56 protein-coding genes and 1 pseudogene (1 of these 57 running past the window's edge) are annotated in these 56768 nt (G+C 65.6%); 32 read left to right on the top strand and 25 right to left on the bottom strand.

The genetic code is table 11. From position 1 onward, the window contains the following. The 3 genes in view from AACX88_RS14635 to glpK are tightly spaced (at most 57 nt apart) and all read left to right on the top strand, a layout consistent with a single transcriptional unit that may run on beyond the window. Positions 1–344, top strand: the 3' portion of a protein-coding gene (locus AACX88_RS14635; protein ID WP_339393613.1) for a glycerol-3-phosphate dehydrogenase/oxidase. The gene continues 1378 nt to the left of window position 1, outside the view; the window shows 344 of its 1722 coding nt (coding positions 1379–1722); the start codon falls outside the window, past its left edge; its stop codon occupies positions 342–344. Between the two features lie 53 nt (positions 345–397). Then, positions 398–1120 carry an MIP/aquaporin family protein gene (locus tag AACX88_RS14630; protein WP_063249299.1) on the top strand — a complete coding sequence of 241 codons (723 nt, stop codon included), beginning with the start codon at positions 398–400 and terminating at the stop codon, positions 1118–1120. Between the two features lie 57 nt (positions 1121–1177). After that, positions 1178–2710, top strand: a complete 1533-nt coding sequence (gene glpK, locus AACX88_RS14625) for a glycerol kinase GlpK (RefSeq protein ID WP_119296375.1) — start codon at positions 1178–1180, stop codon at positions 2708–2710. Between the two features lie 130 nt (positions 2711–2840). Here the strand turns inward: glpK and AACX88_RS14620 are convergent, their stop codons facing one another. Beyond that, a complete protein-coding gene (locus tag AACX88_RS14620; protein WP_095376691.1) occupies positions 2841–3380 on the bottom strand; it encodes a GNAT family N-acetyltransferase in 540 nt (179 codons plus the stop codon). 162 nt (positions 3381–3542) lie between these two features. Between AACX88_RS14620 and AACX88_RS14615 the strand changes: the two genes are divergently transcribed. After that, positions 3543–4652 (top strand): sugar phosphate isomerase/epimerase family protein, encoded by a 1110-nt coding sequence (locus AACX88_RS14615; protein WP_119296399.1) that lies wholly within the window; start codon positions 3543–3545, stop codon positions 4650–4652. A gap of 166 nt (positions 4653–4818) precedes the next feature. Then, the gene (gene proC / locus AACX88_RS14610) at positions 4819–5655 is read left to right on the top strand and encodes a pyrroline-5-carboxylate reductase (protein ID WP_119296374.1); all 837 of its coding nucleotides are present in this window, start codon (positions 4819–4821) and stop codon (positions 5653–5655) included. A gap of 107 nt (positions 5656–5762) precedes the next feature. Here the strand turns inward: proC and AACX88_RS14605 are convergent, their stop codons facing one another. Then, complete coding sequence (locus AACX88_RS14605) at positions 5763–6641, bottom strand: LuxR C-terminal-related transcriptional regulator (RefSeq protein ID WP_009380593.1); 879 nt, start codon at positions 6639–6641, stop codon at positions 5763–5765. 110 nt (positions 6642–6751) lie between these two features. On the opposite strand from AACX88_RS14605, the gene AACX88_RS14600 reads away from it, so the two are divergent. The 3 genes from AACX88_RS14600 (at position 6752) to AACX88_RS14590 (ending at position 10248) form a co-directional block, all read left to right on the top strand. After that, positions 6752–7093 (top strand): DUF485 domain-containing protein, encoded by a 342-nt coding sequence (locus tag AACX88_RS14600; protein WP_339393612.1) that lies wholly within the window; start codon positions 6752–6754, stop codon positions 7091–7093. Next, on the top strand, positions 7090–8706 hold the full coding sequence (locus AACX88_RS14595) for a solute symporter family protein (RefSeq protein ID WP_339393611.1): 1617 nt from the start codon (positions 7090–7092) through the stop codon (positions 8704–8706). Before AACX88_RS14600 ends, AACX88_RS14595 begins: the two co-directional genes overlap by 4 nt. A 480-nt stretch (positions 8707–9186) precedes the next feature. Further along, positions 9187–10248, top strand: coding sequence for a hypothetical protein (locus AACX88_RS14590; protein ID WP_339393610.1), 1062 nt, complete (start codon positions 9187–9189; stop codon positions 10246–10248). A 74-nt stretch (positions 10249–10322) separates the two neighbouring features. Here AACX88_RS14590 and AACX88_RS14585 read toward each other — a convergent pair whose 3' ends face one another. Further along, on the bottom strand, positions 10323–10985 hold the full coding sequence (locus AACX88_RS14585) for a potassium channel family protein (RefSeq protein ID WP_009380573.1): 663 nt from the start codon (positions 10983–10985) through the stop codon (positions 10323–10325). Continuing rightward, positions 10978–12396 carry a TrkH family potassium uptake protein gene (locus tag AACX88_RS14580; protein ID WP_051995634.1) on the bottom strand — a complete coding sequence of 473 codons (1419 nt, stop codon included), beginning with the start codon at positions 12394–12396 and terminating at the stop codon, positions 10978–10980. The genes AACX88_RS14585 and AACX88_RS14580 overlap by 8 nt, the downstream gene beginning before the upstream one ends. 58 nt (positions 12397–12454) lie before the next feature. Here AACX88_RS14580 and AACX88_RS14575 point away from each other — a divergent pair, with 58 nt between their 5' ends. The 14 genes from AACX88_RS14575 (at position 12455) to ccsB (ending at position 26653) form a co-directional block, all read left to right on the top strand. Further along, on the top strand, positions 12455–13651 hold the full coding sequence (locus AACX88_RS14575) for an acetoin utilization protein AcuC (RefSeq protein WP_009380570.1): 1197 nt from the start codon (positions 12455–12457) through the stop codon (positions 13649–13651). 138 nt (positions 13652–13789) lie between these two features. Continuing rightward, positions 13790–13888 (top strand): 30S ribosomal protein bS22, encoded by a 99-nt coding sequence (locus AACX88_RS14570; RefSeq protein WP_005504750.1) that lies wholly within the window; start codon positions 13790–13792, stop codon positions 13886–13888. 78 nt (positions 13889–13966) lie between these two features. Then, entirely contained in the window at positions 13967–14212 is a 246-nt protein-coding gene (locus AACX88_RS14565; protein WP_009380568.1) for a glutaredoxin family protein, read from the top strand. Positions 14213–14270: 58 nt separating this feature from the next. Beyond that, complete coding sequence (locus tag AACX88_RS14560; protein WP_009380567.1) at positions 14271–14963, top strand: redox-sensing transcriptional repressor Rex; 693 nt, start codon at positions 14271–14273, stop codon at positions 14961–14963. Then, positions 14960–17452, top strand: coding sequence for a glutamyl-tRNA reductase (gene hemA, locus AACX88_RS14555; RefSeq protein WP_100227532.1), 2493 nt, complete (start codon positions 14960–14962; stop codon positions 17450–17452). Before AACX88_RS14560 ends, hemA begins: the two co-directional genes overlap by 4 nt. After that, complete coding sequence (locus tag AACX88_RS14550; RefSeq protein ID WP_238614638.1) at positions 17449–19068, top strand: bifunctional uroporphyrinogen-III C-methyltransferase/uroporphyrinogen-III synthase; 1620 nt, start codon at positions 17449–17451, stop codon at positions 19066–19068. The genes hemA and AACX88_RS14550 overlap by 4 nt, the downstream gene beginning before the upstream one ends. 1 nt (position 19069) lies before the next feature. Continuing rightward, positions 19070–20053 carry a porphobilinogen synthase gene (gene hemB / locus AACX88_RS14545; RefSeq protein ID WP_009380563.1) on the top strand — a complete coding sequence of 328 codons (984 nt, stop codon included), beginning with the start codon at positions 19070–19072 and terminating at the stop codon, positions 20051–20053. Then, positions 20050–20517: a MarR family winged helix-turn-helix transcriptional regulator gene (locus tag AACX88_RS14540; RefSeq protein ID WP_009380562.1), complete on the top strand. Its 468-nt coding sequence runs from the start codon at positions 20050–20052 to the stop codon at positions 20515–20517. The genes hemB and AACX88_RS14540 overlap by 4 nt, the downstream gene beginning before the upstream one ends. Continuing rightward, complete coding sequence (gene hemL / locus AACX88_RS14535; protein ID WP_009380561.1) at positions 20514–21881, top strand: glutamate-1-semialdehyde 2,1-aminomutase; 1368 nt, start codon at positions 20514–20516, stop codon at positions 21879–21881. The genes AACX88_RS14540 and hemL overlap by 4 nt, the downstream gene beginning before the upstream one ends. Then, the gene (locus AACX88_RS14530) at positions 21881–22522 is read left to right on the top strand and encodes a histidine phosphatase family protein (protein WP_009380560.1); all 642 of its coding nucleotides are present in this window, start codon (positions 21881–21883) and stop codon (positions 22520–22522) included. The genes hemL and AACX88_RS14530 overlap by 1 nt, the downstream gene beginning before the upstream one ends. Beyond that, positions 22519–23115, top strand: coding sequence for a TlpA family protein disulfide reductase (locus AACX88_RS14525; protein WP_009380553.1), 597 nt, complete (start codon positions 22519–22521; stop codon positions 23113–23115). Before AACX88_RS14530 ends, AACX88_RS14525 begins: the two co-directional genes overlap by 4 nt. 5 nt (positions 23116–23120) lie before the next feature. Further along, entirely contained in the window at positions 23121–23876 is a 756-nt protein-coding gene (locus tag AACX88_RS14520; RefSeq protein WP_040342424.1) for a cytochrome c biogenesis CcdA family protein, read from the top strand. After that, positions 23876–25528, top strand: coding sequence for a cytochrome c biogenesis protein ResB (gene resB / locus AACX88_RS14515; protein WP_259788264.1), 1653 nt, complete (start codon positions 23876–23878; stop codon positions 25526–25528). Before AACX88_RS14520 ends, resB begins: the two co-directional genes overlap by 1 nt. A 105-nt stretch (positions 25529–25633) precedes the next feature. Next, the gene (gene ccsB, locus AACX88_RS14510) at positions 25634–26653 is read left to right on the top strand and encodes a c-type cytochrome biogenesis protein CcsB (RefSeq protein WP_009380547.1); all 1020 of its coding nucleotides are present in this window, start codon (positions 25634–25636) and stop codon (positions 26651–26653) included. A 351-nt stretch (positions 26654–27004) separates the two neighbouring features. Here the strand turns inward: ccsB and AACX88_RS14505 are convergent, their stop codons facing one another. After that, entirely contained in the window at positions 27005–27727 is a 723-nt protein-coding gene (locus AACX88_RS14505) for an SDR family NAD(P)-dependent oxidoreductase (protein WP_339393608.1), read from the bottom strand. 57 nt (positions 27728–27784) lie between these two features. Between AACX88_RS14505 and AACX88_RS14500 the strand changes: the two genes are divergently transcribed. Then, positions 27785–28336 carry a MarR family winged helix-turn-helix transcriptional regulator gene (locus AACX88_RS14500; RefSeq protein WP_040342412.1) on the top strand — a complete coding sequence of 184 codons (552 nt, stop codon included), beginning with the start codon at positions 27785–27787 and terminating at the stop codon, positions 28334–28336. 8 nt (positions 28337–28344) lie between these two features. Here AACX88_RS14500 and AACX88_RS14495 read toward each other — a convergent pair whose 3' ends face one another. Further along, positions 28345–28776, bottom strand: a complete 432-nt coding sequence (locus AACX88_RS14495; protein ID WP_009380543.1) for a PLDc N-terminal domain-containing protein — start codon at positions 28774–28776, stop codon at positions 28345–28347. 157 nt (positions 28777–28933) lie between these two features. On the opposite strand from AACX88_RS14495, the gene AACX88_RS14490 reads away from it, so the two are divergent. Then, positions 28934–29260 (top strand): DUF4229 domain-containing protein, encoded by a 327-nt coding sequence (locus AACX88_RS14490; protein ID WP_339393607.1) that lies wholly within the window; start codon positions 28934–28936, stop codon positions 29258–29260. A gap of 82 nt (positions 29261–29342) precedes the next feature. On the opposite strand, the gene AACX88_RS14485 is transcribed toward AACX88_RS14490, so the two are convergent. Both AACX88_RS14485 and AACX88_RS14480 read right to left on the bottom strand, forming a co-directional pair. Further along, positions 29343–30275, bottom strand: coding sequence for a 1,4-dihydroxy-2-naphthoate polyprenyltransferase (locus tag AACX88_RS14485; RefSeq protein ID WP_095376757.1), 933 nt, complete (start codon positions 30273–30275; stop codon positions 29343–29345). Positions 30276–30366: 91 nt separating this feature from the next. Then, positions 30367–31581 (bottom strand): AMP-binding protein, encoded by a 1215-nt coding sequence (locus AACX88_RS14480; protein ID WP_063249228.1) that lies wholly within the window; start codon positions 31579–31581, stop codon positions 30367–30369. Between the two features lie 454 nt (positions 31582–32035). Here AACX88_RS14480 and AACX88_RS14475 point away from each other — a divergent pair, with 454 nt between their 5' ends. From AACX88_RS14475 to AACX88_RS14460, 4 genes are all read left to right on the top strand, one after another. Then, positions 32036–34192: a site-specific DNA-methyltransferase gene (locus AACX88_RS14475; protein ID WP_339393606.1), complete on the top strand. Its 2157-nt coding sequence runs from the start codon at positions 32036–32038 to the stop codon at positions 34190–34192. Continuing rightward, positions 34193–36781: a DEAD/DEAH box helicase gene (locus AACX88_RS14470; protein ID WP_339393605.1), complete on the top strand. Its 2589-nt coding sequence runs from the start codon at positions 34193–34195 to the stop codon at positions 36779–36781. A gap of 69 nt (positions 36782–36850) precedes the next feature. Beyond that, positions 36851–37366, top strand: a complete 516-nt coding sequence (locus tag AACX88_RS14465; RefSeq protein WP_339393604.1) for an SLATT domain-containing protein — start codon at positions 36851–36853, stop codon at positions 37364–37366. After that, positions 37363–38208: an SMODS domain-containing nucleotidyltransferase gene (locus tag AACX88_RS14460; protein ID WP_339393603.1), complete on the top strand. Its 846-nt coding sequence runs from the start codon at positions 37363–37365 to the stop codon at positions 38206–38208. Before AACX88_RS14465 ends, AACX88_RS14460 begins: the two co-directional genes overlap by 4 nt. 76 nt (positions 38209–38284) lie before the next feature. Here the strand turns inward: AACX88_RS14460 and AACX88_RS14455 are convergent, their stop codons facing one another. The 9 genes from AACX88_RS14455 to AACX88_RS14415 all read right to left on the bottom strand — a co-directional run bounded on the left by AACX88_RS14455 (position 38285) and on the right by AACX88_RS14415 (position 44875). Beyond that, a complete protein-coding gene (locus AACX88_RS14455; protein WP_339393602.1) occupies positions 38285–39289 on the bottom strand; it encodes a hypothetical protein in 1005 nt (334 codons plus the stop codon). Positions 39290–39462: 173 nt separating this feature from the next. Continuing rightward, positions 39463–39720, bottom strand: coding sequence for a hypothetical protein (locus AACX88_RS14450; RefSeq protein ID WP_339393601.1), 258 nt, complete (start codon positions 39718–39720; stop codon positions 39463–39465). Beyond that, a complete protein-coding gene (locus AACX88_RS14445; protein ID WP_339393600.1) occupies positions 39717–40301 on the bottom strand; it encodes a recombinase family protein in 585 nt (194 codons plus the stop codon). Before AACX88_RS14445 ends, AACX88_RS14450 begins: the two co-directional genes overlap by 4 nt. A gap of 128 nt (positions 40302–40429) precedes the next feature. Further along, complete coding sequence (locus tag AACX88_RS14440; RefSeq protein WP_339393599.1) at positions 40430–41401, bottom strand: hypothetical protein; 972 nt, start codon at positions 41399–41401, stop codon at positions 40430–40432. Between the two features lie 47 nt (positions 41402–41448). Continuing rightward, positions 41449–41769, bottom strand: a complete 321-nt coding sequence (locus AACX88_RS14435) for a hypothetical protein (protein ID WP_339393598.1) — start codon at positions 41767–41769, stop codon at positions 41449–41451. Between the two features lie 29 nt (positions 41770–41798). Then, positions 41799–42158, bottom strand: coding sequence for a hypothetical protein (locus tag AACX88_RS14430; protein WP_339393596.1), 360 nt, complete (start codon positions 42156–42158; stop codon positions 41799–41801). 37 nt (positions 42159–42195) lie between these two features. Continuing rightward, on the bottom strand, positions 42196–42696 hold the full coding sequence (locus AACX88_RS14425) for a hypothetical protein (protein ID WP_339393595.1): 501 nt from the start codon (positions 42694–42696) through the stop codon (positions 42196–42198). 629 nt (positions 42697–43325) lie between these two features. After that, positions 43326–44238, bottom strand: a protein-coding gene (locus AACX88_RS14420; protein WP_339393594.1) for an IS5 family transposase whose coding sequence is annotated in 2 segments (ribosomal slippage) — positions 43326–43871 and positions 43873–44238 — 912 coding nt in all. Because the reading frame shifts where the segments join, the coding sequence is not laid out codon by codon here. A 292-nt stretch (positions 44239–44530) separates the two neighbouring features. Then, positions 44531–44875, bottom strand: a complete 345-nt coding sequence (locus AACX88_RS14415) for an ArsR/SmtB family transcription factor (RefSeq protein ID WP_339393593.1) — start codon at positions 44873–44875, stop codon at positions 44531–44533. Positions 44876–44961: 86 nt separating this feature from the next. Here AACX88_RS14415 and AACX88_RS14410 point away from each other — a divergent pair, with 86 nt between their 5' ends. From AACX88_RS14410 to AACX88_RS14400, 3 genes are read left to right on the top strand one after another with little or no spacing between them, the layout of a single operon-like run. Then, positions 44962–46278 carry an NAD(P)-binding domain-containing protein gene (locus AACX88_RS14410; RefSeq protein WP_339393592.1) on the top strand — a complete coding sequence of 439 codons (1317 nt, stop codon included), beginning with the start codon at positions 44962–44964 and terminating at the stop codon, positions 46276–46278. Then, positions 46275–47339, top strand: coding sequence for a flavin-containing monooxygenase (locus tag AACX88_RS14405; protein WP_339393591.1), 1065 nt, complete (start codon positions 46275–46277; stop codon positions 47337–47339). Before AACX88_RS14410 ends, AACX88_RS14405 begins: the two co-directional genes overlap by 4 nt. A 46-nt stretch (positions 47340–47385) precedes the next feature. Further along, the gene (locus AACX88_RS14400; protein WP_339393590.1) at positions 47386–48567 is read left to right on the top strand and encodes an MFS transporter; all 1182 of its coding nucleotides are present in this window, start codon (positions 47386–47388) and stop codon (positions 48565–48567) included. A 6-nt stretch (positions 48568–48573) separates the two neighbouring features. On the opposite strand, the gene AACX88_RS14395 is transcribed toward AACX88_RS14400, so the two are convergent. The 8 genes and pseudogenes from AACX88_RS14395 to AACX88_RS14360 all read right to left on the bottom strand — a co-directional run bounded on the left by AACX88_RS14395 (position 48574) and on the right by AACX88_RS14360 (position 55551). Further along, positions 48574–49005: an arsenate-mycothiol transferase ArsC gene (locus tag AACX88_RS14395; RefSeq protein ID WP_339393589.1), complete on the bottom strand. Its 432-nt coding sequence runs from the start codon at positions 49003–49005 to the stop codon at positions 48574–48576. Positions 49006–49559: 554 nt separating this feature from the next. Continuing rightward, complete coding sequence (locus tag AACX88_RS14390) at positions 49560–50609, bottom strand: ArsO family NAD(P)H-dependent flavin-containing monooxygenase (protein WP_339393588.1); 1050 nt, start codon at positions 50607–50609, stop codon at positions 49560–49562. Continuing rightward, positions 50606–51028 (bottom strand): arsenate reductase ArsC, encoded by a 423-nt coding sequence (locus AACX88_RS14385; RefSeq protein ID WP_339393587.1) that lies wholly within the window; start codon positions 51026–51028, stop codon positions 50606–50608. The genes AACX88_RS14390 and AACX88_RS14385 overlap by 4 nt, the downstream gene beginning before the upstream one ends. A 17-nt stretch (positions 51029–51045) precedes the next feature. Further along, positions 51046–52062, bottom strand: a complete 1017-nt coding sequence (locus AACX88_RS14380; RefSeq protein WP_339393586.1) for a metalloregulator ArsR/SmtB family transcription factor — start codon at positions 52060–52062, stop codon at positions 51046–51048. Then, the gene (gene arsB / locus AACX88_RS14375; protein WP_339393585.1) at positions 52059–53156 is read right to left on the bottom strand and encodes an ACR3 family arsenite efflux transporter; all 1098 of its coding nucleotides are present in this window, start codon (positions 53154–53156) and stop codon (positions 52059–52061) included. Before arsB ends, AACX88_RS14380 begins: the two co-directional genes overlap by 4 nt. Then, a complete protein-coding gene (gene trxA, locus AACX88_RS14370) occupies positions 53153–53476 on the bottom strand; it encodes a thioredoxin (protein WP_339393584.1) in 324 nt (107 codons plus the stop codon). The genes arsB and trxA overlap by 4 nt, the downstream gene beginning before the upstream one ends. After that, a complete protein-coding gene (gene trxB / locus AACX88_RS14365; RefSeq protein ID WP_339393583.1) occupies positions 53473–54441 on the bottom strand; it encodes a thioredoxin-disulfide reductase in 969 nt (322 codons plus the stop codon). The genes trxA and trxB overlap by 4 nt, the downstream gene beginning before the upstream one ends. A gap of 196 nt (positions 54442–54637) precedes the next feature. After that, positions 54638–55551: pseudogene (locus tag AACX88_RS14360) on the bottom strand (IS5 family transposase). 71 nt (positions 55552–55622) lie between these two features. Here AACX88_RS14360 and AACX88_RS14355 point away from each other — a divergent pair. Beyond that, positions 55623–56021, top strand: a complete 399-nt coding sequence (locus tag AACX88_RS14355; protein WP_339393582.1) for a DnaB-like helicase C-terminal domain-containing protein — start codon at positions 55623–55625, stop codon at positions 56019–56021. Positions 56022–56768 lie beyond the last annotated feature (747 nt).

The following is a 56768-nucleotide window of genomic DNA, read 5'->3' as shown; positions in this document are numbered from 1 at the left end:
TCCTCGACCTCATCGACGACAACCCCGAACTCGGTCAGCCGCTGCCGGGAGCCGAACGCTACCTCGGCGTCGAAGCCCGCTATGCGGCCACCTCGGAGGGCGTCGTCCGCCTCGCCGACGTCCTCGAGCGCCGGATGCGCCTCAACTACGAGGTCCGGGACCGGGGACGGGCCGCCGCCGAGGCGGTCGCCGAGATCATCGCCCCCGTCCTCGGCTGGGACGCGGCCCGGGTCGCGCAGGAGATCGCGGACTTCAACGCCCACGTCGACGCGCAGATCGCCGCGGAGTCGACCCATGACGACGCGGACGCGGCAGCGCTGGTCGTCGACAGCTGGACACCCTAGGTTTTCCCTACCCATCCCCATCTCAACAAAGGAGTTCACACATCATGGGTCCGATCGGCACGATCCTCCTCCATGAGACGGCGGGCACAGCGATGCTGCTGCTGCTCGGCGTCGGCGTGGTCGCGAACGCCATCCTCGCGAAGACCAAGGGCAACGGCGGCGGCTGGCTGATGATCTCGTTCGGCTGGGGCCTCGCGGTCTTCGCCGGCGTGTACGTCGCCTACAAGTCCGGCGCGCACCTCAACCCGGCGGTGACGTTCGGCATCCTCTCCAGCGGCGCCACCGAATACGCCCCCGGCATCCCAATCACGGTGGGCACGACGTTCGCCTACCTCTTCGCGCAGCTCCTCGGTGCGACGATCGGTGCGATCCTCGCGTGGCTGGTCTACAAGAAGCACTACGACGCCGAAGGCGAACCGGGCAACATCCTCGGCACGTTCTCCACCGGGCCCGAGGTCCGCAGCTACGGCTGGAACATCCTCGCCGAGGTGATCGGCACCTTCGTCCTCGTCTTCATCATCCTCCTCTTCGGCGGCACCCCCAGCGGGCTCGGGCCCTTGGCGGTGGCCCTCGTCGTCGTCGTCATCGGCGCCTCCCTCGGTGGGCCGACCGGCTACGCGATCAACCCGGCACGTGACCTCGGTCCGCGCATCGCGCACACGATCCTGCCGATCCCGAACAAGGGCAGCTCCGACTGGAGCTACGCGTGGGTGCCGATCGTCGGCCCCATCCTCGGCGGTGTGCTCGCCGGCCTCGTCTCCAACGCCTTCATCTGACCTGCACCCACTCAACGAGATCGGCGCAGCCCGTGCCGATCGGACACAGGAGTCTTCATGAGCCAGGACAAGTACATCCTCGCAATCGACCAGGGCACCACCTCGTCGCGGGCGATCGTCTTCGACCACAACGGGCAGATCGTCTCGAGCGGGCAGCTCGAGCACGAGCAGATCTTCCCCCGCGCGGGCTGGGTCGAACACGACCCGAAGGAGATCATCCGCAACACCAACGAAGCGATCGGCCAGGCGCTGTCGCGGGCGAACATCAACCGCCACCAGCTCGAGGGCGTGGGCATCACCAACCAGCGCGAGACGACGGTGGTGTGGGACAAGAACACCGGCGAACCCGTCTACAACGCGATCGTCTGGCAGGACACGCGCACGCAGAAGATCGCCGACGAACTCGGCGGCGACGAGGGCGCTGACAAGTACAAGGACCGTGTCGGCCTGCCGTTGGCGACCTACTTCGCCGGTCCCAAGGCCAAGTGGATCCTCGACAACGTCGACGGCGCCAGGGAGGCCGCGGAGAACGGCGACCTGCTCTTCGGCACGATGGACTCGTGGGTGCTGTGGAACCTCACCGGTGGTGTCAACGGCGGAGTCCACATCACCGACGTCACCAACGCCTCGCGGACGATGCTCATGAACATCGACACCCTCGACTGGAACGAGGAGATCGCCGCCGACATGGGCATCCCGATGTCGATGCTGCCGGAGATCAAGTCGTGCTCGGAGATCTACGGCTACGGCGCGAAGAACACCCTGCTCATCGACACCCCGATCTGCGGCATCCTCGGCGACCAGCAGGCGGCGACCTTCGGGCAGGCGTGCTTCGAGAAGGGGCAGGCGAAGAACACCTACGGCACCGGCAACTTCATGCTCATCAACACCGGCACCGAGCCGGTGGCGAGCAAGAACGGCCTGCTCACGACCGTGGCGTACAAGATCGGCGAGGACGACGCGGTCTACGCCCTCGAGGGGTCCGTGGCTGTGACCGGTTCGCTCGTCCAGTGGATCCGGGACAACCTCGGACTCATCAAGGACGCCCCCGAGGTCGAGGTGCTCGCGAAGCAGGTAGAGGACAACGGCGGCTGCTACATCGTGCCCGCGTTCTCCGGTCTCTTCGCCCCGCACTGGGAGTCCGACGCCCGCGGCGTCATCGTCGGCCTCACCCGGTACGTCAATAAGAACCACATCGCCCGGGCCGCCCTCGAATCGGTCGCCTTCCAGTCACGTGAGGTCCTCGATGCGATGAACCTCGACTCCGGCGTCGAGCTCACCGAGCTCAAGGTCGACGGCGGCATGGTCGCCAACGAGACGCTCATGCAGTTCCAGGCCGACCTCCTCGGCGTGCCCGTCATACGCCCCGAGGTCATCGAGACCACGGCGCTCGGTGCCGCGTACGCAGCGGGCATCGCCGTGAAGTTCTGGAGCGGCGAGGAGGACGTGAAGAACAACTGGCACGAGGACAAGCGCTGGGTGCCGGAGATGGACGACGAGACGGTCGCCCGCGTCTACCGCCTGTGGAACAAAGCCGTCGACAAGTCCAAGGGCTGGGTCGACGAGGACGTCGAGGAGCTCTACGGCTGACGCGCGCCGTCTCAGCCGCCTTCCGGGCGCTCAGCCACCCTTCGCCGAGTGGCTGGGCGCCCTTCGGGTTGTCGGAGCCGGGTGTCTGTCGCCGGGTCAGCGGACCAGACCCCCGCCGAGGCGGCCAGACTCAGAGCTCGACCGTGTACATCCGCTCGGGCACCGCGGGTTCGACGCCGTCGTAGACGTGCGTGATCTCCGTGCGCGCCCACCCCTGCTTCTCGTAGAAGCGCATCGCCCGGTCGTTGCCCTCGGCGACCATGAGGTAGGCGCGTGCATAGCCGTCGTGGCGCAGCTCGTCCTCGAGTGCGGTGAAGAGGACGGCGGCGACCCCGGTGCCGAAGGCCTCGGGGGCGAGGTTGATATGGGCGAGCTGGCCGAGGTCCGCGGTGACGGGGAGACGGTCGAGCACCTCGGCGGGGTCACGGGGTGCGCTCACCCCGCCGAAGCCGAGGATCCGGTCGCCCGCGACGACGACGAAGTTGCGGACCCGGTTGTCGGGGTCGCTGAGCGCCTGAGTCCAGTTCGCGGCGAAACGGTCCTCGTCCAATCCGTCGAGGAACTCGTCGGCCATGATGCCGCGGTAGGCGGCCCGCCATGCGGCGACGTGGATCTCGGCGAGGCGGGGGACGTCGGAGACGCGGGCGGGACGGACGTCGGCAGGAATCATGGGCACAGACTATCCGGTCACCTCGGCGAGGGGGATTCCCAGACCACGGCGAGTGGGCGACTCCGCGGAGAAGGCGAGTGGGTGATTCCGAGGAGAGGGCGAGGGACGATTCCGAGGAAAACCGGAGCGGCAGGGCCGGCGAGGAGGACTAGACTGGTGGAGATGAGCAAGGCGAAGAAGTCGAAGTCGGGGCGCAAGGTTCTGACTGCGAAGAACTCGGCGCGGTCGAACTCCCGGCGCCACCGTGAGTTCTTCGCGGCGAACCAGGTGTACGACCACGACACCCATCACGTCTCCGACCACCCGATCAGGATCGGACTCTCCTCCTCGTCGGTCTCGCCGATGACCGTCGAGGAGACGTTCGCGCAGGCCTCGTCGATCGGCTACGACGGCGTCGAGATCATGGTCACCCACAACGCCGAGACGAGGGACGTCGACCTCATCACCGGACTCGCCGCGGACACCGGCCTCGACGTCATGTCGCTGCACGCGCCGACGCTGCTCTTCCTGCCCCGCGTCCTCCACAAGGACCACTGGGAGAAGCTGCGGATCACAGCGAACCTCGCCCGCGAGGTCGGGGCGACCACCGTCGTCCTCCACCCGCCCTTCCGCTGGCAGGGGGCGTACGCGCGCGAATTCGTCGACGGGGTGCGAGAGGTCTCCGAGGAGACCGGAGTCGTCCTCGCGGTGGAGAACATGTACCCGTGGCGGGCGGGAGTGCGCGAGATCCTCGTCTACTACCCCGACTGGAACCCGCTCGACGAGGACTACGACGCTCTCACCTTCGACTTCTCCCACGCCTCGACGGCGGGGATGAACGCGCTCGACACCGTCGCCGAGATCTTCCCGCGCCTGCGCCACGTCCACCTCACCGACGGTGCGGGCTCGCTCAAGGACGAGCACCTCGTGCCCGGGGCGGGGACCATGCCCGTGGCCGAGACGCTCCAATACCTCGCGAAGCACAACTGGTCCGGCGACGTCGTCGTCGAGGTCAATACCCGCTTCGTCGCCAAGAAGTCCACCCGTGAGCAGATGCTCGCCGACTCCCTCGCCGTCGCCCGCAAGCACCTCGGACTCGACGGTGTGCCGGGGGAGGGGTCGGGGTCCGCGGGCTCCGGAACCGGGGCTGCGGGCGCTGGTGCACCGGACGGTGGGACCTCCCACTCAGAGCCGACGACTCCTGGGGAGGCGTCGCCTGTGGAGACCTCGCCGGAACCGGGGACTTCTCACCGGTCAGCGTCGTCGAAGCGCGCCTCCGCCGACGCGAGCTGACCATCTGACCTCGTCACCTGCCTGCGCCGTGCCTGCGGCGTGCCCGCACGGAGGGCACCCCTTCGGAGTTCCGCCCACTCTTGTCGCGCGGTCGCGGCACCGATTTCGCGGTCACCGGCTCCTCTGACACCATCGGGGAGGGACGACTTCAGAAAGGCTGACCTCCATGACCACGATCGCTTCCATCGGCACCGGCAATATGGGCACGGCGCTCATCAAGGGCATCCTCGACGCGGATCCGAGCATCGAGGTGCGGGCGACGACGCACTCCGCCGCCTCGGCGCAGCGCCTCGCCGCCGCCCTGCCTGCCGCCACCGTCACCTCGGTGGAGGATGATCCCGACGCCAACCGGGCGGCGGCCGAATCCGCGGACTTCGTCTTCCTCGGCGTCAAGCCGTGGATGATGGCCGAGACCGTGCGCGACCTCGCCCCCGCCCTGACCGGGCAGTCCGTGCTCGTGTCGATGGCCGCCGGCGTCTCCGCCGCCGACCTCGCCCGACTCGCCCCGAACAGCCCGATCGTGCGGATCATGCCGAACACCCCGAGCGCGATCGGCCACGGCGTCATCGCCCTGTCCCCGGCTCCCGGAGTCGACCCGACCGCCGCCGCGACTCTGCGCAGGCTGCTCTCGGGCGCAGGCCTCGTCGTCCCCCTCGACGAAGCCGAGATCCCCGCCATGACCGGGATCTCCGGGTCCGGTGTGGCGTACTTCTTCCTCCTCGCCGAGGCGATGATCACCGCCGGCGTCAAGCTCGGGCTCACCGAGGAGACTGCAGCGAAGATGGTCGTCGCCACCGCCGACGGCGCCGGACGCCTGCTGGCCGACAACCCTGACCCCGCGGCCCTGCGGAAGGCCGTGAGCAGCAAGGGCGGGACCACCCTGGCCGCGCTCAACACCTTCATCGACGGCGGCATCTTCGACCTCGCCGAGGCGGCCGTCACCGCGGCCGCTGACCGCTCGCTCGAGATGGAGAAGGAGAACTCCGCCGCGATCGACGGGTGATCCGATCGGGCGGATGCGTTCCGAGGCGTTCGGGTTGCTGCGTTCCGAGCCGGCCCAGCGGCAACACTGCTGTGTCCGGCGGCCAGGGTGCCGTGCCGAGCGTCGTGTCAGGGCAGGATGCCCGCGGCTCGCGCGATCGACACGGCCTCGTGTCGGGTGCGTGCGGTGAGCTTGACCATCGCGGTGTTGAGGTAGGACTTCACGGTCGACTCCCGCAGTCCCAGTGCCTCGGCGATGCGGGCGTTCGACCATCCCAGGGCCACGTGCGAGAGGATGTCGGTCTCCCGTGGTGAGAGGCTCACCGACGTCGTCGGCTCGGGAGCGGACTCCGGGTTGTGCCCGGAGAGGATGTCGGCGAGTCGGGTCTCGATCGAGGTCAGCCGTTCGCGGGTGGCGTCGTCGGCGACGTCGGAGCGGATCGCCCGCAGCTCGGCGAACGTGCGGCGCAGCGCTTCGCGACTCGAGGAGTCGAGGTCGGCGAGAGGCTCGACGACCGGGGTGACCGGCTGCGGTCGGCGCAGTCCGAGGCGCCCGAGGTCGACGGAGAGCTGTCGCACCCGGCGGACGAGGTCGCCGGTCTGCGGGGCCGCCTCGGCGTAGGCCTTGCGATGTCCGCAGTAGACCATCCCGGTGACCTCGCCGCCGAGGAGGGTGGGGACGGCGATGAGCACCTGGATGCCCTCGCCGAGGACCTCCTCGTCGTAATGGTGCGTGATGAACGGGTCGATCTCGTAGTCACGGGTGAGCTGCGGGGTGCCCTCGGTCAGGGCGCGCCCGCCGAGGCCGCGGCCGGTGCTGACGATGAGGGAGGCCAGACCGTCCCGGCTCGCTCCGGCGACCGCCTCGACGGCGACCGCCCCCTCTTCGACCATGCCGCCGAAGACGACGTCGCCGGTGCCGTTCGCGTGCAGGGAGTCGACCGCCTCGGCGAAGAGACGGCGGGATTCGGATTTCAGCGCCCGAGCTTCCTTGGCCATGACGTTCATGTGAATACGCTACCAACTTTCGGTGGTATTCCCCATGACCGAGCGGACGATAGGTTGACGATGTGTGATTCAGACCACTGACGCTCGAACCACATTCGAATGGAGAAACCATGTCCGATCCGTCGCCGAGAGGGGTGGACTTCCTCGCCGAGGAGGAGAACCCCGAATTCAAGGCACTCAAGCGCAAGCGCTTCTCAGTGGTGATCCCACTGTCGATCGCGTTCCTTGCGTGGTACTTCCTCTACGTCATCCTCAGCACGTACGCGCACGACTTCATGTCGACGAAGGTCGTCGGGGAGATCAACGTCGGCCTCGTGCTCGGCCTGCTGCAGTTCGTCACGACGTTCGCGATCACGATGTTCTACGTCTCGTTCGCCAACAAGAAGCTCGACCCACCGGCCACCGCGATCCGTGAGCGCCTCGAACAGGAATCGGAAGGAGCGACCCGATGATCGACGTCCTCACCCAGGCGACCACCGAGGTCGAGAACAACCCCGTCCTCAACATCACGATCTTCGCGGCCTTCGTCGCGGTCACCCTCTTCATCGTCCTGCGGGCGAGCCGGAACAACAAGACCGCGTCGGACTACTACGCGGGCGGACGGTCGTTCAGCGGGCCGCAGAACGGGTTCGCGATCTCCGGCGACTACCTCTCGGCGGCGTCGTTCCTCGGCATCTGCGGGGCGATCGCCGTCAACGGCTACGACGGGTTCCTCTACTCCATCGGCTTCCTCGTCGCCTGGCTCGTCGCGCTCCTGCTCGTCGCCGAGCTCATGCGCAACACGGGCAAGTTCACGATGGCCGATGTGCTCTCCTTCCGCCTCCGGCAGCGCCCGGTGCGCATGGCCGCGGCGATCTCGACGCTGGCCGTGTGCTTCTTCTACCTGCTCGCGCAGATGGCCGGAGCCGGCGGTCTCGTCTCGCTGCTCATGGGCATCGACGGCAAACTCGGACAGTCGCTCGTCATCGCCGTCGTCGGCGCCCTGATGATCCTCTACGTCCTCGTCGGCGGCATGAAGGGCACGACCTGGGTGCAGATCGTCAAGGCGGTCCTCCTCATCGCCGGAGCCGGGGCGATGACGATCTGGGTGCTCGCGCTCAACGGCTTCAACCTCTCGACCCTGCTCTCCAACGCAGTCGCCAATGCCGCCGAGGGAGTGGGGGAGGGCGTGCTCAATCCCGGACTCCAGTACGGGTCGAACCCGCTCGACTTCATCTCACTCGCCCTCGCGCTCGTCCTCGGCACCGCGGGTCTGCCGCACGTGCTCATGCGCTTCTACACGGTGCCCACGGCCCGGGAGGCGCGGCGGTCGGTGGTCTGGGCGATCTGGCTCATCGGCGCGTTCTATCTCTTCACCCTCGTCCTCGGCTACGGTGCGGCCGCGCTCGTCGGCGCCGATGCGATCAAGAACGCTCCCGGCGGGGTGAACTCCGCGGCTCCGCTGCTCGCCCTCCAGCTCGGGGGTCCGCTGCTCATGGGCTTCATCTCCGCGGTCGCGTTCGCCACGATCCTCGCCGTCGTCGCGGGGCTCGCGATCACCGCAGCCGCATCCTTCGCCCACGACATCTACGCGAGCGTGATCAAGAAGGGCAAGGTCGAGGACCCCGACGCTGAGGTGAAGATCGCCCGCCGCACCGTCGTCGTCATCGGCGCGGTCGCCATCCTCGGCGGGATCGGGGTGCAGGGACAGAACATCGCGTTCCTCGTCGCGCTCGCCTTCGCGGTCGCGGCGAGTGCGAACCTGCCGACGATCATCTACTCGCTGTTCTGGCGCCGCTTCACCACGCGCGGTGCGGTGTGGTCGATCTACGGCGGACTGGGCTCGGCGATCCTGCTCATCGCATTCTCCCCGGTCGTCTCCGGTTCCGAGACCGCGATGATCCCCGGCGCCGACTTCGCGATCTTCCCGCTGTCGAACCCCGGCATCATCTCCATCCCGCTCGGGTTCATCCTCGGGTGGCTCGGGTCGATCACCGACAGGACGGTCGAGAGTCCCGAGCTGGCAGCCGAGATGGACGTCCGTGCCCACACCGGCTTCGGCGCCGAGGCGGCCGTCGAGCACTAGACGAGGTGAGGCGCGCCGGTCGGCGCGGCGCTGCGGCGGGCGGCCGTTGCGGCGCTGCCTCCGACGCCCCGCTGCCGACGCCCCGCTGACCCGCTGCAGCGGCAACCGCTCGGTTCTGATCCCCAGGGAGGACTCTGATCCATACCATAGGGATCGGAACCGAGCGGTTGTCATCTCTGCGACTTGCGCTCGCCGAACTGTGGATGACACTGCGACCAGCCGCCGGCGTCTGGGGCTCGCGCTCGGCCGACCAGTCGCGCAGTCGGTTGGGTCTGGGACCGGCGCGACGGGCATCGTCCGCGCTCGGGTGCCCTGTTCTCCCGCTGCCCGCCGTCCGCAGCGACCGGCGCCACTTCTGTGCGATCGGCTGTGGGAATGTCTGCGACCGGTGCTCAGATCGCCTGAGGACGCCGACGAACACTCCACAGGCCGACTGCGTCCCCATTGACGTTGTCGAAGTCCCGCGGTGACCGTGTGCAGATGTACAACGTCATCCGCTCACAGGAGCTTCGAGCACATGGAGTGCACAGCCGAGTCGTCAAGTCCGCGGTGGACTGCTGTCTGCTCAGACTCACCCGCGGGATGTACAGCGTCATCCGCCGGTGCGAGAATCCCCAGCATGCGCGGATCGCCGAGCTGATCACCGATGAGGACTGGCTGCGGCGAGTCAGGGAGCACGCTCAGAGCACACAGAAGCACGACTACGAATACGCCGACCTGCTCGAGAAACTCAAGATCGCGTCCTACCCCCACTACCGGGTGGATGACGTCATCTGCGGCGTCTCTGCGGCTCGCATCCACGACCTGCCGTTGTATCGTGTGGGAACCCAGCGCATCCACATCGCCTCGCCATCGCACAGACTGAGGACCGGCATCGTCAGCCGGACGACGCGAGAGGTGCCTGCAGCCGACACCGTCATGGTCGGCAAGATGCGACTCACCTCACCTGCGCTGACAAGCCTGGACCTGATTCCGCAGATCGGGGAGCCGGGGGCGTTCGCCGCGATGGAATCGGTCGTGAGGCGCTCAGTCTTCGGGGCCGAGGAGGCCAGTGCAGGGCGATTCGGATATCCGCCCGACGTGGGGCAATTGGAGCGGAAGGCGGTGGAGGAGCACTTCGCCCCCGTGCTCGCGCGTCTGCCCAAGGGGCGGGCGCGTGCCGCGCGGCTCATCGGTCGGATCGGCGCTCGCTCGGAGAGTTACGCGGAGAGCCGGTGCTCCTACAACCTCAGCCTCCTCGGGCTCTGCGGGTTCGAACAGCAGGTGCAGGTCCACGAGAAAGGCCGACTCGTCGCGCGCGTCGACTTCATGGACCGGGTGGCGAAGACTGTGCTCTTCGTCGACGGGGCCGCCAAATACGTGGAGAACGGGGGAGCGCGGCTGCAGAAGGAGGCGACTCAATTCAACCGCCTGGTCGCCTTGGGCTACCGCATCGTGAGGTTCACCTTCGCCGAGGTGATGGACCTCGAAGCATTCGCGACGAAGCTCTACGGGCAAGCTCCGTGGCTGCGAGGGCGCGTGACTCGCAATCGCTCGGTGTGAATCCGTATGGCATGGATCGATCCATGCCATACGGATTCACACCGAGCGGTTGCCCCAGGAGAGCGCGGCGCCCCCTACGGGCGTCCGGCGAAGCGGCTGAGGAGTTCGACGTTGCCCGCGACGATGAGGAGGTCCTGCTTGCCGACGCGGGTGGTCGGTTCGGCGTAGGTGAAGTCGCGGCCCGGGCTCTTGATGCCGACGATCGTCACGCCGTACTTGTCGCGGACCTTCGCCTCGCCGAGGGTGAACCCCTGGATCTCCCGCGGTGGGCGCATCTTCACGACCGCGAAGTGGCCTTCGTCGAACTCGATGTACTCCATCATCCGGGAGCTGACGAGGTGGGCGACGCGGATGCCGGCATCGGACTCCGGGTAGAGGACGTGGTGGGCGCCGATGCGGTGGAGGATCTTGCCGTGGGCCGGGGAGATCGCCTTCGCCCACACCTGCGAGACCCCGAGGTCGACGAGGTTCGCCGTCGTGAGCACGCTCGCCTCGATCGAGGTGCCGATGCCGACGACCGCGGTCTGGAAGTCCGCGGCACCGACCTGGCGCAGGGCGTCGATGTTCGTCGAATCGGCCTCGACGACGTGGGTGAGTTTGCCGCTCCAGTCCTTGACGAGCTCGGCGTTGTGCTCGATGGCCATGACCTCGCGTCCCAGTCGCGTGAGCGTGACCGCAGTCGCCGAACCGAAGCGTCCGAGCCCGATGACGAGGATGGAGGAGTTCTCGTTAGCCAACGACCGGCCTTTCTTCGGGGTAGCGGTAGAGACGGGCAGAGTCCTGCATCGACAGGGCTGCCGCCAGTGTAATCGTACCGAGACGCCCGATGAGCATGAGGACGGACAGCGTGTAGAGCCCCGGTTCCGAGACCGAGGCGGACACGCCGGCGCTCAGCCCGACGGTGCCGAACGCCGAGATCACCTCGAAGAGCACTCGGTCGAGGGATTCGTCGCTGATCTGGAGCATGACGAGGGTGCCGACGAAGACGATCGTCGCGCCGGTGAGCAGGATGGAGATCGAGAGTTTGATCGTCGAGGCGGTGAGCCTGCGACCGAACACGTTGACATCGGTGAGGCCCCGCGCTTCGGCGTAGGCGGCGAGGACGAGCACGGCCACTGTGGTCACCTTGATGCCGCCCGCCGTCGATGACGACCCGCCGCCGATGAACATCATCACGTCCATGAGCAGGTGCGTCGACTGGCTCATATCAGCGACATCCATCGTCGAGAACCCGCCCGAACGCGGCATCACGGCCATGAAGAGGACCTCCATGAGCGTGTGGCCGGCGTTCTTGTCCCCGAGGGTCTTCGGGTTGCCCGATTCGAAGAGGAGGAGGAAGACGAACCCGAGCGCGAGCACGATCGTCGTCGTCGTCAGGGTCAGGCGGGTGTGCAGGTCCCAGTTCTTCGGCCGGTTCCAGTTCATCGCGATCATGAGGACGACGGGGAACCCGAGGGAGCCGACGAAGACGCCGATCATGATGAGCGAGAGGATCCACGGATCCTCGGAGAAGTACTCGGCCCCACCCGGGTGGATCGTGAAGCCGGCGTTGTTGAACGCGGAGATCGCGTAGAACACCGAGTACCAGATCGAATCGCCGACGCTGTCGCCGCGCATGAGGAAGCGCGGGAAGAGGAGGATCGCCAGGATCGCCTCGGCGGTGAGGATCGTGACGAAGACCGTCTTGAGCAGGGTGCCGACCTGACCGAGGTTGAGCGCCGAGGTGGCCTGCTGGGCGATGAGGCGCTGCCGGACTCCCAGCCGCCTCGAGACCGCCATCCCGAGCAGCGAGGCGAGGGTGAGGATGCCGAGACCGCCGACCTGGATGCCGGCGGTGATGACGGAGATGCCGAAGTCCGACCAGTAGTCCTCGGTGACCACCGGGGTCAGGCCGGTGACGCAGACCGCGGAGACGGCGACGAAGACGGCGTTGGCGATGTGCTCGGAGAGAGGGACCGATGCGGGGTCGCGCATGCTCGCCGGCAGCATGAGGATGACGGCGAAGACCGCGACGACGGCGACGAACGAGACGATCGCCAGCCGCGCGGGGGAGGCGACGGCGAGGTCGTCGACGAAGTCGCGGACCCAGCGCCCCGGGCGCAGGAAGCGGTCGAGGCTCCAGGGGGAATTGGTGGACACAGACTCCATGGTAGGACGGACGAGGGGCGAATCCCCGTAGGTGAGCCGCGCCATATAGCATTGCCCCATGGCAGATAGCGATGTCTACGTCGTCTGGGACGAGGCGGTGACCGGGTACGACTTCGGTCCCAGCCATCCGATGCACCCCCTGAGACTCGACCTCACCGCGAAGCTTGCGATCGACTTCGAGCTCTTCGACCGCGACGGCGTCGACGTCCGCTCCATCTCCGACCTCGACGAGGCGGCGCTGGCCCGCGTCCACGACGACGACTACATCACCGCCGTCAAGGAGGCGGGCAGTCCCGCCGGTCTCGACCATGGGGAGGCGGAGCGGTTCGGGCTCGGCACCGACGACGTGCCCGTGTTCGAGAACATGCACTCCGCCTCGGCGATGCTCTTCCAGGGGTCGGTCGATGCGGCCCGGGCGATCACCAGCGGCGACTACCGCCGCGCGGTGAACTTCTCCGGCGGCATGCACCATGCGATGGCGGATCGGGCGAGCGGATTCTGCGTCTACAACGATGTCGCCGGGGCGATCACCGAGTTCCTCGACGCCGGCTTCGAGCGCATCGTCTACATCGACCTCGACGCCCACCACGGTGACGGCGTCGAAGCCCTCTTCTGGGATGACCCGAGGGTGCTGACGATCTCCATCCACGAGTCCGGCAAATACCTCTTCCCCGGCACCGGGTACCCGGCAGACATCGGCGGACTCCGGGCGGCCGCCTCGGCGGCGAACATCGCCCTGCCCCCGCGCACCGGCGACGAGGACTGGCTGCGCGCCTTCGACGCCACCGTGCCCGCCCTCGTCGAGGCCTTCTCCCCGCAGGTCATCGTCTCCCAGCACGGGTGCGACGGACACCGGATGGACCCGCTCACCCACATGCGTCTGAGCATCGATGCGATGCGCGTCGCCACCGAACGCGTCCGCCGGCTCGCCGAGGACCATGCCGAGGGCAGGTGGCTCTCGACCGGGGGAGGAGGGTACGCGATCATCGATGTCGTGCCGCGCGCCTGGACGAACCTCATCGCCATCGCCGCCGACGCCGACATCGACCCGGGGACACGGATCCCCGGGCGCTGGGCGCACTACGCGCAGACGAAGACCGGCCGCGAAGCGCCGCTGACGATGACCGACGGCTTCGACGGCTCCTTCACCCCGTGGTCGCACGGATTCGACCCGGAAACCGAGCTCGACCGCGCGGTCATGGGCACCCGGAAGAACCTCTTCCCCTTCTTCGGCCTCGACCCGTACTTCGACTGACCCGAACGGCCTCCGCGCCCGCTGTGGATCTCGACACAGTTTTGGGAAAGAACGGGCCGGGGCGATAGAATTGCACGGTTAGTTCAAAGGGTGGGCACCTGAAGTTCACCTCCACCGACAAGCACAAGGGGTACCCGCGTGGGCTCAGTCATCAAGAAGCGCCGCAAGCGTATGTCGAAGAAGAAGCACCGCAAGCTGCTTCGCAAGACACGTCACCAGCGTCGCAACAAGAAGTAAGACCGGGTACGGTCCTACGCCCCCGCTCGAATCCCATTTCGGCGGGGTTTGTTGTCACCTTCACAACAGGAGTGTGTCGTGGTCGAGCTGACCTTCCTCACCCGCGCCGGTTGCCACCTGTGCGAGACCGCGAAGGCCACCGTCGCCGAGGTGGTGTCCGGCAGGGACGTCACCGTGACCGAGATCGACATCGACACCGACGAGGAGCTGACCGGCCGGTACGGCTGGGACGTCCCCGTGGTGCTCCTCGAAGGACGACAGCACAGCTTCCACCGGGTCGACCGGGACAGGCTGTCCCGGGCGCTCGAGGCGCTGGGCGCATGAGGCGCCCAGCGGCCGCAGCCCGGAACGCATGAGCAGAGTGAAGGAGTGACACGGTCCAGTGGGCGAGATTCTCTCCGCGGGCAGCATCGAGGGTGTCGTTCGCAAGGACGTCCCCGAGCGCGTCATCTCCCGACTCCCGATCTACCTCCAGACGGTCGAGACGATCGCGGCCACCGGCCAGACCACCGTGTCCTCGGAGGCGCTGGCCAGCCGCAGCGGCGTCTCCCCGTCGATCCTGCGCAAGGACCTCTCCCAGCTCGGCCGTCCCGGACGCCGCGGCGTCGGCTACGCGTGTGCGGAGCTGGCGGCGACGCTGCGGTCCTTCCTCGGCCTCGACCGCGCTCAGAGCGTGGCGATCATCGGCGCCGGACGGCTCGGCTCCGCGCTCGCCGACTATGCCGGCTTCCGCGGCCGGGGCCTGCGGCTGACAGCGATCTTCGACGTCGACGAGGCGAAGATCGGCACCACCATCGGAGCGCTCACCGTCTCCGACCTCAGCGAACTCGCCACCTGGCCCGATGACATCGACCTCGTGGTCATGGCGGTTCCCGCCTCCGCGGCACCGGCGGCGGCGCGCATCGCCGCCGACGCCGGCGTGCGCGGCATTCTCAACTTCGCACCCACAGTGCTCGAGACCCCGGACTCCGTGCGGGTCCGACAGGTGGATCTGGCCAGTGAGCTGCAAGTACTCGCGTATTACTCGGCGCTCGATGACAACGCCGGCACTCCAGTTGAGGAGCACAGCAATTGACTCTCTTGGTTCTCGGCATCTCCCACCAGTCGGCGCCGATCGACATGCTCGACGCCCTGGCCTTCGGCACCGATGACGTCGACCGTCTGCGGACCGACGCCCTCGGCGGTGCGAGCGTCGACGGTCTCGCCGTCCTCTCGACGTGCAACCGCCTCGAACTCATCGCCGACGTCTCCGCCTTCCACGGCGGGCTCGCCGACCTCGGCAACGCACTCGTGTCCTCGATCGACAAGGAATGGCAGGACATCGCCGGGCACTTCTACGCCCACTACGACTCCCAGGCCCTCCAGCACCTCCTCAAGGTCGCCTGCGGACTCGACTCGATGGCGATCGGCGAGGCCCAGATCCTCGGTCAGCTGCGCTCGACGTTCACCGATTCGATGGCGGCCGGAGCCCTGACCTCCGACCTCTCCCATGCCCTCCAGCAGAGCCTGCGGGTGGGCAAGCGAGCCCATTCCGAGACCGGCCTCGACCAGGTGGCCCGCTCCCTCTTCGGTGCCGCCCTGGAGGCCTCCCAGGCCCACATCGGTTCGCTGCGCGCGGCGAACGCGCTGGTCATCGGGGCCGGTGCGATGTCGGGCCTCGTCGTCGCAGGCCTCCACAAGGAGGGCGTCAACCACCTCACCGTGCTCAACCGCACGATCGAGAAGGCCGAACGCCTCATCGCCGAGGTGGGCGGCCGTGCCCGTGAGCTCACTCCGCGGACACTCGCCGAGGAGATCGCCGACGCCGACCTCATCATCTCCTGCACCGGCGCCCGCGGCGTCGTCGTCACCCGCGACGACATCGTCGCCGGTCTCTCGCAGAGTTCGAAGTCCGCGGCGAACAAGGCCTTCATCGACCTCGCCCTGCCGCATGACATCGACCCGAGCGTGCGCGAGTTCGAACACGTCGCCCTCTTCGGCCTCGGTGAGATCCGCAATCTGCTCACGAGCTCCGCGAACGAACGCGACGCCGCCGTCGTCGAGACCGTCGAAGCCGTGCGCGCTATCATCGCCGAGGAGGCCGACAAGCTCGAGTCCGGGGCGAAGGAACGCGCCGTGGCCCCCACCGTCACCGCCCTGCGCACGCATGCCAAGGACGTCATCGCCGCCGAGACCGAGCGCCTGGAGAAGAAGATCGGCGAATCCGTCGACGAGAAGGTCTTCGCCGAGATCCGCAAGTCGCTGCACCGTGTGGCCGAGAAGCTCATCCACACCCCGACCGTCAAGGTCAAGGAGCTCGCGGTCTCCGACTCCGACGTCGACTACGCCCAGGCCCTCATCCAGCTCTTCGACCTGCCGACGATCAAGGTCGCCCACGCGAAGGCGACCCCGGAGACGAAGGTCGCGAAGGCCTCGAGCCCCGAGCACATCGAAGCCGACGGACTCCGTCCCGTCGCCGACCACACCCTCGACGTCGTCGAACCCGAGCATCCGACGGGCCGGACGATCCGACTCGGCACCCGCCGCTCCCAGCTCGCCCGCTCGCAGTCGACGGCGATCGCCCACCAGATCGCGGCCCTGACCGGCTGGCGGGTCGAGATCGTCGAGGTCGTCACCGAAGGCGACGTCAACATGTCCCCGCTCGCCGGATTCGGCGGCACGGGCGTGTTCGTCTCCGCCGTGCGCCAGGCCCTCCACCAGGGCCAGATCGACGTCGCCGTCCATTCGCTCAAGGACCTGCCGACGACGCCGGAGCCGGGCATCCAGCTCGCAGCGATCCCGCCCCGCGTCGATCCCGCCGACGTCCTCATCGGCCGCGACGGCCTCAGCCTGAGCGAGCTGCCCGCCGGCAGCGTCGTCGGCACCGGTTCGCCGAGGCGCGCCGTCCAGCTGCGCGCCGCCCGCCCCGACATCGAGGTCCGCGGGGTCCGCGGCAACGTCGACACCCGCATCGCCCATGTCCGCGACGGCCGCCTCGATGCCGTCGTCCTCGCCGCAGCCGGTGTCCGTCGCATCGGGCGCCTCGCCGAGGCGACCGACCTCCTCGACTTCGACACGATGCTTCCCGCTCCCGGACAGGGGGCGCTGGCGATCGAGACCCGCGGCGCCGACAGCCCGTTCACCCAGGACGAGGAGCTCATGGCCGGCGACGTCGCCATCCGCACGGCCCTGCGCCGCCTCCACGACGAGGCCACCGACCTCGCCGTGACCTGCGAACGGGCCATCCTCTCCCGCGCCGAAGCCGGCTGCTCGGCCCCGATCGGGGCCCTTGCGACGATCGAGGGCGAAGAGGTCGTCGTCACCGCGATGATGGCCGATGACGACGGCACCATCGCCCGCACCCGGATGTCCGCGCCGCTGCCCGTCGTCGACGGCGACCTCTCCTCCCGCGACGACGAAGCGCTCAAGGTCGCGGGCAAGGAGATCGCCCGTGTCGCCGACGAACTCGGCACCGCCGCCGCCGAGGACCTGTTGCGCCGACTCGACATCGACCCTGCGCAGTCGTCGGACCACCTCACCCCCGTCAAGGCCGCCGCCCAATCGTCGTCCCAGGGGCGCGCATGAGCAGCGCGGAGATGCCGGAGAAAGCGCCGACGGGACAGGTCCAGCCCCGTCGGCTGCTGCCGGTGGCCCCACGCGTCGTCTTCATCGGCTCCGGGCCCGGGGAGGCGGGACTGATGACCGCCCGGGGTGCTGACATCCTCGCTGACGCCTCCCTCGTCGTCTACGACGCCCAGGTCCACGCAGAGATCGTCACCGCCTACGTCCCGCAGGCGGCCGAGGTCATCGACGCCGCCGAACTCGGCCAGGCCGCCTCGACCCGCGGGCGCCGCCTCGCCGACCTCGCCCGCCCCGACAAGACCGTCGTGCGCCTGAGCTCGGACGACGGACTCCTCTTCACGACGACGACCACCGAGGCGGCCGTGTGCCGCAAGGCCGGCATCGACGTCGAGATCGTCCCCGGAGTCGGCCTGTCCGCGGCGACCGCCGCCTACACGGGCACTCCGCTGACGACGAACCGCGTCCGCTCGGTGCGCTACATCGAGTCCGGCCCGCAGACCCACGTCGACGTGTCCAAGCACCGCAACACCACGCACGTGCTCACCGGCACTGCCGCCGAGCACGAAGAGGCCTTCCGCGCCCTGCTCGCCGACGGCTGGGACGAGACGACGAAGGTCCTCGTCGGCTGGGGGATCTCGACGACGGAGCAGACGACGGTGGAGACGACCCTCGGCCAGGCCGCAGCCCTGTGCCGGTCCGCCGGGGACCGGATGGTCGTCATCATGGGCCAGGGCGTCGAGGACCGCGGAGAGCTCAGCTGGTTCGAGACCAAGCCCCTGTTCGGCTGGCAGGTCCTCATCCCGCGGACGAAGGAGCAGGGGACCTCGACCGCCGAGGCGCTCGCCGAGCTCGGCGCCGTCGGCACCGTGGTGCCGACCATCGCGGTCCAGCCGCCGCGCACCCCCACGCAGATGGAGAAGGCGATCCGCGGCCTCGTCGACGGATCCTACGAATGGGTGGGCTTCACCTCGGTCAATGCCGTGCGCGCCGTGCGCATGTGGTTCGAGGACTTCGGCCTCGACGCCCGCTCCCTGGCAGGTGTCAAGGTCGCCGCCGTCGGCGGACGCACCGCCGCGGCGCTGCTCGACTGGGGGATCACCCCTGACCTCGTCCCCGACGGCGAGCACTCCGCCCGCGGACTCGCCGCCTCCTGGCCGGACTACGTCGACGACATCGACCCGATGAACACCGTCCTCCTGCCGCGTGCCGACATCGCCACCGAGGTGCTCGTGGCCGGCCTGCTCGAGAAGGGCTGGGACGTCGACGACGTCACCGCCTACCGCACGGTTCGCGCCTCCCCGCCGCCGGCGCCGATCCGGGAGGCGATCAAGGCCGGCGACTTCGACGCGTTCCTCTTCACGTCGTCGTCGACGGTGCGCAACCTCGTCGGCATCGCCGGCAAGCCCGCGGCCACCTCGGTGATCTGCTGCATCGGACCGGCCACGGCGAACACCGCGGAGGAGCACGGCCTGCGCGTCGACGTCCTCGCCGAGGAGGCCAACCTCACCTCCCTCATCGACGGACTCGTCGCGTTTGCGACGACGATGCGCGATGAGGACCTCGCCGCGGGGCAGACCCCGATGCGCCCCAGCCAGAAACGCCGGAGAAAGAAGGCCTGACATGGCACCGATCATCCGTCCGCGCCGCCTGCGCTCGACACCGGCAATGCGCCGCCTCGTGAGCGAGGTGCGGCTCCATCCGGCCGACCTCGTCCTGCCCATGTTCGTCAAGGAGTCCCTCAGCCAGCCCGCGCCGCTCTCGGGCATGCCGGGGGTCGTCCAGCACACCCTCGACTCGCTCCTCGACGCCGCACGCGAAGCGGTTGCGGCCGGAGTCGGCGGGCTCATGCTCTTCGGCATCCCCGAGGTCCGCGACGAGACCGGGTCACAGGCCGATGATCCCGAAGGCATCCTCAACCGGGCGCTGCGACTGCTGCGTGATGAGTTCGGCGACGAGACGGTCATCATGGCCGACCTCTGCCTCGACGAGTTCACCTCCCACGGCCACTGCGGCGTGCTCGACGAGACCGGCCGCGTCGACAACGACGCGACCCTCGTGCGCTACGCGTCGATGGCGGTCGCCCAGGCCCGCGCCGGTGCCCACGTCGTCGGTCTCTCGGGGATGATGGACGGCCAGGTCGCCGTGTGCCGGGAGGCCCTCGACGACCACGGCTTCACCGATGTCGTCGTCCTCGGCTACACCGCGAAGTACGCCTCGGCGTTCTACGGGCCCTTCCGTGAAGCCGTCGACTCCGAGCTCAAGGGCGACCGCAAGACCTACCAGCAGGATCCCGCAAACGGCCGCGAGGCCATGCACGAACTCGACCTCGACCTTGCCGAGGGCGCGGACATCGTCATGGTCAAGCCCGGCCAGCCCTATCTCGACGTCCTCGCCGAGGTGGCCGCCGAGTCCCCGGTGCCCGTGTGGACCTACCAGGTGTCCGGCGAATACGCGATGATCGAGTTCGCCGCGGCGGCCGGGGCGATCGACCGGGAGAGGGCGATCGAGGAGTCCCTCATCGGCTTCAAGCGCGCCGGAGCCGACGCGATCCTCACCTACTGGGCCACCGAGGTCGCCCGGCAGCTGACGGGAGGCCGACGATGAGCGAACCGCGCTGGCTCTCGACCGCCGAACAGAAGTCGTGGCGCAAGTACCTCACCGGCAGCCAGCTGCTCCACACCCAGGTCGAAGCCGACCTGCGCGAGCACTTCGGCATCGGCCTGCCCGAGTACGAGATCCTCGTGCGCCTGAGCGAGAGCGAGAACCGCTCGCTGCGCATGGCGCAGCTCGCCGCGGACACGACGATGTCGCGTTCGCGTCTGACCCACAGTGTTGCGAGAATGGAGAAGAAGGGGCTGCTCGCGAGGTGCCCGATCCCCGAGGACGGTCGCGGCGTGAGCTGTGCGATGACCGACGCAGGATGGGACCTCCTCGTCTCGGCCGCCCCGACGCACGTCGAGAGCGTGCGCGACAACCTCGTCGACCTGCTCGAACCCGAGGAGATGGCGACACTCGGAACCATCTTCACGAAGGTCACCCGGCACCTCAGGGCGAAGGAGAACTCATGACCGAGACCCGGACCACCGCGAACCAGCCGACCACCGAATCGGCGGCGCTCTTCACCCGAGCCGAACGCGTCATCCCCGGCGGGGTGAACTCGCCGGTGCGGGCGTTCCGGGCGGTCGGAGGCACCCCGCGCTTCATCACCTCGGCGACGGGGGCCTGGCTGCGCGACGCCGACGGCAACGACTACATCGACCTCATCGGCTCGTGGGGGCCGATGATCATGGGCCATTCGCGCCCCGAGGTCCTCGCCGCAGTCCAGGAGGCCGCCGTCAAGGGCTTCTCCTTCGGCACCCCGTCCGTCGGTGAGGTCGAACTCGCCGAGGAGATCGTCTCCCGAGTCGACCCCGTCGAGGAGGTGCGCCTGGTGTCCTCGGGCACCGAGGCGACGATGAGCGCGATCCGCCTCGCCCGCGGCTTCACGGGCCGACCCAAGGTCGTCAAGTTCGCCGGCTGCTACCACGGTCACGTCGACTCGCTGCTCGCGCAGGCCGGATCCGGGCTCGCGACCTTCTCCCTCCCCGACACGCCGGGGGTGACCGGGGCCCAGGCCGAGGACACCATCGTCGTGGACTACAACGACGCCGAGGGCCTGCGCGCCGTCTTCGCCGAACACGGGGACTCCATCGCCTGCGTCATCACCGAGGCGAGTCCCGGCAACATGGGCGTCGTCCCGCCCCGGGACGGCTTCACGAACACGATCCGCGAACTCACGAAGGCGCACGGTGCGCTGATGATCAGCGACGAGGTGATGACCGGGTTCCGCGTCTCCGCCGCCGGATGGTACGGCTACGAATCCGAGACGCTCGGCTACCCCGAGGGTCCGGCCGACCTCTTCACGTTCGGCAAGGTCATGGGCGGCGGATTCCCCGCCGCGGCCTTCGGCGGTCGCGCCGACGTCATGGCCCACCTCGCTCCGGCCGGTCCCGTCTACCAGGCGGGCACGCTCTCGGGCAATCCGGTCGCCACGGCAGCGGGACTCGCGACGCTGCGGCTGACCACCGACCTCGACGTCTACTCGCACATCGGCCGGGCTGCCGACATCCTCCGTCCCGCGGTCGCCGAAGCGCTCGCGGCCGAGGGGGTGGCCCACACGATCCAGTCGGCGAACTCGATGTTCTCCGTCTTCTTCACCGACCGCGAGGTCGTCGACTACGACGACGCCCGGGCGCAGAACGTCGAGCGCTACTCGGCGTTCTTCAACTCGATGCTCGCCTCGGGCATCCACATGCCGCCGAGTGTCTTCGAAGCGTGGTTCCTCTCCTACGCCCACACCGACGAGATCCTCGAGCGGATCATCGCGGCCCTGCCGGCCGCCGCGAAGGCCGCCGCCGCGGTGCCCGATAAGCCCGCCGGCCAGGAGGCGTGATGAGCACGATCCACCTCGTCCGCCACGGCGAAGTCGACAACCCCGAGGGCATCCTCTACGGCAGGATCCCCGGCTTCGGGCTGACCGAGCGCGGTCACGAGATGGCGCGCCGGGTCAGTGAGCACTTCGCGGAGGCCGACACGCAGCCCGTCGCGCTCGTCGCCTCCCCGCTGCTGCGCGCGCAGCAGACGATGGCCCCGCTGTCCGAGCGCCTCGGTCTGCCGGTGACCACCGACGACCGCGTCATCGAGGCGGCGAACTCGTTCGAGGGGCAGAAGCTCTCGGCACGCAAGCTCAGCGAACCGAAGAACCTCGTGCGCCTCTATAACCCGCTCATCCCCTCGTGGGGCGAGCCCTACCGGCAGATCGTGCTGCGGATGCAGGCGGCCATGGCCAGCCTCCGAGCCCGGCTCGCACCCCACGGCGAGGACGCCGAGGCCGTCGTCGTCTCCCATCAGCTTCCGATCTGGATGGCCAGGCTCGCCGGCGAAGGACGCTCCCTCGTCCACGACCCGCGCAAACGCGAATGCGCTCTGGCCTCTGTCACGAGTTTCACATTCGACTCGTCCACACTGGTATCCGTGAGCTACGAGAACATCTGCGCGGATCTCCAGCCCGGCCACGCGGTGGCAGGAGCATGATCGGCGACAACCGGCCCCTCGGCCGACGAGCGGTCCTCTCCGGCATCGTCGCAGGCACAGCGCTCGTCCTCAGCGCGTGCAGCGAGAACGACGACCTCGCCGCCCAGGCGGGATCCGATCAGGGGTACGTCTCCGGATCCGGCGTCGTCTCCCAGGTGCCGTTCAAAGACCGCGGCGAACCGCTCGACCTGAGCTTCACGACGATCGACGGCACGCAGATGTCGCTGGCCGACATCCGCCCGAAGCCCGCCGTCATCAACCTCTGGTACGCCGCGTGCCCGCCCTGCCGAGTGGAGGCCCCCGACCTCAAAGCCGTCTCCGAGGAGTTCGCCGACCGGGCACAGTTCATCGGCGTCAACGTCCGGGACCAGGAGCCCGAGGCGAGCGCGTTCATCGCGAACTACCAGATCCCGTACCCGAACATGATCGACTCGAACGGTGACATGGTCGCCCTCCTCTCCGGTGTCCTGCCGCCGCAGGCGACGCCGTCGACCGTCATCCTCGACGCGCAGGGCCGTGCCGCGGCCCGTGTCGTCGGCGCCGTCGACGAGTCGACTCTCAGGGGACTCATCGAGGACGTGCTGGCGGAGTGAGTGGGATCGGGGCGGACTTCGCCCAGGCGGTGCTCACCGGTCCTCTGCTGCTCGCGGCCGGTGCCGCAGCGCTTGCCGGACTCGTCTCCTTCGTCTCTCCGTGTGTGCTCCCGCTCGTGCCCGGCTACGTCGGCTATGTCACGGGACTGAGCGGGTCCTCCCTCAAGGACAAGGAGACGTGGCGCGTGGTCCTCGGGATCACGCTCTTCGTGCTCGGGTTCACCATCGTCTTCGTCATCCTCGGCACCGGCTTCTCCGCCCTCGGCGCCCTGTTCTCCCAATGGCAGGACATCGTCATCCGGATCCTCGGCGTCGGAGTGATGATCGCCGGGCTCGTCTTCATGGGAGCCTTCGGGTTCCTCCAGAGGGAACGGCGGATCCAGAAGAAGCCGAAGGCGGGACTCTGGGGTGCGCCGGTGCTCGGAGCGACGTTCGCGATCGGGTGGGCACCCTGTGTGGGGCCCACGCTCTCAGCCGTGCTGACGATGTCGCTGAGTTTCGGCTCCGACGGAACGCTGTGGCGCGGCGCCTTCCTCGCGTTCGTCTACTGCCTCGGCCTCGGCATCCCCTTCATCTTCCTGGCGATCGCCATCCACAAGGGTGCCGGCCGCCTCTCCTGGGTGCGCGAGCACCAGACGACGATCGTGCGCATCGGCGGCGCCCTGCTCATCGCGCTCGGCTTCGTCATGGCCATCGGACTGTGGAACCAGTGGATGAATTCCCTGCAGGGACTCATCTACGGATTTGAAGTGGTGATCTAGTGGCAGACAAGACTGCTGACAACACGACGACCGCGGGCGGCCGCGACGCAGGCCCGACGGCGCCCGCGTCGGGGAAGGGCCCGGATCGCACCGCTGTGACCCAACCGCAGCTCGGCTTCATCGGCATGTGCCGGTGGGCGTGGCGGCAGCTGACGACGATGCGCGTGGCGCTCATCCTCCTCCTCGTCCTCGCGCTCGCGTCGATCCCCGGCTCACTGCTGCCGCAGCGGATCCAGGATCCGGGGCGGGTGAACACCTTCCTCGACGAGAACGGGGCGTGGGGAGGCTTCCTCGACGCCATCGGAATGTTCGACGTCTACTCCTCGATCTGGTTCTCCGCGGTCTACCTGCTGCTGATGATCTCGCTGGTCGGATGCATCGTCCCACGCGCCGGCCAGCACTGGAAGGCGATGCGCTCCGCGCCTCCCAAGGGACCGCGGCGGCTGGGAAGGATGCCCGGATACGTGGCGTTCACCTCGGCGGAGGTCGAGGACGGGGAACTCACCGACGAGGAGTTCCTCGACGCCGCGCAGGCCCGGCTGAAGAAGCTCGGCTACCGCACCTCCCGCTACGGTGACCATGTCGCGGCCGAACGCGGCTACCTGCGCGAGACCGGCAACCTCGTCTTCCACATCGCGGTCCTCATGACGACCCTGACCATGGCGATCGGATCGCTCTTCGGGTACGAGGGTCAGCGCGTCCTCGTCGAGGGGGACACGTTCACGAACTCCCTCGTCGCCTACGATTCCTTCGATCCGGGCACCTACTACGATCCCGACAATCTTCCCCAGTTCCGCCTCACCCTCGACGACTTCGAAGCGACCTTCGACGACCAGGCCCTCGGCAACCAGTTCGGTCAGCCCCGCACCTTCGAAGCGCAGGTGACGTCGACGGTGAACGGGAAGTCGAAGACGGAGACGCTCAAGGTCAACGAACCCATCCGCGTCGCCGACACCGGCATCTACCTCACCGGCAACGGGTACGCTCCCGAGGTGACGGTGCGGGACGCGACGGGCAAGGTCGTGCGCTCCGGCCCACAGGTCTTCATCCCCGCCAACGGCGACCCCGGCTACACCTCGGAGGGGGCCATCAAGGTTCCCGATGCCGCGGGTGAGCAGATGGGATTCGTCGGCGTCCTGCTGCCGACGGCGACGCAGAACGAGCAGGGCGACCTCGTTTCGAACTTCGCCGAGCTGCGCAATCCCTACCTCGTCATGAGCGGGTACACCGGTGATCTCGGCCTCGATTCGGGGGTGCCGCAGTCGGTGTACACCCTCGACGCCTCGAGGATGACGCAGATGACCGATGCCTCGGGTGATCCGCTCGTCATCCAGCTCGTTCCGGGGGAGACGCAGCAGCTGCCCAATGGCGGTTCGGTGACGTTCGACGGGGTCAGGCGCTTCATCGCCGTCGACATCTCCCAGGACCCGACCCAGGCGCTCATGTTCATCAGCTCCGCCCTCGTCCTCATCGGCCTCGGACTCTCCCTGTTCATCCCGCGCCGTCGGATGTGGGTGCGGATCAAGGGCGCCGATGTCGAAGTGGCGGCGCTCGCCCGCGGCGAGGATCCGATGGTCGAACGCGCCGCGCGCGAACTCGCCAAGGACCTCGGCAGCGAGAGCCGCGACGACGATGACGACAGGGAAAGATGAGCCGGGCCTACTACAGGGAGTAGAATCGTGTTCGTGTGCTGCCCTGCAGCGAGCATGGCAGTCCGACAACGCTAGGAATTGAGCACCTCACGGTGCGGAGGAATCATGGACGTCAACCTTGATCTGGCGATGTGGTCGAACCAGCTCATCGTCTCCGCGATGGTCGTCTACGCCGTTGCGATGATCTTCTACGCCTTCGACCTCTTCGGCGGACGTGAGCTCAAGCGCTCCGAAGGTGCGACGGTCGCCGCGAAGCCGAGCACCGTCAGACGCACCAACAGGCGGACCGCGACAGCTCTGCTCGATCGGCCGGGTGCCGGTGACGACTCCGGCTCCGGGTCGGCGTCCGGCGGTGCCGAGGACCTCAAGGGCCGTGCCCGTCGCGGCGCCCGCATCGGCACCTCGCTGCTCGTCCTCGCCATCATCCTCCACGTCGCCTCGGTGCTCACCCGCACGTTCTCGGTGATGCGTGTGCCGTGGGGCAACATGATGGAGTACGTGCTCACGGCGACGGCCATCACCGTCATCGTCTACCTCATCGTGCTCACCCGCAAGGACATCCGCTACCTCGGGACCTTCCTCTCCGGTGCGGTGCTGCTCTCCCTCGGCCTGGCGATCACGGTGTTCTACACGCCCGCCGCGCAGCTCATCCCGGCGCTCGACTCCTACTGGATCGCCATCCATGTGCCGATCGCGATCCTCTCGACCGCTCTGCTCTCGATCTCCGCGATCCTCGCCGTCTTCCAGATCCTCAAGACCGTCAGCGAGGACAAGGATCCCAAACTGCTGCGCTTCATGCGCCGCCTGCCGTCGAGCACCGACCTCGAGCGCACTTCTTACATGCTCGCCGCGGTCGGCTTCATCACGTGGACATTCACCCTCATCGCTGGCGCCATCTGGGCCGAGGTCGCCTGGAGCCGCTACTGGGGCTGGGACACGAAGGAGATCTGGACCTTCGTCGTCTGGGTCATCTACGCCGCCTACCTCCACGCCCGTGCGACCCGCGGCTGGGGTCCGACGAAGGTCGCCGTCCTCAACCTCATCGGCATCGCCTCGGTGATCTTCAACTTCACCGTCGTCAACGTCTACTTCAACGGACTCCATTCCTACTCCGGGCTCGGGTGAGGCTCTCTCCTCCCTACCGAGACCGTTTGTGGTCGATAAACCGAGGCCGAAACGCCGTTTGAGCGTTTCGGCCTCGGTTTATCGACCACTACTGCGTTGGTTCGCGCCGAGGCGGGAGCGGTGGCCGTTGCCGCTGGTCACCACCCCGTGTGCGGTCGGAAAACCGAGCCAGATCGGCCATTTTCGCGTTTTGGCCTCGGTTCTTCGACCACAACTGGGGTCATGACTCAGGTGATACAGGGGTGGGTAGCGCCGTCACGGCCAGTACCATGGCCCCATGGCCTCAGCTGCGTGCCCCCGGCCTTGTGCGCGGCGCCTGAAGGACACAGAAGGCACTCGATCGGGCTGAAGTCAGCGCGTCGGCTGCTCTCCGCCGTTGACGGCGAACGTTTGGCCGGTGATCTGACCGGCGCCGGCCGATGCGAGAAACCATATGGTCTCTGCGATGTCCTCCGGAGCCCCGGCGCGCTTCGTCATCGCAGCTTCGATGAGCGATGCCCGGCGCTCGTCGGTGAGGTTGTCACCGAAGAACTCCGTGTCTGCGATGTATCCCGGAGAGACGACGTTGGCGGTGATTGCGCGGGCGCCGACCTCGCGCGCCAGGCCGATGTTCCATGACGCGATTCCGGCCTTGGCGGCACCGTAGGACTCCGCGCCCTTGTCGGCGGCGATGGATCCGATCGACAGGATGCGACCGTTCTCGCGCATGCTCGGCAGAAGAGCGCTTGTCATGAGCACGGCGCTGAGAAGATTGGCGTCGAGGTTCGCATGCCATGCCGCCGCGATGTCGGCGAGGCTGGCGGGTCGCGGGCGTTCGAAATCGGTGTTGCCCCCGGCATTGTTGATGAGGACGTCAACGGCTTCCAGCTGTCCTGCGAATCGTTCGACCTGGCCGGAATCGGTGCCGTCGACCGGTCTCGCAACGACGTCACCCTCGACTTCCCGGGCAGCTGCCTCGAGGACGCTCCGGCGCCGCCCGGTGATGATGACGTGCTCGCCCTCCCGTGCGAAGCGTTCTGCGCAGGCGCGGCCTATACCGGTTCCGCCCCCAGTGATGACGATTGTGCGTGGCATGGTCAGTCACTCCGTTCAGATCTAAATGTTTAGGTCTAAACACGGTAGGCTGAAGACATGAGCTCTGACAACCCTGGCGACGCTGCTGATTCGATCACCGGTGCTTGGGCACGCGAACGCCCCGACCTGCCAGGCGACTCGATCGGCATCGTGACGCGGATCTGGCATGCGTCGAAACTGCTCGGAGATGACCGGAATCGACTGCTGAGGCGACACGATGCCGATCCGGCCACGCTTGATCTGCTGTCGACACTGCGACGCGGAGGACAGCCGTATCGGATGTCGACGGGTGAGCTGGCGAGAGCATCGCTCATCACCAAGGGAGCGATCACGCAGCGGGTCGATCGTGCAGAGGCGCAAGGGTACGTGCGCCGTGTGACCGCGCCTGGAAGGAAAGTCGCGGAAGTCGAGCTGACCGACCGTGGGCGGCGGGTCAGTGACGAATTGGTTGAGGCCGTCCTGCGCCACGAGGAAGGGCTGCTTGCGGGTCTCCCACAGCATGAGCGTGATGATCTGGCAGCGTCACTCCGACGTCTGCTCGCACATCTCCATAGGGTGCTCGGCGCTCAAGGTGATGGCAACCCAGGACAGGTCGGCACCCGCGACTGACGCCGGCCTCAGCCCGTGTGGCCGCGGCCCTCTCCCTTGGAGCCTTCTGAGCCGTGCTCGTCCTCGGAGTCCGGGTCGTCGGGACGGTCCTCGGGATCGAGGGTGTCACCGGGAGGGGTCTCGGAGTCGGTCGGTTCGTCGTCACGGGGGCGATGCTTGCCGAGCTTGACCTCGCGGTCGACCTGGCGGAGGTAGTCCTCGTCGTCGTCGGGGGCGGTGGGTCCGCTGCGCCTCGGCGAGGGGTCGGGCCTGGCCTCGGAACCGCGCCCGAACACGTACCAGAGGACGAAGCCGATGATCGGGATGATGAGGATGATGAGCGCCCAGACGGGCTTGGGCAGGACTCGGACGAGACTCCGATCGCGCAGCAGACAGTCGAAGAGTCCGTACAGTGTGATCGCTGCCGCTAGGACTATCCCGGCAATGAGTACTCGAGCCATGGATCAAGGATAGTCGACCAACCTGAAGACCCGCTCAGTCAGGGGGTGATGAGTTTCGACAGGACGCATTGCCCGATCACCGGTGCACGGCTGCACCCCGGACGGCCGCGCGCGGTTCTGAGAGTCCACGCAGGCTGACCCGACTAGAATGGGTGCAATGCGCAGCTTCTGGATCTACACCCTCGCCCGGCTCGGCATCATCGTCGCCGTCGGGCTGCTTCTCCAACCCTTCCTCGGGTTCACTCTCGTCATGGCCGTCGCGGCGATCCTCATCGGCGCACTCATCAGCTACCTCGCGCTTGGTGGGATGCGGGCGAAGGTCGCCGGCGACATCGAGCACCGGCTCGCCAACCGCAGGAAGTCCAGGAAGCGCAAGGGCGCCGATGAGTCGTTCGAGGACAGCCTCGTCGATGAGAACGCCGCCGACGAGGCCGCAGCGACTGAGACGAAGTCAGAAGCCAAGAAGCCCGAATCGGGAGCCTGAGACTCCCACAGCTCCGCTGCCGAGCTCGGCACTCAGTCGCTGAGCACGAGTGCCGTCCGCGGCTTCCCGCCGCAGAGATCGACTAGAGCGCCAGGCCGAGCGCCATGAGCGCCGCGAAGCACAGTGCCGTGAGTCCCGTCGACTTGATCGTCGGAATGAGCCCTTCGCCGGTCGTCCCGCTGAGCACGGTCTTCAGCGGTGAGAGCGCGGGCACGAGAGCAAGCACCGCAAGCGCCACAGCAGGGTGCCCGTCGAGGATGGCGAGAGCCAAGAGCGCGAAGGGTGTGAGGACGAGCATCGCGTAGGCGATGCGCGCGCGATGGTCGCCGAGGCGGACGGCGAGAGTGATCTTCCCCGCCTCGGTGTCGGTGGGGATGTCGCGAAGATTGTTGACCATGAGCACCGCCGAGGCGAGCAGCCCGATCGAGACGGCCCCTGTCCACCCGCTCAGGGTCAGGGCTCCCACCTGCATCCACATCGTGCCGAGGGTGGCGACGAGACCGAAGAAGATGAAGACGAACACCTCGCCCAGTCCGAGGTACCCGTAGGGCCGCGTCCCGCCGGTGTAGAACCACGCGGCGGCCACAGCCGCGGCCCCGACGAGGAGGAACCACCACGCCTGCGAGATGAGGACGAGCGCGATTCCGACGAGACCGGCGATGCCGAAGCAGATGAACGCCGCGCGCTTGACCGCTGACGGCTCGGCGAGACCGGTCGCCGTCAGCCGCACAGGTCCCACACGCACATCGTCGGTGCCGCGGACGCCGTCGGAGTAGTCGTTGGCGTAGTTCGAGCCGATCTGGAGGAACAGGGAGACGAGGAGGGCGAGGAAGCCCTTGAAGACGATCCCCGAGAACGAGTGCTCGTGCCCGTCGTTCGTGTAGTCGCCGATGATGAACGACGTGAAGCCCCCGACCGCTCCGATCGCCGCTCCGGTGCCGATGAGCACGGGGGCGAGTGCGAGCGGCAGCGTCCGCAGTCGCGCGCCGGAGAACCACTGCGCGGCAGTTGCCATAGGGGTCGGACACCTTCCTCCGGGTTGGTTGAACCGTCTCATATTACCGAGAGTTCACTTGATCGGGAATTTCCCTCCGGTCATCGATCGGTCACGGTTCGGTGAGCATCTGCAGCCGTGCCCGGGCCACCTCGGCGGCCTGTCTGCGGTCGGGTTTGCCGATCGAACGGACGGGGATCTCATCGACGACGAGGACCTCCCGCGGAAGCATTCCCGCCGTGTCCGGGGGGACGAGGCCGCGCAGCACCTCACCGAGTCCGGTGGGGGATCCCGATCGTGCCCGCACCGCCTCCGAGGCTGCCTCGCCGAGGCGGACGAGGGCGACGATCCGCTGGCCCCACTCCGCATCGGGCACGGAGGTGACGAGCACCTCGGCGATGCCGTGGCCCTGCCAGGCCGGCAGGAGGGCGGATTCGAGGGCGTGCGGGGAGACGTTCTCCCCGCCGGAGACGATGACGTCATCGACGCGGCCGAGGACGCTGAGCACCCCGTTATCGATCCGCCCGAGGTCGGAGGTGCGGATCGTCCTCCCCGCACCCGTGCCCACGAGGGCCGGGGAGTCGATCGGGGTGAGGGCACCGTCCCCGGCGATGGCGACGTAGGCGTCGGCGACGACGGGTCCGGTGAGGTCGATCGTGCCGGCCTCGGTGATGCTCACCTCCACGCCGTCGAAGGGTCGGCCGTCGTAGACGCACCCGCCCGCGGTCTCCGACATCCCGTAGGTCCGCACGATCTTCAGCCCCGCCGCTTCCGCTCCTTCGAGCAGGGCGGGGGAGATCGCGGATCCGCCGAGGAGGATCGCCGTGAAGTCCGCAGCCGCCGAGGTGGCCGCGGGGTCGGCGAGGATCCGGTGCAGCTGCGTGGGGACGAGGGAGGTGTACCGCGGGCGCTCGCCTCCGCGGGCGACGAGCGCCCGGACGTCCTCGGCGAAGTTCGCTGCGGTGAACGAGGCGGCGGTCGAGCGGACCGGGTCCTCCCCGGCCAGGCGCGCGCGCATTTCGACCTGGAAGCCCGCGATGTGGTTGACCGGCAGGGTGAGGTACCAGCGGCCGGGACCGGAGAGGAAGCGCTCCGTCGCCCGCGCCGAGGTGGTCAGGGCCTCGGACGAGAGGGCGACGGCCTTCGCTGCCCCCGTCGACCCCGAGGTGTGGAGGATGAGGGCGGGGGAGGGTCCGTCTCCGCGCCAGAGGGCGGGGTCCGCCTCGGCGATGGACCCGGTCCGGGAGGTCGGCAGGAGGAGGATCGACTCCCCGGCAAGGGCCCGGTCGATCGCCTCCGGCAGCTGTGCTGGGGTCAGCTCTGCCACGGGCTCAGTAGTACCAGGGGAACGCCTGGACTGGCGTTGACTGGTGTTGGCAATGTTTGAACACTATAGCTGACCAGGGGTTTTAGCGTTGGCTATGTTGTCTGAAGTTGGTCATTTTTAACTCTCTTGCGGACTCTGTGCGGACTAGAGTGGCTCCATCTTGAACTGGCTTACATCATCTCACCGATCTACTGCGGTGCCACATTGGTTCAAATCTTCGAGTGCGTTCGGACCTGTTAAGTCGAGCTATCAAATCTGTATTTCTCAGTTGCCCAAGGTGTGGGGTCGGTTTCGTACTGAAGCATCTGCTACGGATAGACTGCAAGCGGTGGTACCGGCGTTAATTTGCGCCTTGTGAGGTTCTCACTACGTTGGTCTATCGCGCCGGCCCGGACGCGAACTCACGGAAGTACTGCTGTGGCTGAATACTGGTGCAATTGAAGGAGACTCGTCGGTGTCGAGACTGAGCGAACTGCTAAGGCAGGCGCGTAAGACTGATCCACAACTCGGTGCCGATCTGGAAAATGAGATTGCAGCTCTGACGAAACGTCGCACGTTTGGTCTTGTCTTCGAACAGCATCAGCCTGAAGCAGTTGAGTTGCCTGGACGACCAGTGCGACGAGGCGACAAGGTCAGGGTGCTTGCGCCTCGTGGGAAGACACGAACTGGAGACCAGCAGTTGTGGCGTGTCATTCGGACCGAGCATGTCGATGGGCAGCGGTTGGCTCATCTGGCTCAGTTAGATGGTGAGGAGCCGAAGACGCACACCGCGCTCATCGACGATGTAGTAGTTGTCGCAGAATTCCGAGATCGAATCTTTCCTGGTCTAGTCGAGACAGGCAGGGTCGAACGGGGTCGAGACAAGCCATTCCACTCGGTCATTAACGCCGAGAACTACCACGCCTTGGAGACACTGACGTACACCCACCGGCATTCCATCGACGCGATCTACATCGACCCGCCGTACAACTCCGGTGCTAGGGACTGGAAATACAACAACAATTACGTTGCTAGCGACGATGACTATCGGCACTCTAAGTGGCTGGCGTTTATGGAGCGACGTCTGAAGGTCGCACGTGAGCTACTCAAGCCCGAGGACTCAGTGCTTATCGTGACGATTGACGAGAAGGAGTACCTACGGCTCGGGCTGTTACTGGAGCAGACCTTCCCCGCAGCGCGGATTCAGATGGTGTCCTCATTGGTAAATCCAAAGGGCGTTGCCCGCGGACAAGAATTCTATCGAGTCGATGAATACCTGTACTTCGTATACATCGGTGATGCCGCCGTCCAGAAGAGTTCTGACCCCATGATCCTGACAGGGCGTCGTGAACATGAGGTAGACAGCGAAGCAACTCGATCAATTCGCTGGGGGAATTTGCTTCGATCCGGCTCGGATGCTCGCCGAGTAGACCGGCCACATCAGTTCTATCCCATCTTTTTATATGAGAGTACTGGGCGCCTTCACAGCATCGGGGAGCCGCTGTTGCCTGCCACAGCCGACCGCGAACAAGTCGAAGTTCCGCTCGGAACTGTGGCTGTGTGGCCGATTCGAAGAAATGGATCAGAGGGTAGATGGATGGTGGGCGCTACTGCATTACGTTCCCTGTTTGCTAAAGGATATGCATCAGTCGGACGATTCGACGGCACGAGCAGAGTCTCATTCCGATATGTAACTGAGAACCTGAGAAAACAGATCAGCGACGGGATAATCGTCGTAGAAGGACACGATGACGCTGGGACAGCCGTCCTTCGATACAGTGATGACGCTGTAATCGCTGACAATCCCAAGACTATGTGGAACAAGCTGTCGCATAGTGCTAGTGAGTACGGTTCAACGCTACTCGGAGAGATTCTGCCCGATCGCAAGTTTCCATTCCCGAAGTCGTTGTATGCCGTCGAAGACACCCTCCGGTTCTTTGTGAAGGACAAACCTGAGGCCGTGATATTGGACTTCTTTTCAGGATCTGGGACGACTGCTCATGCCGTCATGCGACTAAACAAGCAAGATGATGGTCGTCGTCAGTCGATATCGGTGACAAACAACGAAGTTTCGGCTAAGGAGCAAATAGAGCTTCGTAAGCAGAGATTTCGACCTGGAGATGCTGAGTGGGAGGCGCTTGGCATATGCGACTACATCACGAAGCCTCGCCTTACGGCGGCGATCACTGGTAAGACCCCGCAAGGTGAGCTGATTAGAGGGGATTATAGGTTCACGGACGAATTTGCGATGTCGGACGGCTTCGAGGAAAATGCAGCGTTCTTTACGTTGACTTATGAAGCTCCCTTATCAATACGGCACAACCGGGCATTTGGGCGCGTCGCGCCGATGCTGTGGTTGCGGGCAGGGTCGCGCGGTCGGATCATCTACGACCTGGGCGAGGACGGCTGGGACGTTGCCAGGTCGTACGGAGTGCTCGCGAACTTGGACCAAACTGACAAGTTCGTGGCGGCGGTGATCGACCGTCAGAGCGTCGAAATCGCTTACGTGGTCACAGACGACGAAAGCGCCTTTCAGATAGTGTGCCGGGAGCTGCCCGACGAGGTCATTCCCGTGAGATTGTACGAATCGTACCTCCAGAACTTCGAGATCAGCATGGGGCGGAGCCAGTAAATGCGATACACGCTTAAGGATTATCAGGCCGAAGCCGTCCGTGAGGTGTTGCGGAACTTCGAACGTGCTCGCGACTCTCACCGCCGCTACGGTGCACTCTCGCAGTTCTCGCTAACGGCGACGACCGGCGCGGGTAAGACCGTGATGGCCGCAGCTGTTATCGAGGCGCTGTTCTTCGGAAACGACGAGTTTGATTTCGAGCCCGATCCGGGAGCTGTAGTCCTCTGGTTCTCAGACGACCCATCGCTAAACGAGCAGTCGCGTGCCCGCATCCAGGCAGCCGCGAGCGAACTGGATTATCGCCTTCAGCCAGTTTCAGCTGACTTCACCGATGTTCACTTTCGGCCGCGCACGGTGTACTTCCTGAACACACAGAAGCTGAGTAAGAACTCGAAGCTTGTCCGCAGTGCCACGGGGCGAATCGAATCGTCTGACGCGGGCCTGTTCGAACCAGTGGGGCCTCCTGACAACGCCCAGACGTCGATCTACGACACGATTACTAACACTATCGCCAATGAAGGTCTCACCCTCTACCTCGTCTTGGACGAAGCACATAGGGGCATGGGCACTCGGGCGAGCGAGCGGTCCACGATCGTGCAACGGCTTATCAACGGACAGGGCTCAGTGCCGCCTATGCCGGTGGTATTTGGTATCTCAGCTACTGTTGAACGATTCGAGATCGCGATGAAGGAAGCAAAGGGCCGGGACGCACTGCCCTCCGTGCAGGTTGACTCCGCGCGCGTGCAAGCCTCTGGACTCCTTAAGGATGACATTGCGTTGTCGATCCCTGCCGAGGACGGTCCCTTCGAGACAGTGCTGCTGACCAGAGCAGTGGAGAAGGTCAAGCACTCCCAGAACGCATGGGAAGACTACGCACGCGAACAGGGGGAGTCAGAGGCTGTCTGTCCGCTTCTGGTCGTCCAGGTCGGTGACAAACCCTCGCATGAGACGCTCGCTCAGACGTTGGACACGATCTACGAGGCATGGCCGGAGCTACCCAGTGACGCGGTCGCGAACGTATTCGGCGAGCACACCGACCTCACCATCAGGCAACAGACTGTGCCGTACATAGAGCCGCAACGGGTGCAGGACGCGACCCATGTGCGGGTGTTGCTGGCAAAGAGCGCGATCTCCATGGGATGGGATTGCCCTCGTGCCGAGGTGCTCGTCTCGTTTCGACCCGCCAAAGACCGCACTCACATTACTCAGCTGCTCGGGCGGATGATGCGGGCGCCGCTTGCCCGTCGCATCCCCGGCAACGAAATACTGAATTCGGTCGATTGCCTGCTGCCGTTGTTCGACCGAAAGACTGCGACAAGTGTCGCGAAGCTGCTGATGAAGGGCGCGACGAGCAAGGACGCTGCCGAGGGAGAAGATGGCGGTGGTGGTCTGGGCCGCAGGGTGTTGTTCGACCCCATCCCGCTCTACGCGAACCCGGTTGTGGCGCAGGCAGTGTGGGAGCGGTTCGCAGCGATCTCCTCGGTGACGATTCCGAAGAAGAACGTTAAACCCGTCCGCAGGCTCACCGCGCTGGCCACGGCTCTATCAAAGGATCACCTCGTGGACGAGGCCGTGGAGCAGGCACACAAGCACCTCCACGCAGTTCTCGACGGACGCACCGTGCAACACAAGGCGAAGATCGAAAAGGCACGCGACGACGTGCTCACTATGGAGGGTGAGGAAGTCCTCGGTCGAGTCGGTGGCGGGTTATCCTATCGTGCCTTCTCCGTTAGCGCTGATCCGCGTGCAATCGAGGACTATTACCGTACTGCTACCCGTGTCCTGAGCCCTGCTCTGTGCGCCAGTTACGTCGATCACCTTGTCGGGCCGGATGGAGGCGAGGATGATCTCCTCGAAGCGCATATTACCGTCGCCTCCCTCGGGCGCGTGCCTGAGATCGGCCAAGCTATCGAGCAGGAGGCCGATACTCTGGCCCGTGAATGGCTCTCGCAGACCCGTGTCGCGCGTAAGGGACTTACCGACGAGCGCCAAGCTGAGTACGACGGCCTCGAGGCGATGTCCACCACACCGGAGCCCATTAGCCTCGCTGTCCCGAAGAACGGTCAGGCGGATACCAAAGTGCGCCATCCCGACGGCACCGAGGAAGACCTGCCCACCCGGGAGATGCATTTGCTTGCCTCGGCGGACGGGACGGTTCCAATCGCTTTGAACGAATGGGAGCGCCAGGTCCTTGACTCCGAAGTTGCGCAACCTGGCTTCCAAGCCTGGTACCGAAATCCAGACCGTGCCGTGAAGGAGTCCCTTGCTGTGGCGTACAAAGACGAGGTGGGCGACTGGAAGGCGCTACGTCCGGACTTCGTATTCTTCGGCACGAACCATGACGGTAGCGTTGCGGTGGACCTCGTGGACCCGCACGGCCACCACCTCTCCGATGCACTGCCAAAGCTACGCGGCCTCGCCGACTTCGCCGAGCGTTTCACTGGCGCCTTCCGCCGCATCGAGTCCGTGGCCGAGACAGGCGGAGTGTTGCGCGTGCTCGATATCACCAAGCCCTACGTACGCGCGGCGATTCGCGACACTCAGAGCGCCAAGGCTCTCTATGAGTCGGAGTTGGCCAGTGACTACTGACCTGCTCACCCAACTCTGTCCTCTCCCCAGGCTAGTGATCGATTTCCGCGGCGCGGGGAGCTTCTGACCATGGGCGCGACACAGGAACCATCGCAACGAGCGGCCATCCAAGCGGAGGTGACCCGTATTCACGAGAGCGCCATCTTCTCCGCGCAGGGCCAGTTCGAAGCGTCCAAAGCGTGGAGGGCACTCCATTGGACTCTCGGAGTCTTCACTGCGGCGTTGACTACAGTGGCCGCGGTGCTGACGTTTGCCACCGAAGCCCAGAGCGCGTCGGGAGTCTTGACGGTGGTCGCGGCCATTGCAGCCGCAATCTTGACGAGTAGCCGTCCTGACAAACTTGCTGAGCGAGCCATCGCTCGGGGCAACGATTACACGACGTTGCGGAACGACGCCCGGCGTCTACTACACGTGCAGGTTCCCAACGATGAAATCCGCGCTCTCCGGGAGGCGCTTGACGGACTTGCCGGGCGTGCTTCCGATCTCGACCACACTTCAGATCTGATTCCTCGGTTCGCCTACAACAAGGCCAAGCGGAACATCGAACGGAAGGGTGGTCAACAGTTTGAGGTGGATGCCTCATGAGTGCGACAACTGCCTCTTTGTTGGAGTCACTGATCCGGGCGATGACTCCAGATGAGGTGGCGCGCACTGCGGCAGCGCGGCACCGCAAGGAAGTTGAGGACTGGCTGACCGCCGACCTAGAAATCATCCGTATGCGGGAGACGGGCTCATGGCATCACGGTACCGCGTTAGATAGGTTCAGCGATGTGGACTACTTCGTCACGATGCGTGGCAGTCGTCCATTAGCCTCTGGGGCGGCGATTGAAGCCCTGCTTTCATCGCTGTCGCGCGGCATCAACGGAGCTCTGGTTTCGATTGATCGGCCATCCGTTCGGCTGCGGTACTTCGATGACGGTCCTGACGTCGAGATCACGCCTGCCTACTACCAGGACACGGACGACTACGACATTCCCGACCCCGATGGGAGTGGGTGGATACGCAGCAATCCGGCAACCCACCTGAAGTACGTGGATCGTGCGCAGAGGGAGACAGCGGGTCGCGCCAAAGGCCTCATCCGCCTCGTGAAGACCTGGAAAACGTGGAACAACGTCCCGCTGTCATCGTTCTACCTGGAGATGCGCGTTGCGCAGTACACGCTCGATAATAAGCCGATCATCTACGACCGGGACCTTCGCAACTTCTTCAGGGGGCTCGCCAACAACGGTCTGCGGGAGATGAACGACCCGACGAACTACGGGCGGCGAATCACGACAGGCACGAGCAGCCTCGCAGAGTCGGTCACGGCGAAGTACGCGGTCGAAGAGGCCGCGCGCTTATCACGGCTCGCGCGCGAGGCCGCGGAAGACGACGACCATCCCACTGCGATTCGTCATCTGCTCACCCTTTTCAATTGCGACACCTGACGGTGGGACGCAATCTTCTCGTCACCGGGGGATCGTGTACAGGCCACGGACCCACCGTGTAGGTGAGATGATTCTCTCAAACGGGCGGTGGAGCGAGGTGATCTAGCAACTCACGAAGCGCCGTCTGTTCGGCGGTTGGGCGCACAGACTCGCGGTGTCGAAGCCACTCGACTGTGTCACGTACGGACTCCTGATCGGCGTCAGGGAGCGAGGGCTGGGTGGACTCACGCACGCGAGCGACTTGCTCGTGCAAAGCGTCTGCGGCGTCGGGCACTGGGTCGATCACTTCGAGTCCGTCTTTGATCGACCGAGGGGTGACGGTTGGGTGGCCGTCGGGCGCAAACCACAGTCCATGAAGGAGCCCGATCCGGTATCCAGCGGGCCAGACGCCCAGGTCATCGGACTCTAAACAGGGGTCGAGCCCGTCCCACTTCACTACGAACGTCTGTCGCATAGCACGCTGCCCCACCGCGACCCCAAGTTCCTGCTGATGGTGCGTCTCAACGGCGGATAGATTGGCGGCCTCCAGCCGACGGCGCAGGTCGCCCGAGTGAAACGTTGCGGGCTGCTCAATGAGATCCCGAATCAGCAATGCTGGCCGCCCTTCAGAGAATAGGCCTAGACGGCGCACGGCCCATCGAGTCCAAGTCAATCCGCCGTCCAGCGCTAGATCTACCATTTCGTCACGGATGTCGGGCATGCGGCCACGGCCATGGCCGCCGCCAAACTGGTTCCTAATGAGGCCGAGGCTGCCAGCGATCTTTCGAGCCTGGGAAGCCGCTCTAGTGAACTCGCCACCCCGGGCAAGAGCGTGGCCAGGTTGATCCGCGAGGAGGTCGTGGGCCCGCCCGATGCTTTTTTCGTATGAGTCGTTCGGTTGCGCAGGTTCGCCTGCGATGTCCAGCGCGACTCGGGCAGTAGCTTCGACCAGGCACTTGATGTCGCTCAGCGCCTGACCATCATCGTCTGCGTCCAGCGAGCGATGCAGTCGTCCCAATTCGACGGTGATGCATTCCCAGTGCTCGTCGCCCAGGAACCGCGGGCGCTGAATCTGGAACCGGTCGTATCTCTCGGCGGGCACGTTGCCTCCTGGCTCTTGAATCTCATCCCTAATTCTGCCAGCGTACAACCGCCGTCGGCAGTGTAGCAGTCTGGAAATGGTGCCTCGGTCGAGTTCGAACAAGCTCTCCAACACCCGAGCACAGTCGTGGGAGCCGCTTGCCAGATGGAGCTTCCGGAACTGTCGATGCCAGATTATTCGTACTTGATCCGAGCATCCTGCGCGGTCACCCCGAGCGCGGTGGCGACGTCCTCCCACTGGTACCCCGCGGCCAGGGCCTCGGCGATGATCGCACGTCGAGCTTGTTCGGCGGCGAGTTCCACCAGCCGGACGGCTCCAACCATGTCGCCGTAATCGTCGGCGTCGGTTATCCCAACGGAGATCGTGATCAGCGTGCCTAGGGCACCAGCACGCTTGATCATCAGGTCGCTGAACTCCCGGTCGTTTGTCATCCTGCCGTCTCCTTCGCCTTTGCACGCCCCACTGCGCGGTATACGGTCGCACGACCAATGTTCATGAGTCGAGCGACTTCTCCTACGGATTCGCCCGCTGCCACGAGCGCCGCCACGTGTCGGTCCTGTGCGGGGGAGAGCTTCGGCGTCTTTCCTCTGAGGCGTCCTCGGGCCCGAGCGACTGCCATACCCTCTCTGGTGCGTTGTCGAATGAGGTCGGCCTCGAACTCGGACATCATGCTGAGGAGGTTGAATAGTAGTCTTCCCATGGGGTCGTGTGGATCGTGAACCGAACCGCCGAGAGAGAGTTTCGCGCCACGGTTCTCAACCTCTGCAGCGATGTCCGCGGCGTCACGTACGGATCTAGCCAGTCTGTCCAACTTGGTCACCACGAGAGTATCTCCGTCGCGGAGAGCGGCTAGTGCTTCTCTGAGGCCGGGCCGATCTCGATTCGTGCCCGACCGCCCGACATCCGTGTAGACACGGTCCGCGTCCACTCCTAGTCCGGCGAGAGCCGCCCTCTGGGCGGTTAGATCTTGATCTTGTTGGATTGTCGAGCACCTTGCGTATCCGATGTGCACGAGTTCTTCTCCTTGTCAGTCCGTTTGAGGTGCCTTCATCGAACATTTCACCGGACGGGTCTTTCGGACAGCCTCTGGGGGATTTGGGGATGTGATTATCGATCGTCCGGTAGTCGGACGCCTTACGATCACATCCCAGCAAACTGCATGGTGCTGCCGACGTTCGGATGGGGCTGGGTGGCGGAAACATCGACGCGGAGCTGAGCATGGTCCGAAGCGAAGCCGAGCCGGACCTCTGACTTATCGATTTTCGGCAGAGGTGTAACGTTCAGGCGGGCGTCCAACCTCTTTGGCAGCCGGGTGTATACCTGATCGATGAATCGGTGACCGCGGTTCACACGATCGCCATACGAGTACGTGCGAACGGGGTCGGGGCGCTCCTGCAGTAGCTGTCGCCACGCTCTGCCGGTCGAGTCTCTGCCTGACTGTTCAATGTCTGGGCGGCGGTCTTGAATTGCGGGATCCGAGAGCGCGTTCCAGTCTCCTCCGACGATGAGCCCGTCGGCGCCGCTGGCGTGCTGAAAATCGTTTACCCATGCGATTGCGGTTTCTGTGGATACATCCAGTTCGTATCCGGAGTTCTGCGGGGTGTACCGTCGTCGATTCTCGTCATTCGACGGGTCGCGTACAACGGGGGTCGGGCGGTACAGTTCAATGTCCTGGTGCATGGGCGTGTATACGGTTGCGACGGCCAAGGCGGTTCCGTCGAAGTCGATGGTCGCGCCTGCTGCCGCGAGGAGCAGCTGATCCCTCCGTTCGTGCACCGAATTGTCATCGCAAATGATGCGCTGCTCGACGAGGCGCGTCGCATCGATATTCGTGACTTCCCGGTCGAGGCTGACGAGCATCAGTGTGCTGGCTTCTTTCGGATTGGACGCCCTGTCGAGGGGCTGCTTTGGTCCGATGATCTTATAGCCATTCTGATTGGCTGTTTTTTCCAGCGCGGGACGAGCCGAGTTACATACGGCGATCAGTCCAATTACGTCCCACTGCTCTCGGAAAAGGTGGTTGAAGACGTGCATGCGGCGGGTGCGGCTCTGCTTCTCCTTGTCGCCCAGTTCCATTACGTTCCAGAACGTGGTGCGAAGTGCGTTTCCCATGGTTGATACCCTCCTGGGTAGAGAAGACGGTCTGTCGAGTGGGTGATTCAGTAGGGGTTGGCGTCGCCGGTTTCGAGGTAGCGGCGGAAGAGGTCTTCTTCCTCTTCGTTTCTAGCGAGGGTAGATTCGACGTCGAGGCGGGTCAGGGCGATGATTTGCTTTCTACCCTCATGGTTTGCTGCTGTGTAGGAGGGTGCTCGCGCGGCGAGCAGCCGGTGTATCTCGACCCACTGATCAGTCGTGAGCAGCGGATGTCCTTGGTACACGAGCGTGATGGTGTCCGGAGCGAGCACGTCGCCAGCGTTCTGCTTCCGGAGAATGTATGCCCCGTCGGGCGTGAAGCGCGCGACGAGCAGGTCCTGTGACACGGCTCCTTGCCCATGCGCGTCGGGATCGGTCACCACGCCTCTCCCGCCTCCATATCGGACCTGGCCACGCGACTCGTGTGCTCGCTGCGCGCCTCGGCGTACCTCGCTTTCCATTCGTTGACGGTCTCTGCCAGCACCTGGGACAGGGCGTTGAGAAGTTTTGTTTCGGCGGCGTTGGAGTCCGCGAATGCTGCCTCGATGTCGTACCCCTCGGCGAGGGGGATCTCTCGGCTCTTCTGACTGGGTTCCCACAAGGGGCCCGCGATCAGGTCGCCGCTCTCGACGTCCAGCCATACCCCGGAGTCCGAGCGGCCGCTTGCCCGCCACCCGCGTGCGCTGCACACGATCTCAGCAACTTCCTCGATCGTAATTTCCTTGATGTTGGTCATGAGGTGGTCCCTTCCTCGTGTTTGCCGGATCGTGTTTTCAGATGAAGTGAAGGGTCTCGAATCTCGTGGTCTTGTTTTCGCTCGGAGTGAGGCCGACGGCCTCGTCCAGGACATCGGGTACTACCGCAAGTCCGTTCTCGACTTCTTCTGCGGCGGCTTTCGACGCGTCCAGCACTGCGTCTGCCCCGGATTCCGCCAGCGATTGTGCACGGCGGCGGAGTGCGCTGCGGGCAGCAGTCATTCGCCGCGAGGGGATACGCCAGCGCCCCCTGGCGGCGGATCGGACCCGCGGATGCTCGTCCGCCGCGAGGGCCTCGCGAGCCCACAGCGTGAGACGCGGATTCCGCGCAAGCGCCTGGCGGACCCTGGGCGACTCGTCCGCCGCCAGGGCCGCCTGCTGTTCCTGGGACAGCTTCCCGTACTGTGCGCGCTCCGCGCGGACGGCCGGCGCAGGGTCGTAGACCGCCTCGGAGCGGTGTCGGGCCGTTGCCGTGCGCTGCCGGACCGTGCCTTGTGCCCACTCAGGGTCTACGTTCATGTTGACTGGGACGCCACGGTCGCGCATCTGGCGCAGGTGACGACGCGTGCGGCGATTAGCGGGATCGCAGCATGTGCAGCGAATCTGCGCGTCGTGCGTGTCATGTCCTCGACACATGTGATGCTCCCCTCCCTTCCGTTTCTGCTAGTGCTCGGCGATGGAGCAGATGGAACAAGAGTAGGCGCCGTTTTTCGCAGGAAGACGATTTCGGCACGGTAGCAGTAGGAGGAGACAAGTGGCTTTTTCCCAAAAAATTGCTGGACCGTATAGGTGCCAAAATTCTTGGTTGAAAACGCTTGACAAGTTCGTGAAGAGGGAGCGCTGGAGAGGGTTTTGTGTGTTTAAAACCGCGAAGGTCGTGAATGCGGCGAAGGCCCCGTGAGATCGGTCCGCCCGGATCGCCAGGGGAACCGCCCCACGGGGCCGTCGCATCGACAGTATGCGGCGACAAGTCAAGGACTGTCAAGGGAAGGGTGTGAAAGCGGTCAATACCGCCAATGCCTTCAACGCCAGCGCAACTCTAATGGGGTTATTACCCCTAATGGGGGTGCGTGGTGTGGGTGAAGGGTTCGATCACGGGGTCTACATGCTCATGCGAGCGGCGCGAGCCCACCTAGGGCATGTCTCCTTTATCGCCGGAGCCATGTCAGCATCGCGCTGATAACGACGGCCGCTCGATAGGTGATCGCGAGCTTGTCGTATCTCGTCGCCAACCCTCGCCATTGCTTGACGTAGGCAAACGAACGCTCCACCACGTTGCGGTTCCGATAAGCTCCGGCATCGAATGCCGGGGGCCGTCCACCTTTGCTACCGCGCTTCTTCCGAGTCGCGATCTGATCCTTCTTCTCCGGGATCACCGCCCGAATGCCACGCAAACGCAGATAGTCGCAGTTGCCTCTGGACCCATAAGCACGATCAGTCAGAACCGCGTCTGGGCGTGTGCGAACACGACCACCACCAGACCGCGGGACTCGAATATCGGCCAGCACCTGCAGCAGAATCACTCCGTCATGGCGCTGCCCGCCAGTGATCACCACAGCCAGGGGGCGGCCGCGGCTGTCGACGGCGTGGTGGATCTTCGTTGTCAGCCCACCACGTGAGCGACCAATGCCATGCCCAGCTGGTTCACACTCCTGATCGGGCAGATTCTTGTAATTCGACGTAGCCCCCTTTGTTCTGGTCAGGGCGCGTCGTGTTCGTCGCATGCTGGTGAGCACGGTTGACGGTGCCATCGATGGAGACATTCCAATCGATGTCAACGGCAGCATCGGCGTCAGAGAGCACATGGGCCAGCACTCGGTCCCACGTGTCGTCGGCGGCGTAGCGGCGGTGGCGCTTCCACACTGTCTGCCCGGGCCCGAAGTGCTCACGGGGCAGGTCACGCCAGGCGATGCCAGCAAGGTAGCGGTAGACGATTCCTTCGACGATCCGCCGGTTGTTCTCAAACGGTCGGGCTCTCTTGCCAGTGTTCGAGGGCAGTAGCGGTTCGATTCGCGCCCACTGCTCATCGGTGAAGACTTGATGTCGTTGCTGCGTAGTCACCTACCCAGCGTGTCAGCCCAAGAGCCCCACATAAAGGAGACATGCCCTAGAGAACACAGGTCAACAAAGGCTGCTCCTGGTCGACACGGGCTTGTGACGCAGTTCTCCGGAAGTCGTCACCTTGTTCCCGGTACGACTGACGTGCATTACGCACTTGGTGCTCCGACTGCAAAAATGAGGGCCGGCTTGCGCTTTCCGAGATAAACGGAACCAGTCCTGGGCCCCCAGCACTGTCGAGCGAGGATCGGTTAGCAATCAAGGATTTCGTCGCCCGGCACACACACGCCTCCCATCAGGTGATGAGTGACTTGGCGGCGGCGGCGAGGGTGTCGACGGTGGGTCGGTAGTAGGCCCAGCGTCCGCGCTGCTCGCGTTCGACGAGGCCGGCTTCGACCAGCAGCTTCATGTGGTGGGAGACCGTCGGCTGTGACAGGCCCACCGGTTCTGTGAGGTCGCAGACGCACATCTCGCCCTCGGTGCTGCCGGCGATGAGGGACATGAGCTTGACCCGGGTGGGGTCGCCGAGGGCCTTGAACACCCTGGCGAGATCCTGGGCGACAGTGTCGTCGATCGGCTCGCCGAGGACGCAGCAGGGCGCGACGTCGGCCGCGGATTCGATGGCTGGGGGAATGCTCATGTCTCCATTCTGCCTCACGCATTGACTTCTGTCGATACGTGAGGCAAACTCGATCCATCGAAGAACGTCAATACGTGGAGGTTGAAGTGAATCCCGTCGTCATCATCGGAGCTGGTCCTCAGGGCCTGGCCGCTGCTGCTCATCTGCTCGAGCGAGGACTCGAGCCTCTGATTCTGGAGTCGGGCGACTGCCCGGCAGCGGCCGTGGTCGAGTGGGGCCACGTCCGCCTGTTCTCACCGTGGTCCGAACTCATCGACCCAGCGGCGCGCCGACTGCTTGAGCTGACCGGCTGGAGCGCGCCCGAGTCCGGCTACCCAACGGGCGCTGAGTGGGTCGAGGAGTACCTGGCCCCGCTGGCCGAGGAGCTGGGTGACAGTGTGCGTTACGGCTCCCGCGTCGTGGGGGTCGGCCGCAAGGGCCGCGACCTCTCGGTCGATGATGGCCGCGCGAAGCAGCCGTTCGTTGTCCACGTCCACCGCGCCGACGGCGCTGAGGAACGAATCGAGGCTCAAGCCGTCGTCGACGCGTCCGGCACCTGGCGGACCCCGAGCCCGGCGGGCGCAGAGGGACTGCCCGCTCTCGGCGAGCACGCCGCTGTCGTAGCCGGACTGCTTGATCACCGTACGCCTGGCCGCGACGAGGCTGCCGAGCTAGAAGGGAAACATGTCGTGGTGGTCGGCAGCGGCCACTCGGCTGCGACCGCGATCGTTGACCTGGCCACCGTCGTGCGCCGCGAACCGGACACCCGAGTGACCTGGGCGCTGCGCCGCGGTGCCGTCGGCAATGCCTTCGGCGGCGGGTCCGCCGACGAGCTTCCCGAACGCGGTGCCCTGGGCCAGCGGGCCAAGAAGGCCGTCGAGGACGGCCTCGTCGACCTCGTCACAGGGTTCCGCACCGAGCAGGTGCTCGTCGAAGACGGTCGCGCGGTCCTGGCCTCCGAGGACGGACGTCGCCTCGCGCCCGCGGACCGGGTCGTCGTTGCGACAGGGTTCCGCCCTGACCTGTCGTTCCTCTCCGAAGTTCGCCTCGACCTGGACGTGCGCCTGCAGGCTCCGACTAAGCTCGCCGCCGACGTCGACCCGAATCTCCATTCGTGCGGGTCTGTGCGAGCCACTGGAGCTGCCGACCTCGCTCACCCGGAGCCGGGCTTCTACATCGTCGGCGCTAAGTCCTACGGTCGCGCGCCGACGTTCCTGGCCATGACCGGATACGAGCAGGTCCGCAGTGTCGTCGCCGAGCTCACAGGTGATCACGAGGCGGCTGAGCGTGTCGAGCTGGAGCTGCCCGACACCGGAGTGTGCGGCGGGTCCGGCCTGTTCGACGCCCCGGAGCAGGCGTCGTCGGGCGGATGCTGCGCACCCGCGCCGCAACTGGTCCAGATCGGCACGAGGACAGACGGATGAGCCGAGGTCGCCTGCTGATCGTGGGCGGCGGACAGTCAGGTTTAGCTGCGGCCCGTACCGGGCGGGATAGTGGTTGGGAACCGGTAGTGCTCGAGGCCGGTGACGAGCCGGTCGGGTCGTGGCCGCGTTACTACGACAGCCTGCGGCTGTTCTCCCCACGCCGGTACAGCGCTTTCCCGAATCACCCGTTCCCCGGCGACCCCAACGGGTATCCGGACCGCGACGAGGTCGCCGACTACCTCCGCAGCTACGCAAAATGGTTGGACATCGAGGTGCGCACGAATGCCCGCGTCACCGAGGTCGCCGCCGATGGTCCGGGCTTCACCGTGGAGCTGGCCGATGGAAGCCACCTGGTCGGGGACGCGCTCATCGCTGCCTCGGGGTCGTTCGCCAACCCCTACGTGCCGTCGATCCCCGGCCAGGAGGAATTCGAGGGCCGTGTCCTGCATGTGGCCGACTACCGGTCTCCGGAGGAGTTCTCGGGTCAGCGGGTGGTGGTCGTCGGGGCGGGCAACTCCGCCGTCCAGGTGGCCCACGAACTCGCCGAGCACGCCCGGACGTCGCTGGCAGTGCGGGACCAGGTGCGGTTCGCGCCGCAAGTCATCGCCGGTCGCGACCTGCACTGGTGGCTGAAGCTCACCCGCGCCGACCTCCTGCCGCCGTCGGTTCTCGACAAAATCATCACCGGCACACCGGTCATCGACGCCGGAAAGTACCGGGCGGCTCTCCAGACAGCGCACCCAGAAGAACTGCCGATGTTCGCGGAGTACGTCCCGGACGGCGTCGTGTGGCCTGACAGCTCGCGGGAACGCGTCGACTCGGTTGTCTTCGCGTCCGGCTATCGACCGCACCTACCATACCTGCGCGGCCTCGGCGTCCTCGACGAGGCCGGCGCGCCCCGCCACGATCGCGGCATTTCGACCGTGCTGCCAGGTCTTGCGTTCCTTGGCCTGGAGTTCCAGCGCTCGTTCTCGTCGAACACCTTGCGCGGTGTCCACCGCGACGCCGGTTACGTCGTCGATGCGCTGGCCAGGCAGCAGCGAGGCGTCGTCGTTGGCTGAGCACGTCCCTCGGCCGTCGCTGGGAGCGGTACTCACGGCGCTGTGCGTGACCGAGATCGTCTCTTGGGGGCTGCTCTACTACGCATTCCCGGTGCTCGCTCCGCGGATCAGCGCGGACACCGGGTGGTCGCCGGTGGCCGTCACTTCGGCGTTCTCAGTGGCCCTGGCCATGTCTGCGCTGGCCGGAGTGCCGGTCGGGCGCTTCATCGATCGGCACGGACCCCGTCTCGTCATGACCGCTGGCTCGGGCCTCGGCGTCGTGACACTGGTGGTGATCGCCGTGTCGCCGACCCTGCCGGTATTCATCGTCGGCTGGGCATTCGCTGGAGTCGCCATGGCCGGGGTGCTCTATCCGCCGGCGTTCGCCGCGATCACCGGCTGGTTCGCTGCCCGCCGGCTCGGCGCGCTGACCACGCTCACTCTGGTCGCCGGCTTGGCGAGCACGGTCTTCGCTCCGTTGACCGCAGCAGCGTATGACCAGTTGGGATGGCGAGGAACGTACCTCTGGGCGGCGGTTCTACTGGCAGTCCTCACGGTCCCGATCCACTTGATCGTGCTGCGACGTCCCTGGCCCCAACCGGTGCATGTCACCTCGAAGCAACCCGAAGCCGAGAAAGACTACACCTCCCACGTCGTCCGGAATACACGGTTCCGGCTGCTTACCGCTGGTCTGACCTTGGTCGCTCTGGCGATGTACGCCGCGCTGCTGGCTCTGGTGCCGCTCATGCTCGAGCGCGGCTTGAGTCCCCAGGCTGCCGCCTGGGTGCTCGGCCTCGGCGGTCTCAGCCAGGTCGCCGGACGGATCGTCTACACCGCTCTTGCCCGATATGCCTCACTTGCCGTGCGCACCGCGACCGTGTTCGGCCTCGTCACCGTCAGCACCGCGGTTCTCGCGGTGGTGCCCGGGCCGGTCGGTCTCCTCGTTGCAGCGTCGATGACCGCCGGAGTCGGACGCGGCATCGCGACGTTGCTCCAGGCCACCGCGGTCACCGACCGGTGGGGCACACGAGGATACGGCCGACTCTCCGGCATCCTCGGCCTCCCGGTCCTCCTGGCCACCGCGTTGGCTCCCGGGGCCGGTGCGGTCCTCGCCGAAGTCACCGGCAGCTATGCAAACGGGTTCGCGGTCCTGGCTGCGCTGGCAGCAGTCGGAACCATGTTCTTGGTCGCCAGCTCGCGCACGAGCACTCCGCGGTCGTCGAGAATCGCGTCCTCACAGGCGTCCTGACTCAGCTCAGACCCTGAGCTCGCCGACGAGCTCGCTGGTCAGACGTCCCACCTTCTCGTTGAGCTCATCGCGGATCAGGCGCATCCGCACCTCGCCGTCGATACCTCGTGCCGAAGGTTCGTCAATCGTCCAGGTCTCGATGCTTCCGGTCATTTCAGGTACGGGCTCGACGACGGCCTCGTCGCCGATCACGACCACTCGGTCCGCCGTGCGCAACAGCTCCGGGTCAATCGGCTTGGGGTATTCGCCATCCATGCTCGCCCCGACCTCGGCGACGGTAGCAACAGATAGAGCATTGAGCGTCGTTCCCGGAGACGTACCCGCAGAGTGGACCTGGATTGAGTCGCCTGCGGCATAGCGCATCAGGGCCGCGGCCATCTGTGACTTCCCGCCATTCTTTACGCAGATGAACAGGACGGAGGGCGTGCGATTGTTCATAGGGTATTCCTTCGTTCAGTAGTTATTGAGAGTGGCCAGAAGTGCGAGGACGTAGGCCTCAGGGCCTTCGCGGACCACCGGTCCATGCATGTCAGCGGCTCGTTATCATAGAAGATTCCTCGGGTGGCGATTCCGTCCAGCCTTCACCGTGGGTCCGTCCAGGTGAGTCAGCATGACGCGGTTGCGGATTCTGGTCCCGTGGTAGCGAGTTCGCGCAGGCGCTCCTCCGCTTGATGCACGGGAACGGACTCCGCAAAGGCTTCCCTGCAGGTCGAGCAGCAGATCTTCCGACCGTCGGGCAACAAACGCGTGGGCGATCCGAGTCCGTTGTGGCGGACGCGTTCGTCCGCGCAGACTGTCGCGTGTTCACTGCACAGCGCCGCACCGCAGTGCCGGCAGAATGCGACGGCGGGGACAGAACCGGCCCCGGTCGTTGTGTGTTCCCAGCAGTTCATCTGTCTACTCCTTGACTTGATGGCGATCGAGGTGGAATCTTTGGGCATCTTTGATCGACGTGAAAAGGGTCGACGTCATCGCTTGGTCGTGCAAAGGGGTCATGCCCTGGTCATTCGTGCGCTGATCTCGGCGACGGTGGGCTTGGCAGTCCGGGTTGCGCCGATGATGGTGGCGGAAGCGAGTCCGGTCCAGTCGCCGTATCCGAGCAAGTGCAGTCCGGAGTGGTCGATGCTCCGAGTGCCGTCAGTGACGGGATGGCCATGGTCGCGAGTCAGCCTCAGACCGCTCAGGTGACTAAGGTGTGGGCGGAAACCGGTGCACCAGATGATCGCATCGCACTGTTGTTCTCGACCGTCGTGCCAGGAGACCCCCGTCGAGGTGAGGCGGTCGAACATGGGTGAGGGGTCCAGGACGCCGCGATCGCGAGCCTCTCGCACGGGAGGCACCATGACGATGTCTCCAAGTCCCGTCACACCGTCATGATCACGGCCAGAGCGACATGCTGCCTCTCGGGCGGTCGCGACGTCGAAGAGCACTCTGCCGTCCACGTCGTCTGGCATGAATCGCGGCGGGCGACGCGTCACCCACAAGGTCTCGGCGACTGTGGAGACCTCGGCGAGGATCTGCGCGGCGGAGTTTCCTCCTCCGACGACCACGACCCGTTGGCCAGCGAACAATTCGGGGGAGTCGTAGTCAACGGTGTGCAACTGCCTGCCGGTGAACGATTCCTGACCAGGGACGTACGGCAGGTAGGGGCTCTGCCATGTGCCAGTGGCACTGATCACCGCAGCGGCCTTCCGCGAGCCTGCATTCGTGTCCACAATCCAACGCTCATTCTCCCTGCGGACGCTGGTGACACTGACCGAACGATGCACAGGCAACTCGTAGCGCTCCTCGTAGCGTTGGAGGTAGTCCACGACGTGGTCGGCGGTGGGGAACGTCTCGCCGGCCTGGGTGGGCATCGGCCACCCGGGCAGAGGACTGTATTGGGCCGGAGAGAACATTCGCAGCGACTGCCAGCCGTGTTGCCACGCCCCGCCCGGTTGTTTCTGGTCGTCGAGAATGACGAAGTCCAGGCCGGCGCGGCGGAGGAAGTATCCTGCGGCGAGTCCGGCTTGGCCTCCGCCGATGACGACGACGTCACTCATGTCAGCGCCGGGTCCTGGCCGAGCAGTTCGGCCGTAAGCGTTTCGATCCGAGACCGGATCTCGTCGCGGATCGGGCGCACTGCTTCGATGCCTTGCCCTGCTGGGTCTTCGAGTTTCCAGTCTTCGTAGCGCTTGCCGGGGAAGAATGGGCAGGCGTCTCCGCAGCCCATCGTGATCACAACGTCGGAGTCCTCCACGGCCTCGGTGGTGAGCACCTTCGGTTCCTCGGCTGTGATGTCGATTCCCACTTCGGCCATGGCCTCCACTGCGACCGGGTTGATCTGCTCAGCGGGCATGGATCCGGCGGAGCGGACCTCGACGCGGTCACCGGCGATGTGCCGCAGCCAGCCGGCGGCCATCTGGGAGCGGCCGGCGTTGTGGACGCAGACGAAGAGGACAGAGGGTGTGCGATCGTTCATGTCTGTGCTTCTCTCGTTCATTCGGTGGTGAGCGTGGTGAGGAGTCGGCTGACCCGCGCGGCGATTTCGTCGCGGATGGCGGCGAGTCCCTCCGGCGAGGCCAGGGCCGGGTCGCCGACCGCCCAGTCCTCGTATCGGACTCCTGGGACGACGGGGCAGGCGTCGCCACACCCCATGGTCACCACGACATCGGCGGCGCGAATGGCGTCGTCAGTGAGTGGCTTGGGGAACGCCGCGCCGGCGGCCTCAGGGTCGATTTCGGCGATGAGATCGCGCACGTGCGGATGGACGCCCGTTGCCGGGGTTGAGCCGGCTGACCGGGCGATGACCCTGCCCCCGGACAGACTGCGGGTCAGCGCCGCGGCCAGCTGGGACCGACCTGCGTTGGCGACGCAGACGAACAGCACCTGAGGCGGGGCGGTCGCCCGGTCGCGAGTGATGTCAGCCAGCCGCTGCCGGGCAAAGCGCTCGGTCAGGGGCACCAGGAAACGTGTGATCTTCGCCGACCGAGCCAGCGCCGTGTACGAGTCCCGGACAATGTTGGTGACGGTCTCCTGCGGCAGCTGCGGCGTCGCATCCGAGAGGTCGGCGGCCAGACGTTCGATATGCACGGCCATGCCCTCCAGCTCTGCAGCGGCCGTGGTCTCCGGTTCCACGCTGGGAGCGACAACCGCGGGCGCGAACCCTTCGAGCAAGGCGGCGACAGCGGCACTCTTCCCAGGAGCGACGCGATACCAGACCCAGGTCCCACGGCGCTCGGAATCGAGCAACCCCACCGTCCGGAGAACTTTGAGGTGGTGGGAGACGGTCGGCTGAGAGACGTCGGCGAGCTCGGCGAGATCGCACACGCACGACTCTCCACGAGGATCGGCAGCGATTGCCGAGAGCATACGCAGACGCAATGGTTCAGCGAGGGCCTTGAGAGTGCCAGCAAGGGTCGCGGCAACCTCCTGGCCGAGACCGGTCGAGGCCGGTGTCACCTGGGGCAGGCAATCCTCGCCGGGGGAAGACGGCGTCAGCACTTCGTCGGTCATGATGCTCGTACCTCCTGGTTATTGGGATCGGTGCGGAACCACGCCTTGGCGGCCCAGAGGGAGACGTAGACGAGGCCGACGAGGACGGGCACCTCGATGAGCGGTCCGACCACGCCGGCCAGCGCTTGTCCTGAGGCCGCACCGAAGGTGCCGATCGCAACGGCGATCGCCAGCTCGAAGTTGTTACCCGCCGCAGTGAATGCAAGCGTGGTCGACCGTGCATAGCCGAGCCCGATGCCCTTGCCCAGCAACAGACCCGCGAACCACATGACGGTGAAGTACACCAGCAGCGGCAGAGCGATCCGGACGACATCCAGAGGCTGACTCGTGATCTGCTCACCCTGGAGGGCGAAGAGCAATACGACAGTGAACAACAGCCCGTACAAGGCCCACGGTCCGACCTTCGGGACGAACGTCTCCTCGTACCAGTCCCGGCCCTTGCGCTTCTCACCGATCCATCGTGAGGCGAATCCCGCGATCAGGGGCACTCCGAGGAAGACGAGGACATTGAGTGCGATCTGACCCATCGATACCTCGAGCCCGTGTGTGTCCAGGCCGAGCCAACTGGGCAGGATGCTGAGGTAGAACCAGCCGAGGACGGAGAACATGACGACTTGGAAGACCGAGTTGATCGCCACCAGCACCGCGGTCGCCTCTCGGTCGCCGCAGGCCAGGTCGTTCCAGATCACGACCATGGCGATGCACCGGGCTAGGCCGACGATGATGAGTCCAGTGCGGTACTCGGGAAGGTCGGGCAGGAATATCCAGGCCAGAGCGAACATGATCGCCGGGCCGGCGAGCCAATTGAGAATCAGAGAGGAGATAAGGAGCTTCTTATCGCCGGTCACTGCGGCGACCTTGTCGTAGCGGACCTTGGCCAGGACCGGGTACATCATCACGAGAAGCCCGAGTGCGATCGGCACGGAGATCCCGCCGACCTCCAGGTGCGCCAGCAGGTCGGAGATTCCAGGGATGAATCGTCCCAAGAGGAGGCCTGCGACCATCGCCAGCCCGATCCAAAGCGGCAGCCACTTATCCAGCGTTGACAGGCGCTTCGGGGCGTTCGTTGCGGTCTTTGTTGTCTCAGTGGTCATGCCAGCAGCTCCTCGATCTTCGATGCGATCAGTGGGCGTGGGTTCGCTCCGATGAGGACGTCCACTCGACTCCCGTTTCGGTAGAACCCCAGAGTCGGGATCGACGTGACTCCGGCAGCGGTCACGACTTCCGGATTGGCGTCGGCGTCGACCTTCACGATCTTCACCCGTCCGGCGTACTCCTCGGAGAGCTCGTCGAGAATCGGTGCGACCTGCTTGCACGGCCCGCACCAGGTCGCCCAGATGTCGACGACGACCGGCAGATCGGAGTCAATCACCTCCGCCTGGAAAGTAAAGTCCGTCACTGTAGTCGTAGTCATGCGGAAACCTCCGTTGTTATCGTCTGAAGGGTCGCCGCAGGCTCAGCGGCGAGGAATTGTTGGGCGTCCAAAGCTGCTGCGCAGCCGGTGCCCGCAGCGGTGATTGCCTGCCGGTAGCGGTGGTCGACGAGGTCGCCTGCCGCGAACACGCCAGGCAGATTGGTCTCCGTGCCAGGTTGTGCGACCCGCACATATCCATCGGGGTCGAGATCGATCTGTCCGGCCAGCAGCTCCGATCGCGGGTCATGGCCGATCGCGACGAAGACACCGGTCACGGGTAGCACACGCTCTGACCCGGACATCGTGTCACGCAGCCGCAGTCCCTCGACCTGTGCGTCGCCGATGATCTCGGCGACCTCGCTGTTCCAGGCCACCTCGATCCGCTCGTCATTCATGACGCGTTCGGCCATGATCTTCGAGGCGCGGAACTCGTCGCGGCGGTGCACGACCGTGACTTTCGACGCGAAGCGGGTGAGGAACAGTGCCTCCTCCATGGCCGAGTCGCCGCCGCCGATGACCGCGATCTCCTTCTGACGGAAGAAGAACCCATCACAGGTCGCGCACCAGGACAGGCCATGTCCGGACAGTCGCTCCTCCTCAGGGAGTCCGAGCCTGCGGTAGGTCGACCCCATGGCAAGGATGACGGCCCGCGGGCGGAAGATTTCACCGGACCCCGTCTCGGTAGTTTTGACTGGGCCGTCCAAGTCGAGGTGGACGGCGTCGTCGACGACGATGCGCGCACCGAAACGCTCGGCCTGCCCGCGCATCGCCTCCATCAGCTCCGGCCCCTGAACACCGGCCGTGAAGCCCGGGAAGTTCTCCACCTCGGTCGTCGTCATCAGTGCCCCGCCTGCGGAGACCGACCCGGCCACGACCACCGGGGATAGACCCGCTCGTGCAGCGTATATCGCTGCCGTGTACCCCGCCGGGCCGGACCCGACGATCACTATCTCTTGATTCGACATGCTTCTATATTGATGGATGTCTATGCAGAACGCAAGGTGCGCGCGAGGACTGTTGGCGGGATCACTCGAGGGGCGGTCGACTCTGTCCGAACTATGCACGAGGGTGAGTACATTCCCGGCACGAGTAACAGACAGGTGGCTAACGGACCTGTTCCGGCACTGCTGATCGCCGAGGAGAAGCTAGGGCATGTCTCCTTTATTGACGTAGCCACGTCAGGATCGCGCTGATCACGACAGCCGCTCGATAGGTGATCGCGAGTTGGTCATACCTCGTGGCCAATCCTCGCCATTGCTTGACGTAGGCAAACGAACGCTCCACGATGTTGCGGTTGCGATACGTAGTGGCGTCGAATGCGGGCCGACGCCCACCTTTGCTGCCGCGCTTCTTTCGAGTCGCGACCTGGTTCTTCTTTTCCGGAACGACCGCCCGAATGCCACGCGAACGCAGGTATTCACGATTGGTCTTGGACCCGTAAGCGCGATCGGCCAAGACGGTATCCGGACACGTGCGGGGGGCGACCACTGCCAGCCCGCGGCACTCGAATATCGGCCAGCACCTGCGGCAGGATCACCCCGTCGTGGCGCTTTCCACCGGTGACTACCACCGCCAGGGGACGACCGCGTCCGTCGACGGCGTGGTGGATCTTCGTCGTCAGCCCACCACGTGAGCGACCGATCCCGTGCCCGGCCGGCTCAACCTGCGAATCGGGCAGATTCTTGTAATTCGACGTAGCCCCCTGTGTGCTGATCAGGGCGCGTCGTGTTCGTCGCGTGCTGGTGGGCACGGCTGATGGTGCCATCGACGGAGACGTTCCAATCGATATCACCGGCAGCATCAGCATTCGAAAGCACCTGGGCCAGGACGCGGTCCCAGGTGCCGTCAGCGGCGTAGCGGCGATGGCGTTTCCATACCGTTTGCCAGGGCCCGAACTGCTCACGAGGCAGGTCACGCCAGGCAATGCCGGCACGGTAGCGGTAGACGATTCCCTCGACGATTCGACAGTTGTTCTCAAACGGCCGGGCTCTCTTGCCCGTATTCGAGGGCAACAGGGGCTCGATCCGTGCCCATTCCTCATCGGTGAATACTTGATAGCGGTCTTGCGTAGTCACCCAACCAGCGTGTCAGCTCCACGACCCCGAACAAAGGAGACATGCCCTAGATCGTAGGTTGAGAGGCGTGCATGAGGGGCACCAAAAACGTGGCAGACGACTCCGATGGTGGCATTGCCGCCATTGCAGGTATTGGGAAGCACCTAATCGGAGGATGGCGATCAAGAGCGCTTTACGTCATCGGAGTACGCACGGGCAGCGGTAAGACGCGCGTGGGCCTGCAGGCGGCCATGAACATGCTCCACCGCGGATTAGTGCTCATGTGCACGCTGGAGATGCGCGAGGGTGAGATCCACAAGCGCGTGTTCTCCCAGCTGCTCCACATTCCGCTGGGCAACATCCTCGACTCGAACATGACTCCGAACGAGTGGGAGCGGCTGACGAATCGCAAGGCCACGAACCGTGATCGTTTCTACGTGGACGACAACCCTGCCCGGACCGTTGAGGGCATCCGCAGAAGGCGATTATGACGCGACCCGCGTCGTCGGGAAGTGGGAACGGCAATGAGCATCCGCGACTGCATGACCACAGACGCTGGCTGCTTAACAGTGGACGGTACGTTCGCACCAGTGACTCAGCCCAAACGAAAGCCGCCCACCGGTCAACACACAACCAGCAGGCGACTCCATAAGCGGAGCAAGCACACTAAGGCGCCATCACAGGCCCATTCTCACCCTTGCCGCCATCACCGTCCTTGCCGACAATGATTCCAGCCCCACCAGCGGCCCACTGGCAAGCATTCACCAGCCGAGGACTCCGATAACTGGTCATATCACAACTCGCCCCAACCGCCTCAACTCTAGTCGATGCACCACTTGACTCCGCGGTAGCGGGACCAGAAGCCGCAAACCCGAGGCCGGCGGCCAAGGCGCCAGCCGCAATAAAACTTGCTCCAGCTGCTTTGGAAATACGCGACATGATGATTCCTCCTCGTTTCTGTTGGCACGTTGCGGGGGATCAGCAACGAGCTATCTGTGATCAGGAACACCCTCACCGTAGGCACACTCAACAACAGCCGTCATTTAACCAGGCGCATTGCCATAAAACATTCAGCGAAGAAACCGAACACACACCCAAATTGATGGAGAACTGGGCTGTGTCAAGTTTCGTAGACGATCTCTTTGTGGATCAGGCGGCGATCGCGGCCTGAAGGGTGTAGTCGGCGCGCGCTTCGGCGGGCGTGCGGTAGCCGAGGCTCGAGTGGAGCCGCTGCCGGT

It is taken from the genome of Brevibacterium metallidurans, from assembly GCF_037101285.1.
In the GTDB taxonomy this organism is placed as follows: Bacteria; Actinomycetota; Actinomycetes; order Actinomycetales; family Brevibacteriaceae; genus Brevibacterium; species Brevibacterium metallidurans.
This window is presented reverse-complemented; position numbering and strand designations above follow the sequence as displayed.

What these genes read in the sequence shown, in the direction of transcription:
- glpK (WP_119296375.1), top strand. Translation starts at nt 1,178, where the DNA reads ATGAGCCAGGACAAGTACATCCTCGCAATCGACCAGGGCACCACCTCG.
- AACX88_RS14620 (WP_095376691.1), bottom strand. Translation starts at nt 3,380, where the DNA reads ATGATTCCTGCCGACGTCCGTCCCGCCCGCGTCTCCGACGTCCCCCGC.
- AACX88_RS14615 (WP_119296399.1), top strand. Translation starts at nt 3,543, where the DNA reads ATGAGCAAGGCGAAGAAGTCGAAGTCGGGGCGCAAGGTTCTGACTGCG.
- proC (WP_119296374.1), top strand. Translation starts at nt 4,819, where the DNA reads ATGACCACGATCGCTTCCATCGGCACCGGCAATATGGGCACGGCGCTC.
- AACX88_RS14605 (WP_009380593.1), bottom strand. Translation starts at nt 6,641, where the DNA reads ATGAACGTCATGGCCAAGGAAGCTCGGGCGCTGAAATCCGAATCCCGC.
- AACX88_RS14600 (WP_339393612.1), top strand. Translation starts at nt 6,752, where the DNA reads ATGTCCGATCCGTCGCCGAGAGGGGTGGACTTCCTCGCCGAGGAGGAG.
- AACX88_RS14595 (WP_339393611.1), top strand. Translation starts at nt 7,090, where the DNA reads ATGATCGACGTCCTCACCCAGGCGACCACCGAGGTCGAGAACAACCCC.
- AACX88_RS14590 (WP_339393610.1), top strand. Translation starts at nt 9,187, where the DNA reads ATGTACAACGTCATCCGCTCACAGGAGCTTCGAGCACATGGAGTGCAC.
- AACX88_RS14580 (WP_051995634.1), bottom strand. Translation starts at nt 12,396, where the DNA reads ATGGAGTCTGTGTCCACCAATTCCCCCTGGAGCCTCGACCGCTTCCTG.
- AACX88_RS14575 (WP_009380570.1), top strand. Translation starts at nt 12,455, where the DNA reads ATGGCAGATAGCGATGTCTACGTCGTCTGGGACGAGGCGGTGACCGGG.
- AACX88_RS14550 (WP_238614638.1), top strand. Translation starts at nt 17,449, where the DNA reads ATGAGCAGCGCGGAGATGCCGGAGAAAGCGCCGACGGGACAGGTCCAG.
- hemB (WP_009380563.1), top strand. Translation starts at nt 19,070, where the DNA reads ATGGCACCGATCATCCGTCCGCGCCGCCTGCGCTCGACACCGGCAATG.
- AACX88_RS14540 (WP_009380562.1), top strand. Translation starts at nt 20,050, where the DNA reads ATGAGCGAACCGCGCTGGCTCTCGACCGCCGAACAGAAGTCGTGGCGC.
- hemL (WP_009380561.1), top strand. Translation starts at nt 20,514, where the DNA reads ATGACCGAGACCCGGACCACCGCGAACCAGCCGACCACCGAATCGGCG.
- AACX88_RS14530 (WP_009380560.1), top strand. Translation starts at nt 21,881, where the DNA reads ATGAGCACGATCCACCTCGTCCGCCACGGCGAAGTCGACAACCCCGAG.
- AACX88_RS14525 (WP_009380553.1), top strand. Translation starts at nt 22,519, where the DNA reads ATGATCGGCGACAACCGGCCCCTCGGCCGACGAGCGGTCCTCTCCGGC.
- ccsB (WP_009380547.1), top strand. Translation starts at nt 25,634, where the DNA reads ATGGACGTCAACCTTGATCTGGCGATGTGGTCGAACCAGCTCATCGTC.
- AACX88_RS14505 (WP_339393608.1), bottom strand. Translation starts at nt 27,727, where the DNA reads ATGCCACGCACAATCGTCATCACTGGGGGCGGAACCGGTATAGGCCGC.
- AACX88_RS14500 (WP_040342412.1), top strand. Translation starts at nt 27,785, where the DNA reads ATGAGCTCTGACAACCCTGGCGACGCTGCTGATTCGATCACCGGTGCT.
- AACX88_RS14495 (WP_009380543.1), bottom strand. Translation starts at nt 28,776, where the DNA reads ATGGCTCGAGTACTCATTGCCGGGATAGTCCTAGCGGCAGCGATCACA.
- AACX88_RS14490 (WP_339393607.1), top strand. Translation starts at nt 28,934, where the DNA reads ATGCGCAGCTTCTGGATCTACACCCTCGCCCGGCTCGGCATCATCGTC.
- AACX88_RS14485 (WP_095376757.1), bottom strand. Translation starts at nt 30,275, where the DNA reads ATGGCAACTGCCGCGCAGTGGTTCTCCGGCGCGCGACTGCGGACGCTG.
- AACX88_RS14470 (WP_339393605.1), top strand. Translation starts at nt 34,193, where the DNA reads ATGCGATACACGCTTAAGGATTATCAGGCCGAAGCCGTCCGTGAGGTG.
- AACX88_RS14465 (WP_339393604.1), top strand. Translation starts at nt 36,851, where the DNA reads ATGGGCGCGACACAGGAACCATCGCAACGAGCGGCCATCCAAGCGGAG.
- AACX88_RS14460 (WP_339393603.1), top strand. Translation starts at nt 37,363, where the DNA reads ATGAGTGCGACAACTGCCTCTTTGTTGGAGTCACTGATCCGGGCGATG.
- AACX88_RS14450 (WP_339393601.1), bottom strand. Translation starts at nt 39,720, where the DNA reads ATGACAAACGACCGGGAGTTCAGCGACCTGATGATCAAGCGTGCTGGT.
- AACX88_RS14440 (WP_339393599.1), bottom strand. Translation starts at nt 41,401, where the DNA reads ATGGGAAACGCACTTCGCACCACGTTCTGGAACGTAATGGAACTGGGC.
- AACX88_RS14430 (WP_339393596.1), bottom strand. Translation starts at nt 42,158, where the DNA reads ATGACCAACATCAAGGAAATTACGATCGAGGAAGTTGCTGAGATCGTG.
- AACX88_RS14425 (WP_339393595.1), bottom strand. Translation starts at nt 42,696, where the DNA reads ATGAACGTAGACCCTGAGTGGGCACAAGGCACGGTCCGGCAGCGCACG.
- AACX88_RS14415 (WP_339393593.1), bottom strand. Translation starts at nt 44,875, where the DNA reads ATGAGCATTCCCCCAGCCATCGAATCCGCGGCCGACGTCGCGCCCTGC.
- AACX88_RS14405 (WP_339393591.1), top strand. Translation starts at nt 46,275, where the DNA reads ATGAGCCGAGGTCGCCTGCTGATCGTGGGCGGCGGACAGTCAGGTTTA.
- AACX88_RS14395 (WP_339393589.1), bottom strand. Translation starts at nt 49,005, where the DNA reads ATGAACAATCGCACGCCCTCCGTCCTGTTCATCTGCGTAAAGAATGGC.
- AACX88_RS14390 (WP_339393588.1), bottom strand. Translation starts at nt 50,609, where the DNA reads ATGAGTGACGTCGTCGTCATCGGCGGAGGCCAAGCCGGACTCGCCGCA.
- AACX88_RS14385 (WP_339393587.1), bottom strand. Translation starts at nt 51,028, where the DNA reads ATGAACGATCGCACACCCTCTGTCCTCTTCGTCTGCGTCCACAACGCC.
- AACX88_RS14380 (WP_339393586.1), bottom strand. Translation starts at nt 52,062, where the DNA reads ATGACCGACGAAGTGCTGACGCCGTCTTCCCCCGGCGAGGATTGCCTG.
- arsB (WP_339393585.1), bottom strand. Translation starts at nt 53,156, where the DNA reads ATGACCACTGAGACAACAAAGACCGCAACGAACGCCCCGAAGCGCCTG.
- trxA (WP_339393584.1), bottom strand. Translation starts at nt 53,476, where the DNA reads ATGACTACGACTACAGTGACGGACTTTACTTTCCAGGCGGAGGTGATT.
- trxB (WP_339393583.1), bottom strand. Translation starts at nt 54,441, where the DNA reads ATGTCGAATCAAGAGATAGTGATCGTCGGGTCCGGCCCGGCGGGGTAC.
- AACX88_RS14355 (WP_339393582.1), top strand. Translation starts at nt 55,623, where the DNA reads ATGAGGGGCACCAAAAACGTGGCAGACGACTCCGATGGTGGCATTGCC.